General features: G+C 45.7%; 56 protein-coding genes and 1 pseudogene (2 of these 57 cut by a window edge). 17 read left to right on the forward strand and 40 right to left on the reverse strand.

Annotation, left to right across the window (positions count from 1 at the left end):
* On the reverse strand, positions 1-1,181 hold the 5' portion of the coding sequence (locus MMB75_RS21925) for an alpha-galactosidase (protein ID WP_016819342.1). Its footprint begins 1,012 nt before the window's first position; only the first 1,181 of its 2,193 coding nucleotides appear in the window; its start codon is at positions 1,179-1,181; its stop codon lies off the left edge, out of view.
* A gap of 174 nt (positions 1,182-1,355) precedes the next feature.
* Here MMB75_RS21925 and MMB75_RS21930 point away from each other — a divergent pair, with 174 nt between their 5' ends.
* Positions 1,356-2,177: an AraC family transcriptional regulator gene (locus MMB75_RS21930; protein WP_250251520.1), complete on the forward strand. Its 822-nt coding sequence runs from the start codon at positions 1,356-1,358 to the stop codon at positions 2,175-2,177.
* A 103-nt stretch (positions 2,178-2,280) separates the two neighbouring features.
* On the opposite strand, the gene mutY is transcribed toward MMB75_RS21930, so the two are convergent.
* On the reverse strand, positions 2,281-3,513 hold the full coding sequence (mutY, locus tag MMB75_RS21935; RefSeq protein WP_277510759.1) for an A/G-specific adenine glycosylase: 1,233 nt from the start codon (positions 3,511-3,513) through the stop codon (positions 2,281-2,283).
* A 4-nt stretch (positions 3,514-3,517) separates the two neighbouring features.
* A complete protein-coding gene (gene acpS, locus MMB75_RS21940) occupies positions 3,518-3,922 on the reverse strand; it encodes a holo-ACP synthase (RefSeq protein WP_045245121.1) in 405 nt (134 codons plus the stop codon).
* A gap of 182 nt (positions 3,923-4,104) precedes the next feature.
* Here acpS and MMB75_RS21945 point away from each other — a divergent pair, with 182 nt between their 5' ends.
* A complete protein-coding gene (locus MMB75_RS21945) occupies positions 4,105-4,932 on the forward strand; it encodes an alpha/beta hydrolase family protein (protein WP_016819346.1) in 828 nt (275 codons plus the stop codon).
* Between the two features lie 91 nt (positions 4,933-5,023).
* On the opposite strand, the gene nadE is transcribed toward MMB75_RS21945, so the two are convergent.
* From nadE to MMB75_RS21960, 3 genes are all read right to left on the reverse strand, one after another.
* Positions 5,024-5,833, reverse strand: coding sequence for an ammonia-dependent NAD(+) synthetase (nadE, locus tag MMB75_RS21950; protein ID WP_016819347.1), 810 nt, complete (start codon positions 5,831-5,833; stop codon positions 5,024-5,026).
* 102 nt (positions 5,834-5,935) lie between these two features.
* On the reverse strand, positions 5,936-6,370 hold the full coding sequence (locus tag MMB75_RS21955) for a BrxA/BrxB family bacilliredoxin (protein WP_016819348.1): 435 nt from the start codon (positions 6,368-6,370) through the stop codon (positions 5,936-5,938).
* A 142-nt stretch (positions 6,371-6,512) separates the two neighbouring features.
* A complete protein-coding gene (locus MMB75_RS21960) occupies positions 6,513-8,252 on the reverse strand; it encodes a two-component system sensor histidine kinase NtrB (protein ID WP_031462859.1) in 1,740 nt (579 codons plus the stop codon).
* A gap of 293 nt (positions 8,253-8,545) precedes the next feature.
* On the opposite strand from MMB75_RS21960, the gene MMB75_RS21965 reads away from it, so the two are divergent.
* Positions 8,546-9,805, forward strand: a complete 1,260-nt coding sequence (locus tag MMB75_RS21965) for a BaiN/RdsA family NAD(P)/FAD-dependent oxidoreductase (protein ID WP_045245169.1) — start codon at positions 8,546-8,548, stop codon at positions 9,803-9,805.
* Positions 9,806-9,974: 169 nt separating this feature from the next.
* Here MMB75_RS21965 and MMB75_RS21970 read toward each other — a convergent pair whose 3' ends face one another.
* From MMB75_RS21970 to MMB75_RS21995, 6 genes are all read right to left on the reverse strand, one after another.
* Positions 9,975-11,645 carry a ribonuclease J gene (locus tag MMB75_RS21970; protein ID WP_016819351.1) on the reverse strand — a complete coding sequence of 557 codons (1,671 nt, stop codon included), beginning with the start codon at positions 11,643-11,645 and terminating at the stop codon, positions 9,975-9,977.
* Between the two features lie 171 nt (positions 11,646-11,816).
* Positions 11,817-13,247, reverse strand: coding sequence for a YfcC family protein (locus tag MMB75_RS21975; protein WP_045245122.1), 1,431 nt, complete (start codon positions 13,245-13,247; stop codon positions 11,817-11,819).
* Positions 13,248-13,249: 2 nt separating this feature from the next.
* Positions 13,250-14,833 (reverse strand): amidohydrolase, encoded by a 1,584-nt coding sequence (locus tag MMB75_RS21980; RefSeq protein ID WP_045245123.1) that lies wholly within the window; start codon positions 14,831-14,833, stop codon positions 13,250-13,252.
* Positions 14,834-14,967: 134 nt separating this feature from the next.
* Positions 14,968-15,648 carry a GntR family transcriptional regulator gene (locus tag MMB75_RS21985; RefSeq protein WP_230681914.1) on the reverse strand — a complete coding sequence of 227 codons (681 nt, stop codon included), beginning with the start codon at positions 15,646-15,648 and terminating at the stop codon, positions 14,968-14,970.
* A gap of 128 nt (positions 15,649-15,776) precedes the next feature.
* Positions 15,777-16,589, reverse strand: a complete 813-nt coding sequence (locus tag MMB75_RS21990; RefSeq protein WP_031462855.1) for a fructoselysine 6-kinase — start codon at positions 16,587-16,589, stop codon at positions 15,777-15,779.
* A 27-nt stretch (positions 16,590-16,616) separates the two neighbouring features.
* A complete protein-coding gene (locus tag MMB75_RS21995; RefSeq protein ID WP_277376258.1) occupies positions 16,617-17,585 on the reverse strand; it encodes an SIS domain-containing protein in 969 nt (322 codons plus the stop codon).
* 276 nt (positions 17,586-17,861) lie between these two features.
* Between MMB75_RS21995 and MMB75_RS22000 the strand changes: the two genes are divergently transcribed.
* On the forward strand, positions 17,862-18,494 hold the full coding sequence (locus MMB75_RS22000) for a LysE family transporter (RefSeq protein WP_277510933.1): 633 nt from the start codon (positions 17,862-17,864) through the stop codon (positions 18,492-18,494).
* Positions 18,495-18,514: 20 nt separating this feature from the next.
* Here the strand turns inward: MMB75_RS22000 and MMB75_RS22005 are convergent.
* The 4 genes and pseudogenes from MMB75_RS22005 to MMB75_RS22020 all read right to left on the reverse strand — a co-directional run bounded on the left by MMB75_RS22005 (position 18,515) and on the right by MMB75_RS22020 (position 21,129).
* Positions 18,515-19,854, reverse strand: a pseudogene (locus MMB75_RS22005) (amino acid permease).
* 156 nt (positions 19,855-20,010) lie between these two features.
* Positions 20,011-20,310, reverse strand: coding sequence for a spore coat protein (locus MMB75_RS22010; protein ID WP_017428451.1), 300 nt, complete (start codon positions 20,308-20,310; stop codon positions 20,011-20,013).
* 15 nt (positions 20,311-20,325) lie between these two features.
* Positions 20,326-20,511 carry a spore coat protein gene (locus MMB75_RS22015; RefSeq protein WP_017428452.1) on the reverse strand — a complete coding sequence of 62 codons (186 nt, stop codon included), beginning with the start codon at positions 20,509-20,511 and terminating at the stop codon, positions 20,326-20,328.
* Between the two features lie 195 nt (positions 20,512-20,706).
* Complete coding sequence (locus MMB75_RS22020) at positions 20,707-21,129, reverse strand: hypothetical protein (protein ID WP_017428453.1); 423 nt, start codon at positions 21,127-21,129, stop codon at positions 20,707-20,709.
* Between the two features lie 286 nt (positions 21,130-21,415).
* Here MMB75_RS22020 and MMB75_RS22025 point away from each other — a divergent pair, with 286 nt between their 5' ends.
* Complete coding sequence (locus MMB75_RS22025; RefSeq protein ID WP_013369372.1) at positions 21,416-21,880, forward strand: MarR family winged helix-turn-helix transcriptional regulator; 465 nt, start codon at positions 21,416-21,418, stop codon at positions 21,878-21,880.
* 168 nt (positions 21,881-22,048) lie between these two features.
* Here MMB75_RS22025 and MMB75_RS22030 read toward each other — a convergent pair whose 3' ends face one another.
* From MMB75_RS22030 to MMB75_RS22070, 8 genes are all read right to left on the reverse strand, one after another.
* Positions 22,049-23,641: a glycoside hydrolase family 32 protein gene (locus MMB75_RS22030; protein WP_044787878.1), complete on the reverse strand. Its 1,593-nt coding sequence runs from the start codon at positions 23,639-23,641 to the stop codon at positions 22,049-22,051.
* A gap of 107 nt (positions 23,642-23,748) precedes the next feature.
* Positions 23,749-25,248: a glycoside hydrolase family 68 protein gene (locus MMB75_RS22035; protein WP_019686126.1), complete on the reverse strand. Its 1,500-nt coding sequence runs from the start codon at positions 25,246-25,248 to the stop codon at positions 23,749-23,751.
* Between the two features lie 610 nt (positions 25,249-25,858).
* A complete protein-coding gene (locus tag MMB75_RS22040; protein WP_019686125.1) occupies positions 25,859-27,373 on the reverse strand; it encodes an MDR family MFS transporter in 1,515 nt (504 codons plus the stop codon).
* 173 nt (positions 27,374-27,546) lie between these two features.
* Positions 27,547-29,106 (reverse strand): ABC transporter ATP-binding protein, encoded by a 1,560-nt coding sequence (locus MMB75_RS26155; protein WP_346842757.1) that lies wholly within the window; start codon positions 29,104-29,106, stop codon positions 27,547-27,549.
* Between the two features lie 53 nt (positions 29,107-29,159).
* On the reverse strand, positions 29,160-29,747 hold the full coding sequence (locus MMB75_RS22055) for an ECF transporter S component (protein ID WP_277510797.1): 588 nt from the start codon (positions 29,745-29,747) through the stop codon (positions 29,160-29,162).
* 158 nt (positions 29,748-29,905) lie between these two features.
* Entirely contained in the window at positions 29,906-30,664 is a 759-nt protein-coding gene (locus tag MMB75_RS22060; RefSeq protein WP_090891301.1) for an energy-coupling factor transporter transmembrane component T family protein, read from the reverse strand.
* Positions 30,648-31,244 carry a GNAT family N-acetyltransferase gene (locus tag MMB75_RS22065; protein ID WP_117290341.1) on the reverse strand — a complete coding sequence of 199 codons (597 nt, stop codon included), beginning with the start codon at positions 31,242-31,244 and terminating at the stop codon, positions 30,648-30,650. The genes MMB75_RS22060 and MMB75_RS22065 overlap by 17 nt, the downstream gene beginning before the upstream one ends.
* A gap of 187 nt (positions 31,245-31,431) precedes the next feature.
* Positions 31,432-31,737, reverse strand: coding sequence for a hypothetical protein (locus MMB75_RS22070; protein ID WP_102999221.1), 306 nt, complete (start codon positions 31,735-31,737; stop codon positions 31,432-31,434).
* Positions 31,738-32,089: 352 nt separating this feature from the next.
* Between MMB75_RS22070 and MMB75_RS22075 the strand changes: the two genes are divergently transcribed.
* Entirely contained in the window at positions 32,090-32,569 is a 480-nt protein-coding gene (locus tag MMB75_RS22075) for a GAF domain-containing protein (RefSeq protein ID WP_013369361.1), read from the forward strand.
* Between the two features lie 90 nt (positions 32,570-32,659).
* Complete coding sequence (locus tag MMB75_RS22080) at positions 32,660-33,136, forward strand: hypothetical protein (RefSeq protein ID WP_013369360.1); 477 nt, start codon at positions 32,660-32,662, stop codon at positions 33,134-33,136.
* 96 nt (positions 33,137-33,232) lie between these two features.
* Here the strand turns inward: MMB75_RS22080 and MMB75_RS22085 are convergent, their stop codons facing one another.
* The 3 genes from MMB75_RS22085 to MMB75_RS22095 form a co-directional block, all read right to left on the reverse strand.
* The gene (locus MMB75_RS22085) at positions 33,233-33,997 is read right to left on the reverse strand and encodes a MerR family transcriptional regulator (protein ID WP_277510809.1); all 765 of its coding nucleotides are present in this window, start codon (positions 33,995-33,997) and stop codon (positions 33,233-33,235) included.
* 241 nt (positions 33,998-34,238) lie between these two features.
* On the reverse strand, positions 34,239-34,610 hold the full coding sequence (locus MMB75_RS22090; protein WP_277510811.1) for a MerR family transcriptional regulator: 372 nt from the start codon (positions 34,608-34,610) through the stop codon (positions 34,239-34,241).
* A gap of 114 nt (positions 34,611-34,724) precedes the next feature.
* Positions 34,725-35,597: a transcriptional regulator gene (locus tag MMB75_RS22095; protein ID WP_277510813.1), complete on the reverse strand. Its 873-nt coding sequence runs from the start codon at positions 35,595-35,597 to the stop codon at positions 34,725-34,727.
* Between the two features lie 249 nt (positions 35,598-35,846).
* Here MMB75_RS22095 and MMB75_RS22100 point away from each other — a divergent pair, with 249 nt between their 5' ends.
* Positions 35,847-36,311 (forward strand): AbrB/MazE/SpoVT family DNA-binding domain-containing protein, encoded by a 465-nt coding sequence (locus MMB75_RS22100; RefSeq protein WP_016819375.1) that lies wholly within the window; start codon positions 35,847-35,849, stop codon positions 36,309-36,311.
* A gap of 500 nt (positions 36,312-36,811) precedes the next feature.
* Here the strand turns inward: MMB75_RS22100 and MMB75_RS22105 are convergent, their stop codons facing one another.
* Positions 36,812-37,372, reverse strand: coding sequence for an NAD(P)H-dependent oxidoreductase (locus MMB75_RS22105; protein ID WP_017425720.1), 561 nt, complete (start codon positions 37,370-37,372; stop codon positions 36,812-36,814).
* A gap of 417 nt (positions 37,373-37,789) precedes the next feature.
* Between MMB75_RS22105 and MMB75_RS22110 the strand changes: the two genes are divergently transcribed.
* The 4 genes from MMB75_RS22110 (at position 37,790) to MMB75_RS22125 (ending at position 40,176) form a co-directional block, all read left to right on the forward strand.
* The gene (locus MMB75_RS22110) at positions 37,790-38,701 is read left to right on the forward strand and encodes a helix-turn-helix transcriptional regulator (RefSeq protein WP_277510817.1); all 912 of its coding nucleotides are present in this window, start codon (positions 37,790-37,792) and stop codon (positions 38,699-38,701) included.
* Between the two features lie 88 nt (positions 38,702-38,789).
* Positions 38,790-38,960: a hypothetical protein gene (locus MMB75_RS22115; RefSeq protein ID WP_277510819.1), complete on the forward strand. Its 171-nt coding sequence runs from the start codon at positions 38,790-38,792 to the stop codon at positions 38,958-38,960.
* Positions 38,961-39,009: 49 nt separating this feature from the next.
* Positions 39,010-39,297 carry a DUF1330 domain-containing protein gene (locus tag MMB75_RS22120; protein ID WP_017425723.1) on the forward strand — a complete coding sequence of 96 codons (288 nt, stop codon included), beginning with the start codon at positions 39,010-39,012 and terminating at the stop codon, positions 39,295-39,297.
* An 84-nt stretch (positions 39,298-39,381) separates the two neighbouring features.
* Complete coding sequence (locus tag MMB75_RS22125) at positions 39,382-40,176, forward strand: SDR family oxidoreductase (protein WP_277510822.1); 795 nt, start codon at positions 39,382-39,384, stop codon at positions 40,174-40,176.
* Between the two features lie 158 nt (positions 40,177-40,334).
* Here MMB75_RS22125 and MMB75_RS22130 read toward each other — a convergent pair whose 3' ends face one another.
* The 8 genes from MMB75_RS22130 to MMB75_RS22165 all read right to left on the reverse strand — a co-directional run bounded on the left by MMB75_RS22130 (position 40,335) and on the right by MMB75_RS22165 (position 45,974).
* Positions 40,335-41,753 (reverse strand): aldehyde dehydrogenase family protein, encoded by a 1,419-nt coding sequence (locus MMB75_RS22130; protein WP_277510825.1) that lies wholly within the window; start codon positions 41,751-41,753, stop codon positions 40,335-40,337.
* Positions 41,754-41,795: 42 nt separating this feature from the next.
* Positions 41,796-42,224 carry a universal stress protein gene (locus MMB75_RS22135; protein ID WP_016819378.1) on the reverse strand — a complete coding sequence of 143 codons (429 nt, stop codon included), beginning with the start codon at positions 42,222-42,224 and terminating at the stop codon, positions 41,796-41,798.
* A gap of 27 nt (positions 42,225-42,251) precedes the next feature.
* Positions 42,252-43,463, reverse strand: coding sequence for an MFS transporter (locus MMB75_RS22140; RefSeq protein ID WP_016819379.1), 1,212 nt, complete (start codon positions 43,461-43,463; stop codon positions 42,252-42,254).
* Positions 43,464-43,503: 40 nt separating this feature from the next.
* Positions 43,504-43,959, reverse strand: coding sequence for a MerR family transcriptional regulator (locus MMB75_RS22145; protein ID WP_016819380.1), 456 nt, complete (start codon positions 43,957-43,959; stop codon positions 43,504-43,506).
* Positions 43,960-44,127: 168 nt separating this feature from the next.
* A complete protein-coding gene (locus MMB75_RS22150) occupies positions 44,128-44,250 on the reverse strand; it encodes a hypothetical protein (protein ID WP_016819381.1) in 123 nt (40 codons plus the stop codon).
* 65 nt (positions 44,251-44,315) lie between these two features.
* Positions 44,316-44,417 carry a hypothetical protein gene (locus MMB75_RS22155; protein ID WP_014599460.1) on the reverse strand — a complete coding sequence of 34 codons (102 nt, stop codon included), beginning with the start codon at positions 44,415-44,417 and terminating at the stop codon, positions 44,316-44,318.
* Positions 44,418-44,523: 106 nt separating this feature from the next.
* On the reverse strand, positions 44,524-45,108 hold the full coding sequence (locus MMB75_RS22160) for a TetR/AcrR family transcriptional regulator (protein WP_017425727.1): 585 nt from the start codon (positions 45,106-45,108) through the stop codon (positions 44,524-44,526).
* A gap of 254 nt (positions 45,109-45,362) precedes the next feature.
* Entirely contained in the window at positions 45,363-45,974 is a 612-nt protein-coding gene (locus MMB75_RS22165; protein ID WP_167438642.1) for a pyridoxamine 5'-phosphate oxidase family protein, read from the reverse strand.
* A gap of 115 nt (positions 45,975-46,089) precedes the next feature.
* On the opposite strand from MMB75_RS22165, the gene pdxR reads away from it, so the two are divergent.
* Together pdxR and MMB75_RS22175 are read left to right on the forward strand one after the other, a co-directional pair.
* Complete coding sequence (gene pdxR / locus MMB75_RS22170) at positions 46,090-47,628, forward strand: MocR-like pyridoxine biosynthesis transcription factor PdxR (RefSeq protein ID WP_277510830.1); 1,539 nt, start codon at positions 46,090-46,092, stop codon at positions 47,626-47,628.
* A gap of 122 nt (positions 47,629-47,750) precedes the next feature.
* Positions 47,751-48,179 carry a DUF1259 domain-containing protein gene (locus MMB75_RS22175; protein WP_016819386.1) on the forward strand — a complete coding sequence of 143 codons (429 nt, stop codon included), beginning with the start codon at positions 47,751-47,753 and terminating at the stop codon, positions 48,177-48,179.
* Between the two features lie 72 nt (positions 48,180-48,251).
* Here MMB75_RS22175 and MMB75_RS22180 read toward each other — a convergent pair whose 3' ends face one another.
* Positions 48,252-48,890, reverse strand: coding sequence for a pentapeptide repeat-containing protein (locus tag MMB75_RS22180; protein ID WP_025363990.1), 639 nt, complete (start codon positions 48,888-48,890; stop codon positions 48,252-48,254).
* A gap of 150 nt (positions 48,891-49,040) precedes the next feature.
* Between MMB75_RS22180 and MMB75_RS22185 the strand changes: the two genes are divergently transcribed.
* Positions 49,041-52,340, forward strand: coding sequence for a DUF5695 domain-containing protein (locus tag MMB75_RS22185; protein ID WP_277510834.1), 3,300 nt, complete (start codon positions 49,041-49,043; stop codon positions 52,338-52,340).
* Positions 52,341-52,639: 299 nt separating this feature from the next.
* Here the strand turns inward: MMB75_RS22185 and MMB75_RS22190 are convergent, their stop codons facing one another.
* The gene (locus MMB75_RS22190; RefSeq protein WP_016819389.1) at positions 52,640-53,686 is read right to left on the reverse strand and encodes a hypothetical protein; all 1,047 of its coding nucleotides are present in this window, start codon (positions 53,684-53,686) and stop codon (positions 52,640-52,642) included.
* A 217-nt stretch (positions 53,687-53,903) separates the two neighbouring features.
* On the opposite strand from MMB75_RS22190, the gene MMB75_RS22195 reads away from it, so the two are divergent.
* The gene (locus MMB75_RS22195; protein WP_242210503.1) at positions 53,904-54,302 is read left to right on the forward strand and encodes a hypothetical protein; all 399 of its coding nucleotides are present in this window, start codon (positions 53,904-53,906) and stop codon (positions 54,300-54,302) included.
* A gap of 573 nt (positions 54,303-54,875) precedes the next feature.
* Positions 54,876-55,826, forward strand: coding sequence for a glycoside hydrolase family 26 protein (locus tag MMB75_RS22200; protein WP_277510838.1), 951 nt, complete (start codon positions 54,876-54,878; stop codon positions 55,824-55,826).
* Between the two features lie 271 nt (positions 55,827-56,097).
* On the opposite strand, the gene MMB75_RS22205 is transcribed toward MMB75_RS22200, so the two are convergent.
* Positions 56,098-56,925 carry a carbohydrate ABC transporter permease gene (locus tag MMB75_RS22205; protein ID WP_263559876.1) on the reverse strand — a complete coding sequence of 276 codons (828 nt, stop codon included), beginning with the start codon at positions 56,923-56,925 and terminating at the stop codon, positions 56,098-56,100.
* Positions 56,922-57,671: the 3' portion of a carbohydrate ABC transporter permease gene (locus MMB75_RS22210; protein ID WP_016819393.1), read on the reverse strand. 135 nt of this gene lie beyond the right edge of the window; the window shows 750 of its 885 coding nt (coding positions 136-885); its start codon lies beyond the right edge, outside the window — the gene reads right to left on this strand; the stop codon is at positions 56,922-56,924. The genes MMB75_RS22205 and MMB75_RS22210 overlap by 4 nt, the downstream gene beginning before the upstream one ends.

Raw genomic sequence — 57,671 nt, forward strand, 5'->3', positions numbered from 1 at the left:
AAGCCATCTGGAAGTTTGCGTCGATCCACCACCCAATCGCCTAATGATGTATTGTCATCATCCCGTTTGCCAAACCACCCATCATCCAATACAAACAGCTCCACTCCTACACTTTGAGCTTCCTTCGCCAACTGCTCAATCTTGTCGGCATCAAAGTCAAAATAGGTGGCTTCCCAGTTATTAATCAGGATCGGCCGCTCCTTGTCACGAAATGGTCCACGACATAATCTGTTCCTGTATAAATCATGATAAATTCTCGACATACCACCCAAGCCATTTTCGGTGTATACCATGACGACTTCTGGCGTTTGGAAGGATTCCTCTGGTTCAAGCAACCATGTAAAATCAAAAGGATTAATCCCCATCGTAACTCTAGTGTTCCGATAGGAATCAACCTGAGTCTGGGCCGTAAAGTTCCCGCTGTACACCAGATTAAAGGCGTACACTTCGCCCTGTTCTTCATCTGTTCCTTCCCTTACAAGTGCCATAAAGGGTGCTTGTTGAGGGCTGCTGGCTCCGCGGCAGCTGTCTACCATTTGAATCCCGGGTAAAATTTTTCGTCTTGCTATATTTTTTTCATTATTATGCGCACCGTACAAGGTAATGAGTTCGTACTCATCATCACGAAAATCCACACTAGCACTTAATGCTCTAAGCAACTTTAGCTGCTGCTGACCTTCATTATCGAAACGGACTGAACGGGTAATGACATCCCCTTTTTGATATAGGCTATAGGATAGTACAACCCTTACATCAATTAATGGGTCTTCAAGGATGATTTCCAGTGTTTCTACTTCGCCATCATCCTCCGCATACGTAGAAGGAAGCCCTTTCAATTTTGGTTTGCCTTGGTAAACCCGATGTTCTTTATACCGAAAATCTGTCACTGTAGAACCATTCTCCAATTGAAGCTGATACGCAGGAATCCTGAAGTCACTATTTCCAAATGACGGGTATTCCTGTGGGATGGTATCCAGTGAAAAGGCTCGATCCGCCCCATCGGGATTAGGTGAAAATCCTCTATCCATGAAGATGATTTTGTTGCTCCCCCGATAGGTCTGAATTCTCTTCCCCCAATACAGATGAGCTAAATAACCATCACGTATAACCTGCATGACATAACTCGTATTGCTGCCTTGTAAATGGAATAAAAGCTTCTCTTTATCAATGTATATAGCCATAGTAACCCCCTTGTAGCGCCAATAGTAATATTTTCAAAAAATATAAATTATGTTGTTTCCTTGTTTCTTACACCCTAATAATAATTGAATAGTTTTAATAATTATATGGAATAATGTAGACTCTATATGAAACGGTGTGATAATATGCAGAGATGAATTAAGAGGTGAAACCAAATGAGTTCGCATTTTTCCAATCATTCCTATAACAACCTGGATCTTAATTTATACACATGTGGCAAAGAGAGCTGTACCAGCAAACACTCTTATGGTCCAGCCATTCGAAGCGGGTATATGGTGCATTTTATTTTAAAAGGAAAAGGGATCTTTAAAGTCAACGATAAAATCTATCATTTGGAGAAAAACGATGCTTTCTTTATTGAGCCGAAGGTTTTAATTTACTACGAAGCGGATGAAGTCGACCCGTGGGAATATGCCTGGATCGGTTTTAATGGGGTGCAAGCCAAAGAATATCTAAGCCGAACCTGTATCAATAGGAATAATCCCATTTTCCAGTTCGAAGCCGAGGGCAGCCTTGCCCGCTGTATGGAGAGCATCGTCGTTTCTTCTACGCTGAAATCCAACAAAGACCTGCTGCTTGCATCCAAGTTGTATGAATTTCTATATCTGATGTTTGAACTTTACCCTAATCAGGAAGTCAACAATGAGGTAAGACAGCAGCGGTATATTAAAGAAGCGCTTCTCTTTATTCAGCAAAACTATTCACATTTCATTACCGTAAGTGACATTGCCAAGTACATTTCAATTGACCGTTCATATTTGCACCGTTTATTTAAACAGCAACTCAATAAGTCACCGCAGGAATTTTTATTGCACTTGAGGATTGAAAAATCATGCTCCCTATTAAAAAACACTTCCCTGAAAATCGGAGATATTGCTCGATCAGTAGGGTATAAAGATGTACTCCTATTCTCCAAGATGTTCAAAACGGTCAACAAATTAACTCCATCCGAATACCGAAAAAATCACCAAAAATAGCACGCTTTGTTCACAACTAAGTTAGGCATTTTCATTCCAGAAACAAAAAAATAGCGGCAGCATGGAGTAACCTTAAGTCCATACTGCCGCTATTTTATCAACATCAGTTCCCATTTTGCTTCGTATAATACTCGGTGATCAGATCAAGGAACACCTTGGGAAACGCCAAGGTGGACATATCCGCCTCGCTGATCCAGCGGTACCCCGCTGGCAAGGTGCTACTCGCCTGATCCGCCTGCTCAGCGAGCGCAATCAACGCACCTGGCTTCGCCGCGGTGCTGTAGCTGGCCCGCTGCTCGGCAGCCAGCGGCTGTTCGCCCGCCTTCCCGGCAGGGGAGGCGACCTCTTCACACTGGAACACACGCAGGTTCCAGTGAATGTGGCTGAACGTGTGCTCCGCCTCACGTACAAACCGCACCGGGCGCGCATGCACGCCCTCTGCCAACAAATGAGCCGCCAGGTGATCCATGGCTGGCTCATCCGGCACCGGGCCGTTGTAACCCTCCGGCCCGGCAAGCTCATGCGGCAGTTCCCACATGCGGGCCAACAGGCCCTTGGCCGGGCGTTGCCGTACAAGCAGGCGACCTGTGTTCGCGCCGCTGCCCTCGATGAAGGCGACGGAACGCGGCTCCAGGCGCGGCGGCTTCGCTTTTGTTTTGACTGGCAGCGTCTCCTCGCGGCCTGCCAGCCTGCCCGAGCAATGCTCCATGACCGGACAGGTCAGGCAATGGGGCGACTTTGGCGTGCAGACTAGCGCTCCCAGCTCCATCAGCGCCTGATTAAAATCAGAGGCTCTCCCTTCGGGAATCAGCTCCCTGACCAGACTTTCCATATGCGACCGCGTGCTACCCTTCATAATATCCTCTTCAATGAGGAAATAACGTGACAGCACACGCATCACATTCCCGTCTACAGCAGGCTCTGGTCGATTAAAGGCAATGCTCATAATGGCCCCCGTCGTATATGGACCTACACCTTTCAGTGCCGCAACAGCCTGCGTATCATCCGGCACCTGCCCACCGTGAAGCTCAACTACCTGTTTCGCTGCCATTTGCAAATTCCGGGCCCGTGAATAATACCCCAGCCCTTCCCATAGCTTGAGCACATCCTCCTCGGGCGCTTCCGCCAGCGCTTCAATCGTCGGAAAACGTGCAATAAAGCGATTAAAATACGGAATGACCGTATCGACACGTGTCTGTTGAAGCATAATTTCCGAAATCCAGATATAAAAAGGATTGCGATGGCGGCGCCACGGCAAGTCGCGTTTATTACGTGTATACCAATTCAACAGTTCAAAGCTAAAATAGCGCTTTTGTTCCAATGTATTTGTAGTCATCCCATCACGTCTCCTTATATTCGACAATCACAAAAGCAGAGGCAATGTTAGGCTGATGTGTAATACTCAAGTGAATGCTGTAATTCGAGTCACCCGTATTCGGCAATCTCAGTCGATCCCACGCAGACGAAGACAAATAAACTACGGGCTTCCCCCCAGGTTCAGGTAAAATATCCATATCGCTGAACCCGATGATTTGTCCAATTCCACAGCCGAAGGCTTTCGTTATCGCTTCCTTGGCAGCAAAGCGCCCTGCTACGAACTCCGCTAGCCTTCCCTTACGTTCCACTGCAAGCTCGCGTTCTGCCGGGGTCAATACCCGATTCAAAAATGCATCTGCATATTTACCTGCCAAAATATGAGCCATACGGCTTATTTCCAGCACATCATGTCCAATTCCGTAGATCATTTGGGTATTCCCCGCCCTTTTTTTACTTTACTGGATCTATTGTAACAGTGCGTCCACACCCTGGCGAGTCGCAAAGGGGTAAAAGCGTCACCAAAATATGTTAAAATGAGAGATGCAATCAGTGAATGCTTGAAATTCGCGGATATGCCGGTTTAAAAACTCCCGTAGAAAGGAAGGATAGGATGTCAGAAACGATTGTGGTTGAAGCAGGTACCGATGCAGGAACAGATGCGGTGATCCGTGCCTCCTGGTTTCCCGCTAAAAATACGGCCAAAAGCCTGCTCATCATCGCTCATGGCTACAAAGGATTTAAGGATTGGGGTATGTTCCCCTTTATAGCAGAAGCATTGAGTATGGATAACCATGTGGTAACCTTCAACTTTTCACATAATGGCATAGGTGAGGATCTGGAGAATTTTACCGAGCTGGAAAAGTTCGCACGCAACACCTATAGCCGCGAACAAGAAGATTTGGTACTATTGCTGTCCAATCTGAGAGCACGCCATGAATTCAGAGAATTGCCGTTGTTTCTGTTAGGACATAGCCGAGGTGCGGGAAGCTGCTTTGTATATGCTCTAGATCATCCCGGCGAGATTGCTGGCGTCATTTCATGGAATGGCGTAACAGATCTTGATCTGTTTACTTTACCACAAAAAGAGGAAATGCGTGCCAAGGGACGCAGCTATGTGCAAAACGCCAGAACCGGGCAACAGCTTCCGCTGGATGCTGTCATTCTGGACGACCTGGAGCATAATCGCGAGCGTTTTGCCATTGTAGACAGACTTGCCAACAGCCAGCTCCCAGTTGTGCTTATCCAGGGAACCGAAGACTCCAAACGTCTACGGGAAGGCTCTGCCCAACTCACCTCCGTTCGTCCCGATATCGAGTGGGTACAAATTCAAGGCGGCAATCATACTTTTAACACGGTTCACCCATTCCAGGGAGGCAGTCTTCAACTGGATCAGGCGATTACCGAAACCCGCCGCTTCATTGACTGGATCACCAATTAGGCAATAGCCCCTTCAATACAAACGGCGATCCGCCAGGCGGATCGCCGCATTTATTTAGTTTAGCATTTTACAATTCCAAAATGATTCGTGCTTACACTCCTGGAATGCTTGTCCGCTTATGTGCTGTACGTGTAAAAAAGCTTTCCAGCTTTTCGCGGGCTGCGGGATCAATTTCCTTGCCTTCCAGATAGTCGCTGTTTGCTTCGTAGGAGATCCCCAGTTCCTTTTCATCCGTCTGGCCTTCCCACAATCCTGCTGTAGGCGCTTTGTCCAAAATAGCCTGCGGAACTCCAAGATAGCTGGCTAACAAACGTACCTGACGTTTGTTGAGCGTACTGAGCGGTGTAATATCGACCGCACCATCGCCCCATTTGGTATAAAAGCCTGTAATGGCTTCTGAAGCATGATCTGTACCCACGACGAGCAGGTTCAGTTCATTCGCGAGTGCGTACTGAACCACCATACGTGTTCTTGCCTTTACATTCCCTCTCACTTGCGGAGTGATGGAACGTTCCAGACCCATATCCTTTAATGCATGCTCCACTTCCACGGCAACCTCATCCACGGCTTCCTTAATGTTCGTTTCCCCAGCATATTTCAAATTGAACGCTTTAGCCACTGCGTAGCTATGATCGATATCTTCCTGTTGACCATATGGTTGGAATACACCTAGCGTTTTGTATTCTTGCCCTTGCTCCTGCGTCAACTCATCTGTAGCCTGCTTGCACAAGGCGGCAGCTACGGCACTGTCAATCCCGCCACTAATGGCGATCAACAGCCCTTTGCTTCCTGTTTTTGTTACGTACGACTTGAGGAAATCCACACGCTTGCGGACCTCCGCCTCTACGTTGATCGTAGGCTGTACTCCCAATTCAGCAATAATCTGTTCCTGCAAACTCATCAGATAAGCACCTCTTTTTTAGGAATTTCCTTCACAAGCCAACACGCAAAAGCCCCGGCAAGTTTCGCAGGCGAAAAATGCGGGGGCATAGCTTGAGCAGTCTTACCGGCAAAAACGGTCAAATGCACCGGTCAAATCAGCAGCAATCTGATCTGCCGAACGATCTTCGATCTGATGACGCTCGATGAAGTGAACCAGTTCGCCGTCTTTCAGCAGCGCGATCGAAGGGGAAGATGGCGGATACGGTGCGAAAAATTCGCGAGCCTTCGCCGTTGCTTCCTTATCCTGTCCCGCAAAAACCGTATACAGATGATCCGGCGTAATATCATGCTTCAGCGCTTCAGCTATACCCGGGCGGCATTGGCCTGCGGCACAACCGCATACCGAGTTCACAACCACCAGCACTGTACCTTTAGCATCAGGCAGCTTGGCCTCCACATCTTCAGAAGTACGCAATTCCTGAATCCCAAGATTCGTCAGTTCATCGCGCATAGGCTGAACTGAATCTCTCATATATTGATCGAAAGACATAGACATATTCTTTCACTCCTTTTCATTAAATCATGTATACTACGTTTCTAATTTCATCCTGTGCCGTAGTAAAGGCATGGACATCTAAAGCCCATTATACAATCTTTTTCACGTAATTTGCAAAAAATCCGGTTACATCTTTGCACAATTATTTCTGTATCGAATTTATGACAGGAGGCTCAGAATGCTCCCGATAAGTCGGAATGGTTCTGCGCAGACGGACTTTAAACTGTGTGCCCATTCCCTCCACCGAATCTACGGCAATCGTACCGTGATGACGCTCTACTATACTTTGACATAAGGCCAGACCCAAACCTGTACCTTTCGTTTTGGTTGTATAAAAAGGCTGGAACAGCTTTTCAAGCTGTTTTGGCGGAATTCCCGGACCGGTATCCCTCACTTCCAGTTCGACAAAATCCCCTTCCTCATGAGTAGAAATGGTCAGCACGCCCTTTTCCCCCATAGCTTCCATCGCATTACGCGATAAATTAAGCAGCAATTGCTTGATCTCCTTAGGGTTCAGATGCAGCATCGTTACATGATCCTCCAGCTTTAACTCAATCGTCTGTCCCCTCAGGTTGGCATCTGCCCACAATAGAGGTGTTAGTTCACGAATGATGTCATGCAGATGACACTGCTCCTTCTCGACAATCCGATTCTGGGCCAGGGAAAGAAAATCATTAATAATCCCATTCGCCCGATCCAGCTCCTCCATTACGATGCGGTAGTAATGGCCTAGAGAATCAGGGCTTTTCTCGCGCATAAGCTGTAAAAACCCGCGCACAACCGCCATCGGATTACGTATTTCATGAGTAATGCCCGCGGCCATCTGCCCGACCAGACTGAGCCTCTCAAAATTGCCCAGCTCACTGCGGAGCGTCTCCAGCTCTGTAATGTCCTGCAAGGCGATAATGACGCCTGTGGTTTGATTCATATGTTTATCCCGAAAAGGGAGGAAACTTGAAAAGAATACTTTGGGAGATACATTTATAAAATCAGCGCCTGCTTCTCCTTCCAATGCTTTCGCAACTCGTTCGTTAACTACAGGCGAAGCGCTAAAACCGTACAACGTGTTTAAAGGACGCCCTACGACCTCAGGCAGTGTAATATAGGGATCGAAGTCCCGGTAGAGCTCCAGCATCGTTTTGTTCATATGTATAACTCGTTCTTCGCTGTCCAAAGTAACAAGAGATAATGGCATCAAATCCATGACTTGACGCAGCTTATCCACTTCGATTAAATATTTGCTCGTAAACTCAGTTACATCTCGCCGCAGCGTCAGTTTCTCAAAGGAATTATGCATCAGACTTACGACCGCAAAACTTGCCAACACACCTACAGCAACATTCCAAAACGTTGTAAGCAGATCAGGAATGTATACTGAAATGTTCTGTTTGCCCCACAATAGTGGTAATAAAGCCTTAAGCAGCATATCAGCCACAACATATGTGAAAATTACGAGCTTTTTGTCCAACAATGTTCCTCTTTGAAAAAACTTGACATGCAGTAGCATAAAAGGAAAAAGGATAAAAGCAGTGCCCACATACATTGGGGACATTTCTATCGACTGCGCTATAATTAGGACACCCGTCAATGCAGAAGCAGCGAGTACAAAGGAAGTGCGACGTGTACCGTACATGACGCCCACAGTAAGGGGAATAATACCGAGATTGGAAGGTAGGCCATATGGAGGCTGGTATTGAAAGAGCGAACATAGCAATATGGCTGGCAAGCAACACAAATAAAGTATTCCTTGATGAGGTCCGGGAAGCAGATGGCCTGCCCAAACCTTTTTCTTGTCTCCATAATCCGTTAATATAGAGAAAAAACCCGCCGATATAACGGCAAGGAGAACTTGGAGCACACTTTCCTTTAACGCAATTAACAAGGACTTCTCCCCCTCATCATCTTTCCTTGACGCCGTTAGTTGAATTAAAGCACAGGCTACAATATATTACAATATATGTGTTAAAATCCCGGTGTAGAACGACAAATTCTGCTAAATACCGGATATATATAAGAGGATCGTTTTTACGTCTTTTACTTACTCCTTTAAAATAGAAGATATACACAGCTACTGTGCTCAGAGTCTATCTAAAGAGACGGGATTACGATATGATGGAAAATTTGTTACGCGATTCTGAATTTTTTGAAAATTTGTCGACGAAAAGGAAGAGGTTTATGACTTACGACGTAATTGTGATCGGAGGCGGCTCAGCCGGCTTAATGGCCGCGGCGGCTGCTAGTGGCGAGGGCGCCAAGGTGCTTTTAGTGGAAAAGGGAAATAAACTCGGACGAAAGCTGGGGATCTCCGGTGGAGGTCGCTGCAATGTCACGAATGCAAAAGAGCTGGATGAACTCATTCGCCACATTCCCGGCAATGGCCGTTTTCTGCACAGTGCCCTGGCTGCTTTTGGCAATCGGGATATCATCGCCTTCTTTGAACAACTAGGTATAGCCTTAAAGGAAGAAGACAACGGGCGTATGTTCCCAGTGACGGACAAAGCCAAAACGGTCGTCGACGCTTTGATTAATAAGGTACGCTCTCAAGGAGTCGAAATTCGGACAAGCTGTCCTGTTCAAGAAGTGATTTACAAAGAAGGTCATACGGCTGGCGTGCGGCTGCGTTCCGGTGAAATGCTGCGTAGCCGTAACGTCATAGTCGCTGTCGGTGGCAAGTCCGTCCCTCATACAGGCTCGGAAGGTGACGGCTATGCATGGGCAGAGCAAGCAGGGCATACCATTACGGAACTATATCCAACAGAGGTCCCGCTAACGTCAGGCGAGACATTCATCCAGACAAAAGAGCTTCAGGGACTCTCCTTACGAAACATCAGCCTGACCGTATGGAATGCGAAACAAAAGAAGGTTGTCGTTCATGAAGGAGATATGATTTTCACGCATTTTGGTTTATCTGGCCCAACCGCTTTGCGTTGCAGTCAGTTTGTCGTCAAGGGAATGAAAAAAGATAAGGTAAACACGGTGTTATTAACTCTCGATTTACAGCCTCATAAACATGCTGATGAAGTCTACCGTGAGACGCTGGAACTGGCATCGGTCGATGCAAAAAAGGCGATCAAAAACGTACTTAAGTCTTATTTACCGGAACGCATGATTCCGTTATTGCTTCAGCAAGCTGAACTGCGTGAAGATTTGACCTATGATCATATTCCCAAGCAGCAATGGCAAGAACTCGCCCATCGAATCAAGGCGTTTCCCATTCGTGTGAATGGTACGCTCTCTCTAAAGGAAGCATTTGTTACCGGGGGCGGTGTGAACTTGAAGGAAATTAATCCGAAAACAATGGAATCCAAGCTGATGCCTGGATTGTTTTTCTGCGGTGAGATTCTGGATATTCACGGCTACACTGGAGGCTATAATATTACGGCTGCGTTTACGACAGGACATACAGCAGGAACGCAAGCGGCTTTAAACCATTAAGACGCTGCGCGTAGGATTTGATCTTACGATCGCTACAACGCTATCACAGCCGCATTTTTGGAAATAAAGAAGAAAAAGACTTAAATCAGTTGTATTTCTGATTTAAGTCTTTTTTTGAGTCATCGCGTATTGAACAAACTCCATCTTGTTTTGACGTTTACCGCTACGCCTATACCTCAATAATGATAGGTAAAATCATAGGTCTTCTCTTGGTCTGGCTGTAAATAAACTGACCCACATTATCTTTTAACATCTGCTTAATCAGGCCCCACTGACTCATTTCGATTTCTGTTAACTCGTTCACTGTGGTCATAATCGTGTCGCGAATCTGATTCATCAACTCTTCGGAATCCTTAACATATACAAAGCCTCTGGATATAACCTCTGGCGCAGCGAGCATTTGCTTCTCGTTTTTGCTCAGAGTCATCACAATAATCAGCATACCGTCTGAGGAAAGTTTTTTACGGTCCCGCAGTACAATATTACCTACATCACCAGTTACCAGCCCGTCTACCAGGCTATTGCCGGATGGTACTTTGGGCCCCAAGGATGCCCTTCCCTCTGCGATTTGAATCGTCTCTCCGTTTTGGACGATAAATACATTCTCCATCGGAATCCCTACTGACTCTGCTAGCTGACGATGCTGATGCAGCATTCTGAATTCACCATGTATAGGAATCAAATACTGGGGTTTCATTAGGGTCATCATTAATTTTAACTCTTCTTGGCTGCCATGACCGGATACGTGCATCCCCGTGGCGCTGCCCGATCCATAAATCACGTTGGCGCCCAGTACGTACAGGTTATCGATGACTTGGGAAAGATTTCGTTCATTCCCGGGTATAGCTCCTGCAGCGATGATCACAGTATCACCAGGCAAAATTTCGATTTTGGGATGCAGAGAATTGGCAAGTCGGGACAGTGCAGCCATCGGTTCCCCCTGACTTCCTGTACATAATACTGCAATTTCTTCTGCAGGATACCGCTCCGTTTCTCCAGCCTCAATCAACAAGTCCTCCGGCATGTGCAAGAATCCCAGCTCCTTAGCCACGGACACCACATTGATCATACTGCGCCCCAGTAAAACAAGTTTTCTGCCTGTCTCCACAGCCGCATCAATGACCTGTTGGACACGGTTAACATTGGAAGCAAATGTAGAAATGAAAACTTGCTGTTTGGCTCTGGCGAAAGCGTCCAAAATATGCCCGCCAACCAAACGCTCCGAAGGAGTAAAGCCTGGTCTTTCGGCATTTGTACTTTCGGAAAGAAGCACTTTAACTCCTTGTTTTCCAATCTCAGCCATGCGATGAAGGTCAGGGAAAGGTCCGCTGACAGGAGACATGTCGAATTTAAAATCCCCGGTATGAACCACATTTCCTTCTGGTGTCTTAAAAAAGACGCCCAAGCAATCAGGGATGCTGTGTACAGTGGTGAAAAAGGATGCCTGAATCGAACCCGCCTGAATGGTTGAATCCGCATCTATAAGATGAAGCTCAGCATCACGTAAAAGGTTATGTTCCTTTAGCTTAATTTTAATCAATTCGATAGTGAGTTTTGTGCCATATACGGGGATATTAATCTGCTTCAGTAAATAAGGAATGCCCCCGATGTGATCCTCATGGCCATGCGTTACAATGAGCGCTCTGACTTTATCCTGATTCTCCTGTAGATAGGTGACATCTGGTACAATGAGGTCAATACCAGGCAAATTTTCATTAGGAAACTTGGAACCACAATCAATGACGACAATATCCTGATCATATTGGATAAGGTACATATTTTTACCAATCTCATTAACACCGCCTAAAGCAGCAATGAGTAATCTGTTATCAGCAAGCATCAAGTTTATTTCCTCCTTAGGAAAATGCTATCCATATTATTTATTTTCCACGTAAACTTATACACCCTATTGGGAAAGAAATGAGTAGCCTTCCTACATAAGAGGGGACTTGTTTCACCAACACAAAAAGAAACCCTTGTCTCTAACAGACAGGGGCCCTCACTTGATTGATTAGATACCCACCGCAGCCGATATAGCAGCAAAAATAGCAGCAATCAGCCATAGGATCGGGAATAGTTTGAAGATTACCTTCAGCCACTGTCCAAAGCTGATCCGGGCAATGGCCAATCCTGCCAGCAACACTCCGCCTGTTGGTGAAATGAGATTGGTTAACCCGTTACCAAATTGGTACGCTGTGACTACAGCTTCACGATTGATGCCTACAAGATCGCCAAGCGGTGCAAGTACAGGCATGGTTAGTGCAGCTTCCCCAGAAGAAGAGGGAACGAGGAAAGTAATGATATTATGCGCAAGCAGCATAATAGTCGTGAATAAATAACTTGGCAATCCTTCCAGGACACTTGCAAGTGCATTCAATACGGTATCTATAATCATGCCCTGTTCTGCGATAATCAGAATTCCGCGGGCGAGGCCTATGATCACCGCGGCGTAGATAAATTCACCGCATCCTTTTACAAAATTCTCAGCTATTTCCTTCTGATTCATTTTGGTGACAACCCCAACAAAAATACCAAGGGCAAAGAAAAGGGCGCCGATCTCCGTCATATACCAGCCTTTGACCAAAATCCCCCAAACAATTGCTCCAAGCGTTACAATAAATCCACCTATAATTAATTTGTCCCGAAATGTGAAGACGACGTCCTCATCTGTGCTTTCCTTTATAAACTGCTCGCGGTTTATAATATCACTCTGAAACACGATGGATTTCTCTGGATTTCGCTTAACCCGGTGCGCATACCACATCGTAAAAGCAATAGAAATCGCCGTAAATACAAGCCATTCTATAAATCTCAGCCAGAGCTGAGGATTACCCTCCACTCCTGCGATCCCCTGGGCAATCAACACCGAAAATGGATTGACCGTCGAACCAACATAGCCAATTTGCGTTCCCAGAAATAAAATAAGAATCGCGGTCATAGAGTCAAAACCCAAGGCAAACATTAACGGAATGAAAATCGCATAAAGTGGGATAATTTCTTCACTCATCCCAAAAGTAGAACCTCCGAGACTGAAGATCACCATAGCAATGGGAATAAGCAAAATCCCCTTATTCTTTAGCCGCCTGGCAAGAGCTGTCAGCGCACGATCAATGGCCCCTGTCTGCAGAATAATACCGAAGGAGCCGCCTACGATAAGAACAAAAGAGACAACATCGGCGGCATTGATAATCCCCTCAATCGGGGCGCTAAGGATTTGGGGGATACCCTGTCTTAAATCACCATTCTCTCCCGTTTTGGGTACAGAGTGATAGGTTCCTGAAACGATTGCCGTTTTGGTCACACCGTTCACTGTCACTTCATGACGCTCAAATTGACCGCTGGGTACAATCCATGTCAACGCGGCGACTGTAATAATAATCAAAAATATTAAGGTATAGCTATGGGGCAAGGATAATTTCCATTTCTTATTCGTGATGTTCATGTTTATCCCTCATTCCAAGAATGGTTATACGTAACCTTCCCTCCCATAATGGTCAATATCACTTGGGCATCCCTGATGTCATCAGCGGATGCATTAAGGAGGTCGCGGTCAAAAACGGCGATGTCAGCATATTTTCCAGCCTCCAGCGTACCTGTCACCTCTTCCATATAACAATGTTTGGCTCCATTAGTCGTCCATGCCTTTAAAACTTCGGATGGCGGCATTCCTTGGTCAGGATACCAGCCTCCAGCAGGCGAGCCATCCGGGAATAATCGGTGAGAGGCTGCATACAGCGAATCGGGGACACTGGTGATAAATAAAGGCAAATCAGTACCTATGGTGATCGGCACGTTAGCTTCCAGCATGGACTTATAATTATAAAAGCGGCTTTCATTCTGTTTGCCTGCCACTGCAGACATATAAGCCTCTTCGTAAGAGGGATTGAGCAGCAGAATCTGGGCATAGACCTCGGCAAAAATTTCGTTCTCTCCCATTCTGGTCAGATCATCTGGATGAGGATACTCCAGATCACTGATCGAATGTCTGATAAGGTGATTGCCCTGCTGCAAGCGGCATTTTTCAATCATGGATACGGCTTGGCGAATTGCTGCATCGCCTTCTGCAGTTAGGCAGCATTTGATCCCCTGGCTGTCCGCTTCCAGAACAGAGGCTTCAATCTTCTCATAATCAACTGTCCACAAATTCGTGACCCCAGGCATATCTGCGTAAGGCTCCAACATGTCCCCTGTATGATCTGCTACAACGCCGTCAAGCATCAGCTTGTAACCTTGGAAACGAATAAGGTCTCCATTGTAAAGTGCTTTATATTTGATACCAATGTTTATATCAAACAGTTCAACAACTGGTTCCAGCGAGAAATGAAATCTCAGTGGCAATTCACCTTTTTCCTTCAACTCATCTAGAATCGGAAGCAGCTCACTATGTCGGTCAAAGCCGATATCTTTTATAGAAGTAACTCCTCGTGCAGCCAACATACGGCAAAATTCCATAAACTCTTGTTGGACAAGGCTACGGTCCTGCATCATAGCTTGGAGCAATAAAGCACGTGCTTCGGCACTGCATTGATCAGGCGAAAATTGGTATTTATTCTCAGCCAATCGGTTCATCCAGCAGTAGCTTTTATTTCGGTTGATAGCGATGACCGCCCGATCGGGAAACAATCCATCCAACAAGCTTGAATCAGGCAGCTTCCCCCATCTGTCCTCGCTCCAACCGAAAGCGGTTACATCTTTTCCTGGCGGAAGGTTGTTTGCCTCTTGTAGCAAGAGTTCCATTGCTTCTTCACTGGAGGCCGTATGCGCCAGATCCACGCCCCGATGCATTGACATGTATCCGGTGAAAAATACATGGTTGTCATGGATTCCCGGCATGATAAAGGCATCGCCCAGATCATAGACAACCGTTTCGGCTCCTATCCAGGCTTGTGCCTCTTCCGGACGCCCCACCGCTGCAATACGTTCTCCTCGGACTGCAACAAACCCGGGCGAAGCTTCATCTTCCAATCCATTAAAAATAGCATGGGAGAGTAAAACTTTGTCTGCTAATGTATCGTTCTTCCCTTGCACAGTTTCACCACCTCACGATTGATTCATCTAACAGCATAACGTAATATAACGTTATGTTGGAGCTTCTGCTTCTCCCTACTGGATGGAAGCAGAAGCCACACATACCTGAACTACCTTGCATAACAGGCAACGGATTATATGGAGAATTGATAACGGTCTCCGATGATGTACTGCTTTCCTACATGAACCGGGCTTCCGTGCTGGTCATAGATCATTGTATGCATGTAAAACAACGCCTGTCCGATCGCCGTCTCCAGCAGCTTGGCCTGATTTTCATCCGCCAAAGCAATTTGTAATATCGTCTCTCCCGGCTGGTTAGGATCAATGCTGTATTTTTGCCGCAGCAGCTCGTATACAGACCCCTCCAACTGCTCGTTCATTAGAAATGCAAAACGGTCATAAGGATAAAAATTGTTTTCCAGCATCAGGGGGCGATCATCCGCATATCTTTTACGCTGGATAAATAACACCTTTTCTCCTGGCGATAGCTGCAATTGATGTGCAATTTCCTCATCTGCTTCTACGATTTCACGTTTTGTGACCACACTATGTGAAGAAAGACCATTGGACTTGCAAGCAGCCGTAAAGCTGATGACATGTTCAATCTTCCGTCCAATCTTGGGGATATTGACAAAGGTGCCTTTCCCCTGACGTTTGGTCAAATATCCTTCATGAACTAATTCGGCAATTGCTTTTCTTACGGTAATACGACTTACATTATACATCTCGCTTAACTCTGTTTCAGTCGGTATACGGCTTCCCTGCGTAAATGTTCCATTATGAATAGCGGTTTTGACCGCTTTTTGTAATTGCATATATAATGGCTCCGCTTGGTCTGAATTTAACATCATGTACCCTCACTTGTCATATAACGTTATATCACTCTCACTTAGAGTATCAAAGGTTACATATTCTTACAAGTGAAGATATTCGAAAAGGATCGTCAATAATGAACGCCGTATCCGAAGGAACCTTCTACCAGACAGCTCTGGGCGGCAAGCCTTGAGCCTTCTGCCATAGCAGCTTGAATGTTGCCTTTTTCCAAAAAGCTCAGTAAAAAAGCAGTTATATAAGAGTCGCCTGCCCCCATGGTATCCACAGCGTCAACGGAATCAGGCATTTGAAAATAGAACTTCGTACCATCATAGGCGATGGATCGGTCACCGCCACGTGTGGCGACCAGAATTTGTCCCTCTTTTTTTCGATTGGAGCGGATATAATTCTGTGTCTCTTCATCCGTCATATGGCTGCAAGAGAAAAATGCAAAATCGGCATACGTAATATTTTGTTCTACCTGTGTATCTGTAAAATCATCTGAAAAATCAAAAGAAATAGGGATTCCTAGTGTCTCTAATTCAGGCAGCAAGTGACCTGTATGACTGTACAAGCCAGTATGAATTAGGTCGAATCCGCCAAGATAGTTCCTGTCATCTTCGCTCAGTTCCAATGGATAGAGACGTGTCACTCCCCCCTCATTACTGCCAAGAAATACTCTGTCTCCGTCTTCCAGGGTTACACGTGCACAGCCGTTCTCACCGCTGTGATGTCTGCACCGTGAAATATCGATGTCAAGCTCACGCAGGGTGTGTTCTACATGCCGTGCTTCGTTGTCGTCCCCAAACACGCCTATAAAGGCTGCATCCACTCCCGCTTTTTTGGCAAACACACTGAAATTAAGCGCATTGCCGCCAGGGTACATCATACGCAGATGAACATATTTATCTACCACATTATCGCCAATGCCTAGAACTTTCATGATGGTTTCCTCCTGTTGGTAGGTGCGCTAGTAAGCTACTTTGCCCATATAACGCCGAGTTTCCAATGGGTGATTGCGTACATTGGCTAGTGCTTCACGATATACACATACAATGCTGTAGAATAACACCGGGTTAAAAAACTCTACTACTTCGTCTGCAATCGTTCCGATGCCAAGCTCCTTTGCATCAATCACTTCCACTTTCTCGGCATACTGATTCAGGAAAGTCTGTGCCCGCTCATCCAGCGCCCGTGTACGTCCTTCGTTGATCATCAGAATAAATGGAGTTTCCTTATCCGTTACTTCAAACGGACCATGGAAGAATTCACCGGAATGGATAGAAGTTGCATGAAGCCATTGCATTTCCATCAGCGAGCAGATGGCAAATCCGTAAGCATGTCCATAAGACGCTCCGCTAGTCAGGATATAAAAGAGTTCCTCATTGCGGTATCTGTCTGCGAATACTTGGGCACGTGGTTCAACTTGGACTTTGGCCCGGTTAATAATTCCATTGATTGCCTCCAATCCGTTCTGGAAAGCTGGGTAATGCACATAGCCCTCAGCGATTTGCAGCAGTTCAACCGTAAGTTCTAAAATAATGGCCATCGGGTTGTTTTTAACATCGCTCTCATCCCCCCACTCGTAGAGGAAGGAATAATCCGAATAGTTGAGCAGGGAAGCTTCACTATTGTGGGTTAAGCCGATGGTATAAGCACCTTTCTCTTTGGCTGATTTAGCAGCCGCGACCGATTCTGGAGTATTTCCACCGTGAGAGCAAACGATGACCACTGAGTGTGCCCCCAATCGTTTTGGCAATGCATGTACAAACTCATTTGCTGTATACATGCCTGCTACCAGTTTTCTTGCTTCACTATCCAGAAAATATTTTGAAGGATACATATCCACTAGTGAGCCCCCGCAGGCCACTAAATAAACCTCGGAAATCTCCCCATTCGCTTGTTCAAAAATCGTCTGAACCGTCTGTTGTACATTCATTTTTTATCTCTCCTTTTATATAACGTTATATAACGTATTGTTTACGAGATAAATATAAGCGCTTTCACTAAAAGTGTCAAGCCTCTCATTAAAAAAAGCTCTAACCCTTTTGTATAAGGATTAGAGCTCCTTTGGGATTGGATTCATTGGGTTAGCAAATAACGAGGCTGTGGCTACATATACGCACAAAAATATGGTCTTACACATGGGTTTGTCCGAATAAACTAAATGAGACAAATACATAACGTCCAATAAATAATCAAGGAGGAAAACACCATTAATACATTTATCAGTTATGTTTTTCTGGGTCTATCTCTTTCAGCTCCCATTGGACCTATCAATGCCGCGCAATTAGATCGAGGGATTAAAAATGGATTTTGGCACGCCTGGTTTATTGGGCTAGGTGCAATCACAGCAGACATTATCTATATGATGCTTGTCTATTTGGGAATGATCCATCTTCTTAATTCCCCATTTGTCAAAGCTTTTTTATGGCTATTTGGCTTTTTCGTGCTTGTGTATACAGGTCTTGAAAGCATTAAAAATGCTGGTGTGATTTCAGAATCCGAATTAAGGGGAAATAGTAATACCCTGACCAACTCCTTTGTAGCCGGCTTTCTGATGTCGTTGTTTAATCCTCTCTCCATCCTTTTCTGGCTTGGGATTTACGGATCCATACTGGCCAACGTCGCTAATACTTATCCAGTACAACAGCTATTGATTTACAGCGGAGCGATTGTACTAGGCGTATTGGCCTGGGATGTGACGATGGCAGCCGCTTCAAGTGTTTTCCGTCGATTTCTCAGACCCGGATTGCTTAAAACCATCTCTTGGATGTCAGGTCTGTCTCTTGTAGGCTTTGGCTTTTATTTTGGTGTACAGGCATTTCAATTATTTTTTTTACGCTAACGCTTGTCTTCTTAATAAAGTTAACGAGGTTCCTTGCCGTGCTTTCGACGCACCCATTGTACAATGAGGTCACATATGGCAATTAACAAGACTAGCAGCAAACTGATGTAAACCCCAGGGCGGCTAAGCTTATGAAAAAAGGCCCCTACTACAGCCAAAGCGATCAGCAATAAGCCAATCCAGCGTTTAATATTGCTCGATGTGCTTGATTCCAGTAACTTACCTGAAGACAGCAAAATAAAGCACCAGTTATATAACAGCATTAAGCCCGCAGCGGTTGTGATATATTCATACACTTTTCCTGGTAGCAGCAACGATAATACGATTGCTGAGATTAATCCAACAGAGATCAAACTAAGTGCATAAGAGGATATTTGCCCTTCCACTTCCGTGAGAACAGGGTGGGCGCATCTCCTTCCTGGGCAAGAGTAATCATCATCGAAGTCTCTGCATATAGCGATGCTGTCATCGTTGAGAATCCTGCAATAATCAGGACTCCGTTAAACAAATGAGGTACAAAGGCCAGATGATCGCTACTAAGCGCAAGCACAAAAGGGCTCTCCTTCGGATTAAAAGCACTTAATGGTACCATAGACACAGCCAGCCCAATCGATAGCACATACACTACAACCAGCGTAATCAGCATGACCTTTCCTGCTTTCGGTGCTTCCTCCGGGTTTTGAAGTCGGTTAGACATAATTCCGAGCACTTCGATACCTCCGTATGCATAAAAGGCAAAAATAAAAGATGACCATAATCCTATGCCACCGGTTGGAAAAAAGTCTTTGTAGCTGAGGGGAAACTTCGGATTATATTTACTTCCTCCGATCCAGCCTGCCAAAAGCGCAATCGCTAGGACCAGAAACATCACAAGAGCCGCCATCTTAATAATGGCGAGTACATTTTCTACACGATCAAAGCCCTTATTGCCAAAAAAAACAATCACAAGCCCTAAGAGTCCGAAGCCTGCCGCAAAAATCCACATCGGTACCTGAGGAAACCAAAAACGTGAAAATATAGACAGCGCGGTTAGTTGACTCCCATTAATAAGCAATTCTGAGAACCAATATACCCAGCCACTGCCGAAGCCTGCCCAATTACCAAATGCTTTTTGGGCATAGGAACGGAAAGAGCCCTGTTCTGGATGATCTGCCGTCATACGCGAAAGAGCGTCAAACACCACATACGTCCCAACTGCTGCCAAAAAGTAAGCAATCAGTACGGCTGGACCACCAATGGAAATCGCTAAACTGGACCCTAGAAAATACCCTGTACCGATGGTGCCTGCAACTCCTAACAAGCTCAGCTGCCACCATTTTAGTTTTTGATCTTTTTGTTTGCCCGCTGAAGGCTTGCTCATAAGAAAATCACCCTATTTCTAAATTTGAGACCGATACCTTGTTTTTTTATGATTTCCTTCTTCTCCATATTTCATGTGAAGTTCTTTCAATTTGTAATAAAGAAGCACCAGCAAACTCGATTAAAGTTTGCTGGTGCTTCTTTTCAATTAAACGTTTCACATTTTGGGCAAAGAAAGTGCCTTGTCTGCATTTTGAATATCCATTTGAATTTGCTGATCTGGATCATAGGCGTTGTAGTAACCATTGTTCTTCATATAATTAAAAATTTGCTCATGAAGATTAACAGCTTTGCTCAATTGGTCACACAGAACATTCCGAACTTCCGGGCTAGTGGACTCTGTTAACGCTGCGGCGTAGTTTTTGATCCCACTTTTAGCTGCGATTAACAGATCGGCAGCAATCACCTGATCGGTCATGGGAGTCGTACCAGTCATATTCCCAGTAAAAGAATTCACGTTAATCCTCCTTCATTATACAAGCAGATTTTTAAGCTGTTGAATATCTTGTGTACCGCCACTGATATCCTGCTGTAAAATATTTTTCAAATTTGAATCTGAGACTAAAGGCAGCATAGCTTGAGTTTTTGTGATACAAGTTGTTTTAAACGTAAGCAGCTCATGCAATTCCAATTTTTCGTGAACTCCGAGTTTTTGCAAGATCAAAACCTCCTTTCTGAACTTCTTTTGGTATTTCCTACGATTACTGCCCTTATGCACGATCCAAGAACCTTAGTTTTCACAATGTCCTTTTCAGCTTTTTCTCATCATGAAAAAAGGTTCCTTCAAACCATTAGTCATGGTTTGAAGGAACCTTTTTGTTCCAAAGTGAGCAGCAAGGGTGAACACCATTATTTAGGTATGGACGCTACCTGAAAAACCGTCCACATCGTCTTCCGGTTGTTGATCAGAGCTGACGTTGTGTTCCTGTGTTGTGTTCGTAAACGTTTGGGAAGAGCCGCTTTTATACGCCTCGCTCCAGTCCTCATTAATGATGTGCGCTGGAATAATCCAATCCTCCGGGCTATAACCTGGATTTTGCACACCGATATTACTTTGCTTACCTGGACGATAAGTGAGAACTCCTGTCTCAATTATACTTCCTTCATAAGCTTGGCAAATCTCTAATGCAGACAGCACATCCTGGTTCTCAACGTGAACACTGAGGCCTGTATCACCGTTCGTGCTGGCAGAGTATCCAATTTCCTTTAATGTTTCACAGGCTTGGGCGGCTTGCTGCGGATCACGAAATTGAAAACGGAAAGAACCCGTATCCATGTGCTTCATCTCCTCTGAATTTATCTTATTTTGTTATTTGGGTCCATTAGGTATGTTATTTGTTAATATAACCAATCGGAACGGTATTTTTACATTCGAAACCTTTATTTTTCAAAAATTTACCTTAAAGCTTTGAAATTAAATAATTAAAAAAGCAGCTACTGTGACAAATCGCATGTTTTCCCTACGTAAATCCCTTTATGCTAGTAGTAAGGGTATGGTTGCCCGGTCATCCGAACCGAGCGGTCAAAGGATGCCCAAATCCATACATAAAGGCGGAATGAAGATGATAGATTACCGAACATTGGTGACACAGCAATCTATGCATTTGTATAGCGTGTTTGCCAAGTCATTCAAAAGTGTAAACGAACATGCGGTTGCTGGCATCAAAACGGTGGGCTTCAACCCAACGGCCTTCGCCGTGATGGAAGTTTTATATCACAAGGGAGCACAACCAATTCAACAAATTGGAGCCAAACTGCTTCTGCAAAGCGGAAATGTCACTTATGTTATCGACAAGCTGGAGAGCCGTGGTTATTTGCACCGTCACCCGTGCGACCAAGATCGTCGTATTATATATGCAGAGTTGACGGACGAAGGACAACGCGTCATGGACGAAATTTATCCTGATTATACACGTCAGATTGAACGTGCCTTTAGCGGAATCAGCGAAACCGAAAGAGATCAACTCATCGGCTTGCTCAAAAAATTGGGCCGTAGCGCTGATAATCTGTCACCTTATCACAAATAGAATGAATAGTAATTTTAGCAACTGTTCAATTGTGAATAAAAGAACAATCCTATAGCTGTGCTAACGAAAATTTAGATTTACACAGAAAAGTCCACCCTTATATTTATGGGTGGACTTTATATATACCTGAGCGAAATATGCCTAAGCTTACGAGCAGCATAAGACCTGTTATCGACTAAAATGTTTGATCACTACATTATTAAAAATAGCCTTACCGCCATCTGAAAAAAGAGTAATTCCCTGATCCTCTAAGCGTGGAAATATTAAGGAGGAATAAGCTACTTCTCCATCATCTACAAAGACTTCGATGCTGGTTTTATCGACAAGAATCTTCAAGTGGACATTTTTTTTATTGGTATCAAAAGGCGCCTTACTCTCTACATATTTACCACTCTGATCCGGCTGCCCGGTGTTTGCTCTGTTTACATAAGAGTATTGCCCCTCCACCGAAACACCCACATCTACATGACGCTTGCCATCCGCAGACTCTCGAAGCCTCAAGCCTGTATTTTTGATCGTTGACCAAGATACATCTGCTTCTAACTGATAGGCATCACCTGCTACCGGAAGCTTGTGAGTCCCCACTACTTGGATCTTCCCCAATGACTCCGTTGCAGTTGGGAATTGCTCCAAAGCTGCTACAGGCTGTGAAACCAAGCGATAGCCGACATCAGTTGTACGCTTCAACCGAATTTGGCGAACAACCGAATCCATGCCATTAAAGCCTTCCTTCAGAGTAGGCGTGTTGTTGGCATAATCCCAATTGTTCATCCAGGCCAGCGCATAACGGTGACTGTATTGGTCTTTGGCTTTGCCGTCCTCGAACGTAACCGCACCATACCAGTCAAAGCCATAATCCAGCCAATCAGGATCATTGCGATCAGGGAGAAATGCTTCTCCATTAAAATCCCCCGTCCAGTAGGCATACGTATTGGGTCCGCCGGTTGGTTTACTATTGGCGCTTGCACCTAGAATCCATTGATAGGTCCCATCATCCGCGCGCATCTGGTAAAGGTCAGGACATTCTACAAGTCCGATATTTTCCGTTTGAAAGCCGCTCGTAAACTGCCAATCCTTTAAATTTTTCGACTTATAAAAGCCAATCTTCGTTCCCTCCGCCATGACCATCACCCATTGATTACGTTGAATATCCCGGATGATCTTGGGATCTCTGAAATCCTTCGTGCCAGGGTTGGACATCACGGGCTTGTTGCGATAAGAAGTAAACGTCTTGCCTTTGTCCTTACTGTACCACAGAAATTGTTCCTGCTTTCCTCCATCTGCGGAGGGCTGTGTGACAATGGCTACAAGTGCGCCTTTTCCAAAACCTGCGGTGCCATTATTGTCGATCACGACCGAACCGGACCAAGGGTCTCCATTCGGATTCGTATATTTAGGAATTGCCACCCCTTCATCTTTCCAATGAACCAGGTCGGTGGATGTGGCATGTCGCCATTCTGTACCGTTCTTATGAGGGTAATCACGATTATATAAATAGTAGTAATGATATTGCCCATCCATATAAATAGGCCGCTGTGGATCATTTTTCCACTTATCCGGGACGGTAAAATGATAGGCGGCCCGATAGGTCGGTGTTGTATGCTTGCTTTGATTGGCTTGGTTTTTTGGAGCTGCTGCAGGTTTTTGAGGTTTGCCTGCATCCTGTTGGTACATACTCCACCCCATAGCTATGAAAATAGTTAAGCCTGTGATAACTACTACGGATCGTATTCCAATGTTCTTGAAAGCTTTTTTTCTCATTATGACGATCCTCCTTACCCCTCATTGCATTGTTATGTATCGTCCGACGGACGACAGATCGGTAATCTACCAAAGCTGTCGCCTTCGGACATGCTGCTTATAACTACTTATTTCTTTCCATACTCATTTTGGTTATCTTTTTTGTCATTTCCTGGATCAATCGTAATTTGACCTTGCTCCAGAATACCGTTTTTCACAACAGAGGTTTTCGAGCCTTTAATATTCAACAGGAAGCTTGGTGCGAAAGTAGATTTGTGATCTGGGAAGAGTCCACGATTAGTCATATAACTCGAAACGACTACGTTATTGCCTTTGCCTTGCGGGATAGCAAAATGAGCATATGTCCAGGTAATATCATCACGATCCAGATCCTGATGAAGAACGAGACCGGTTCCATTCAGGGGTTTATAAGGCCCTGTCAAGGAAGTAGAAACATAACCCAACATGTAAATATCATCGTCACCGATCGCATCTACAGTCACCTTGGAACCTCTTGTACTCGTAAATAAATACCACAAACCGTTCATTTTGAACACATTTGCCCGTTCAATTTCATCTGTTACCAGATTGGATGCAAGCAAAGGGGGCATTACATTTTTCAATGTATAGTCATCATTCAATTCAACGATGCCCAGTGCGCCGTTCGCCAGCTCAGCTCCTTTTTTCTTAGGACTTTGTTGCAAGTTTTGTTGCTCTTCCGTGAAGAATTTTTTATTGCCACCATAATAAGCTGAGTTTTGAAGCGATTCTTCGCCCTGGTAGCCTGTTTCTGTCCCTGTGTTGGCTTCAAATATAATATATTTGTGGCCTTGATCCTCGACATAGTGAGGGTCTCTAAGGGTATGATTATCCATATCCACTCCGACGCTTTGTTGTACATTTTGATAGGTTTTACCATCTCCACCGTCATAGATCGATTTCAAATCCTCGACTCCATCTACTTTCAGTGTCTTATCATCAGGCTGAGAGACATTAATTTGAGCTGTGCTCAAGGTTTGCTTGCCGTATAATTTGTTATTCGGATCATAGGGCTGTCTGCTGGTATAAAATAAACGTACATGTCCATCAGAGGTTAAGGTAGCAGAACCTGACCATTCTTCTGACTGATTTTTGAGAATCGGATCGTTGGAGAGCAGTTTATCATTGTCTTTAAAGACTCTACCAGCATTTTTCCAGCCGCTCAGTGAAGTATCACCCGCTTTTTGATAGAACAGATATATAAATGTATCCTCGCCTCTTTTAGGATCGCCTGCCAGTCCAAATACGATATTATATCCCTTGTAATTAGCTACTGTACCATCGGCATTTTGCAACGGCCAGCTGTCCCAAACATCCAGATCAATCTGCTTGCCTGAGCTATCGTGACCAATAGCAGAAGGAATATTCTTAATTGTAGAGGCATCGAAGGATGGAACCTCATATTTCTCTTTGCCTTGCTGTTTGAAAATATTCAGCATGTCATTACGCGTAATTTGGGTAAATGCATTGTCTGCATTGAAATCAGCCTTATCATTTTCTTTTGCAAAAGCCTGCACGCCGCCTCCTAACAGCAAGGTAGTTGCTACTGTTGCAGTGGCTGCTTTACTGAACCATTTGTTAAACTTCAAGTACTCCATCTCCCTTAATGTAATTATGCTTTCTAGTGTTGAAGCCCAACTTTTTCGTTGGCTAGGGCCATTTTATATGGTATGTCAAACGATTGATATAGACTGAAAAGCCCTATTATGTGAGGGAAGAAAACAGATTCCTCTATGAATTTCATCCTCATATTTTCCTAGTAATTTTCTGAAAATACCTATTTTTTTCATTCCTATTACATTCAGAAAAATTTGTTACTTGATTTTTTTCCGTATCCCATTTTGCTTGGTTGGTTGCTTCATTCACATGCAAAATTGTTCAAAATATACTCATAAAATGCTCGATTTGTAAGCGGGTGCAAAAAAATGGTTCCTTAGTACCCTATAGCTCAATTTAGAAACAGCTTTTTTGTTACAATTTTTTAAGACTTTTTTACCATTTTGTAACCTATATCATATGAATATATCGCAATCTCTAGGGGATTTTTTTTTACTTTTTGTATATTGGGGAATTTATCGGTCCTATACGAGGTGGCTTTTTGCTAAATCAGTAGGAGAAGAGACCTTAGCATAAAGAAACAGCCCGGCCCCTTATTGGTGTACCGGACTGTCTCTTTAATATGAAAGAAGTATATTTTTTTTATGCGTGTTCTCTTTGTGGTGTCTTCACACGCTGATCTGCCTCTTCTTCCGTACCCGGTGGGCGGTTCCGCAATCCGAGGACAACAAACCAGCTAATCACCGCAATAACGACCATGATCACGAATAGAGAATGCAGACTGTTTTCTAGTACAGACCGGAGTAATCCGGCAACCTTGTCACTTAGACTTTGTGAAGCATGCGGGGCAAGCAGACCATTAATATCCTCCTGTGTAACCCCTTGCTGAGTGAGCTGTCCGTCGGCTGTCTGAGCAGCAATGCGATAATTCAGCCATGAACCGAAGGCTGCAACCCCAATCGTTTGCCCCAACGTGCGCAGGAACGTATTCAAGGCTGTAGACGCGCCACGCAGCTGGAATCCGACCGAGGACTGAGCAATAATCGTGAACACGGTCATCGAGAAGCCGAATCCCAGTCCATACAATAATGTAGACAGGAACAGTAGCCAGATCGGAGCCGTTTGGTCCATCAAGGTCATAACGAAGGCTCCCAATACAATCAGGGTCAGCCCGATCAAAGAGGTTCGACGCGAGCCCAGCGTCAGCAAAATGCGTCCTCCGATCATGGAGCCAAACAGCCAGCCTACCGACATTGGAGCCAGCGCCAGACCAGATGAAGCGGCATCTCCACCGTGTACGCCTTGAATCCATAGGGGAAGATAGCTAGTCAGCCCGATTAGCAGGGTACTGACGAGTAGTGCAGCGGCACAGGAAAAAGCGATATCCCGTATCCGAAACAGCTTCAGTGGCACCATCGGTTCCTGAGCGCGCTTTTCGATAACCAAAAACAAAACCAGGAACAAAATGGCCACGGCAGCCAAGGCCAGCAATTCAGGAGAAGTCCAATCGATATACTGTCCCCCTAGGGCTAATACGAGCAAGAGTGCCGTCATCCCGATAGTAAAGGTAACTGCCCCCGCCACGTCGATACGCGCGGTACGCGTGCTTACCTGCTCCCGCAGGTAACGGGCGATGAAGAACATAGCCAGTAATCCAAAGGGAACGTTAAAACCAAAAATCCATTCCCAGCCAAAATAGGTGACCACGTAACCGCCCAAGAGAGGCCCGACGAGGGAAGAAATCCCCCACACCGAGCTGATCATGCCTTGGACTTTACCACGTTCCTCCATTTTGTATATATCACCGATAATGGTAAAGGTAACAGGAATGACACCGCCTGCTCCAATCCCTTGAATAGCCCGGTATAAAATAAGCTGCTCCATACTACCAGCCAGCATACAAAGCAAAGAGCCAAGTACAAATAACGAGCACCCAATTAGAAAAATGGGTTTACGGCCAAACAAATCGCTAAGTTTGCCGAAAATAGGCGTGGTTACAGCCATCGTCAGCAAATATGCCGTAAAAATCCAGCTGAGCAAACTCACACTGCCCAGTTCACTCACAATTGTCGGTCCTGCTGGACCGATAACCGTTCCTTCAATCGCGGCCAGAAAGGTGGCCAATAGAACACCTGTCAGCACGAGCCCGCGCTTCATAGGTTTATCGTTTCCCAAGCAAATCACAAATCCTTTCCTTGTAAATACTGTGTTGTATCTGTACGGTTTTCCTTCCCAGCTTGGATGATTACCCGCACTGCATAATCGTAAACAGGCGGCCTATATAGGCCGCCTGTTGTGTACGATGTATATATATTATTGTCTACATATCCTTAATTTTTGTCAACTGTAATCGTATGATTAATCCAGCTATCTTCCGTTTTATAGAGATACCCCTCTTCCATGCGCAGAACATGGCTGGCAAAGCGTTCAGCTATCTGCAAATCGTGGGTAATGATCAGAAAAGCCGCGCCTTCAGCAGACTGCTCTGAGCACATATGGAGCAGGATGTTTGCCCCTTCGTAATCCGTTCCCGCAGTCGGCTCATCCAAAATGTAAAGCTTTTTGGGGAGGATAAACTGTGCTGCAACGCTCAAAAGCCTTTTTTCGCCTCCACTTAGCAGATACGGCGAGACCTCCAGTCGGTGATCCAGCCTGGCGGCTGTCAGTAAGCGATGCGCCCGTTCCTCATAGGCGGCGGGAACCGGATCACCGATCCGTAAACCAAGCTTGGCCCGCACACTGTACAAGCACTCTTCCCACACCGTTGCAGCTGCAAACTGATGCTCTGGCTGCTGGAACACATAGCCGATCCCGGCGGCCAGTCGGTGAATGGGCAGCTTCGACATATCCTGCCCTTCCCACCACATGCATCCCTTCGGCGCGGGGAGCAAGCCCATAAGCAGCTTGCCCAGCGTGGTTTTGCCAGAGCCGTTCTCGCCCAGCATTACGGCTCGTTCGCCAGGCGCAAGGGCAAGACTCACGCCCTTGAGCGCCGCGCGCTGGCTGCCGGGGTAGGTGAAGGGCAATCCCTTCACCTCCAGCAACGGCTGCCCAGCGCAATAAGCTGCTGAGCCGGAATTCACCTCCGGCTCACGCGGCATGTCTTCCCTCCCCGCGGAAGAGGGAAGCAGCCCCCAGGCTACCAGTTGCGCACCATGCTCGCGCAGCAGCTTTTCGGGCGGGCCTTGCAGCAGCATAGTCCCGCCCTTCAGCACGATGAGGCGCTGCGCTGCACGCGCACCATCGTCTATGCGACCGGACGCAGTGATCACCGTCCGGCCTGCGGCATGGAGCCGCCGACATAGCAGGACGAAGTCCCGTACCGCCGGCGGGTCCAACTGCGCAGCCGCGTCGTCGAACACGACCAGCGGCGCTTCCAGCGCCAGCACCGCAGCAATGGCGGTGCGTTGGCGCTGACCTCCCGAGAGGCGCCGCACGAAGGAGCCGCGCTCGGATGCCAGGCCGACGGCCTCCAGTGCAGCGGCCAGGCGCTGCTCTATTTCTGCCGGAGGCACGCGCAGATTCTCCGGTCCAAAAGCAATTTCGTCTTCGACGATTCCCTGCACTAGCTGGGCATCCGGGTCCTGAAGCACGACGCCGACAGTGGTGGCGACCGTAGCCAATTCAGCGGTGTCGGGGTCCATCCCGTACACGGTCAGCTCTCCCGTCCGTTCGCCCTCGCCAGAACGGGACAACCCGCCATGAAGTAGCTGGCACAGCGTAGACTTTCCACTTCCGCTAGCTCCAACAATGGCCACATGCTCGCCCAACGCAATGTCCAGCGTCAGACCATGTAACGCTGGCTCCACCTGGTCATCATACCGATAGCCAAAATTCCTCAAGGACACGGCCATTCTATTCTCAAAAGCATGATCACTACGTTCATTCATAACCGAAATACCCTCGATCCCAATGTTCAAGATATAACCACGTATAGCCTTGGTTATGCCCGTGAAGCACGTCCCAGTTCAAAGCGTTTTAACAGACCCGTACCATTTAAGGCATCGCCCAGTACTTTCGTCAGCAGACCACACAGGACAATGCCGCTCAGGATACGAACGACCAGTGCGATCGTCAGTACCTTCCAGCCCCAATGCATATAGCCAAACATATTGGCTGCCACGATAAACCACAGCGGAACCATGGCTCCGCCCACCAGCATTAGTGAAACTGCATTCCAGCGGCGATACCGCAAAAGAGCAAATACCAGCTCCGCCGCAACCATATAGCAGACAGCTGCCGCAATGATAGATGCAATTCCATAGGCAGAGCCCATAAAAGACTGCACTACCGCGCCCAAGGCATAAGCAATTACCGCCGTACCTGGCTTACGAATAATATAATAGGCCAGCAAACCATATATCATGTACAGCCCGACAATAGCGGAAGTTGCGATCGGCCCTCCCAGACTGTTTAACGTTTTGTTAATCATCGACAAATACACAGTCATGACGCCGTTCAACGTAGCCAGCATGGCCATTAACACGATATCCAGCGTTGTAAACTTGGCAAAAATACGAGATCCCTTCATATGTATTTCTTGACTCCTCTCCATAATCTAGTATATAAGGTCATAGCTCTGGCCCTTGTACAAACTGTTACTGTATAAATGTATTCATCCGTCGTCTTATTGTCAACCTAATTTTATTTTACTAGTTGACAATGAGAGCAAAAAAAGGGGGTGCTTCTCTATAATATCCACCCTAAAACAGCCGTAGCGAATACAGCAATCACTGCACATACGTAGCCTAAACGCCCATTCTCCAGTGTACGAAGATACGTCCGTTCTGCATATGCGCCAAAACCTTTGCCCTCCATAGCCAGTGCTGTCTGCTGAACCCGTCTCACGGCATTCACCAATACAGCAGCCGCATACCCGCTCCACCATGATATCCGATTGCCCCATCCTCGTGGTGGTTCCTGCCCCCGAACACGCCGTGCAGCCATAATGGTTCGCCCCTCTTCTTCCAATAAGGGCAGGAACGTCAGCGCCACTGAAATTCCGAACGCAAATCGATAAGGTACACGCAAGCGCAGATTCAAAGCCTGCACAAAATCTCGGGGATCGGTCGTAGAGAGATAGATATAGGATGCCAAAAACAATACAAAAATCCGCAGCGTTAATGCCCCCGCGATATCCAGTCCCTCCGCTGTAATCACAATGGGTCCCCATGAAGCGACAGTATTCCCTTCTCGAATCGCTAGGATAGACAGTATAAAATACGGAATACCTAAACCAATCAGGAACGACATAGCGCGAAGTTGGCGTGCTAGGGTCAACCGTGCGCCGAAGCCAGCCACAGCGATCAGTACCACCAGGAGTGCCGCTTCCCGTATTGTCGAATCCCATGCCATCGACAGGAGGCTAAAGCATCCCACCCAAATAAGCTTACTTAACGGTCCAAGCCTGTGCAGCGGCGATGAACCGCCGTTATACTGAAACAGCATTTCGTTGTGCCTCCAATCTGAGCCATTCTTCATGCAGTAATGAATACATCAGCATATCCTTAAAGCCTGTAGATGTATGCTGTACCTGCCTTAACAGCCCTTCCTGGGTCCAGCCCATCGAGGACAGCAGGGCTTGCGAGCCTGTATTGCGCGGGTCCACCAGCGCTTCGATCCGATTTAATCGAATCGTGTCATATCCGAATGAAAGCACTAAGCGAAGCGCCTCAGTCATATAGCCCTTGCGCCAATAAGGCTGGGCCAACTCATAACCAATCTCGGCTTTATAAGCTCCCTCCGTCTGCCAATAATTAAAGCCGCAGCTTCCAATCAGCCTCCCGCTCTCCTTCAGCTCGATCCCCCAGCGCAGCGCATCCTCCGTCTTGGCCAGCTCATTCAACAGCTCAATCATATCCTCTGCATCCTCGCGTCCTGACATACCGGAAAGGTTCATATAACGGTGAACCTCCGGGTCAGACCAGCAAGCGAACATCGTAGCCGCATCCCGACTTTCCATCCTTCGCAGCCGAAGACGCGGGCTTTCCAGCAGTGGTATATGCCCCTTACATGCATATGCACACATGTTCCATCATCCTTCCAGCATCAAAATACAACAAATATACGCTACATTTAAGCATACACCTCCAACAAACACAACCTTATAAAAGTGGACAGACCCTATAAAATCAAATTAGCCCTCCGCTTCCTGGAATCAGGAATGAAGAGGGCTACCTTTTATTTTTATATGATTTTTTTGTGTCCCTATTCTTTTAAGAAGAGGTACGGGCAGCGACTTGCGCTGGATTTTTCACAACATCTTCGTACAATACGCCCAGCATCGTCTGTATTTCCTGCAACTCCTCGATCCCTGCGCCGGTAAGACTGAACATATCATCATGCGGTGTCAGAAAGTTTTCCTGTGTCAGGTTTTCCAGTTCCTGCTTGACCTCTCGTTCACCTACACGGTACCCGCGTTCTTCGAGCAACGGTTGTACATCACTCACCGTCAAATCGTTCTGCTGTGCGTAAGAAAGCATCTGTATACGGATAAACAAGTTCTGAACATCTGCATGCATAATTGTAACTCCTCTCTGGCCTAAGCCAACATGTTACATTGTTTTTACCCATAGGGGAGAAGCTGGAAACAGATGAGGGCAACCCTCGCTGAATTACTTTCTATATTATATGTCCCGCTAAAACGTAAAGCTTTGCCGTCAGCGCTGCTTGTACAGATAGGGAATTGTGCTGCTGTTAGAGTAAGGTGATTATTCCAAGACGGTAGTGCTATTTTCTACTTGACTGAATATGTACAATCGTTATATCTTAAATTAATTAACCAATGGTAAAAGCGATTTGCACAATTACCTATTTTTGGTGATATATACAACAGTTAATATAAAAATTTAATGTTAGGAGCGTGGACTCTACATGTTTCAAACTATCCCTTACGAAGGAACACGTCAGGAACAATTCGAATCCGTTCTCGGGCAACTCCGGGCACTTGTTCACGATGAATCCAATAGGATTGCCAATTTAGCGAACGCTTCAGCGTTACTGGGTCACTTTCTTCCAGATGTGAACTGGAGTGGCTTCTATCTTTATGATGGGACTGAGCTTGTACTAGGTCCCTTCCAGGGTTTACCCGCATGTATACGGATTCCACTGGGGCGCGGCGTTTGCGGTACCGCAGCTGCTGAACGGCGAACACTTGTCATTGACGATGTACATGCATTTCCAGGACATATCGCCTGTGACGCTGCTTCCAATAGCGAAATCGTTATCCCTCTAATCAAGAACGATGAGCTGATTGGGGTGCTGGACATTGACAGCCCGCTAAAAAGCCGATTTGATCACGAAGATCGTGTATTCCTAGAGGAATTTACGGCTATTCTGGTATCCAGCCTGTAACCAAAAATTGTGCATATATATGCTCTTCCTTCGCCACAATATATGAGGGTCCTAAAACCTAAACTATCCGGCGAAGGAGATTGATGATCAATGTTCAATAACATGGCTCCGCAACAACAAATTCATCAATGTGAACAAATTATTCAGCAATTGGTACAACAAACACAGCAAGGAACCGCTATGTATCAACAGTTGCTGCAACAAGAGCAACAAAATGCATCCAGCCTTGAAAGCCTTATGCAACGTGAACGTAATGCGGCTCAAATGATCCAAACCGCAATCCAGGACCACCAAAAAGCTATGCAGCAATACCAACAAGTTATTCAACTGTGTAGTCAGTTGGAAAACACCATCCGCTCGAGCAACCAAATGACTCAACCGGGATTTGGCGATAACTATGCTTCCCGTAGTATGCAACCATCCGCCTTTAGTACAGGAAGCCACATGAATCACAACTTTCCGCAACATATGGGGACGACCGGACAACATTTTGCAGGCAGTAGTAACATGCAACAGTTCGGAAACAGCAGTCAACAAGGCATGAGAACAGCACCAAGCGGCATGTAAGCTGCTTTACACAAAAAAGGGTGAACAGCAGGCCGTCGATTGGTTTGTTGTTCACCCTTTTTTCATATCACTTATAACCCTTTTCATCAGCTGTTGCTAGGTTAATTCCCGCTTGGCCAGCTCCTTCATTCCGTCTCGCAAATACTCAGCCAGCCCAGGGTGATAGCCTTCATACATTTTACTGAAATCCTCATGTTCTACATACAAGTCTCCCAGCCCGCTATAAATTTCTGCTGTAGGGGTATAAAATCGGCTTACCCATTGAAGATGACGGCGGATCAGCGCCTGTACTTCTGCACTGTTATGCTTCAAGCCCTTATGCATGGCTTCAGCCAACTCCCGATGAATCTGATCTGCCTCTGCCTGCGAATCCAAATAATCCTCTTTGCTCCAGTTCGTCGTCGCAGTCTTACTCTCCTGAACCTTCTCTTCGACCTGTGAACCATAACGTTCCGTCAGATCACGTTCATACATTTCCTGTTTTTCCGGGTTAAACCCTTGGTACATTTGCCCTGGTTCCATCGTTTGTTCTCCTTTCAAATGAGCCACCGTTTCGTCGATGGTCTGAAGGAGAGTATGCAAGCGGAAGACCTTGGCCTCAATCTTGGCTCGATGCACCTGCAAAACCTCAGCCTTTTGTTCCTTGGTTTGCTCCAGCACATTGCCAATTTCGGATAAAGGCAAATCCAGTTCCCTGTACACCATGATTTGCTGAAGCCTCAACAGTTGTTCCTGTTCGTAATAGCGATATCCATTATTTCCGGTATGATGTGGTTTCAGCAATCCAATTTCATCATAATAATGCAAAGTTCGAACGCTGATTCCCGACAGATTAGATACTTCCTTAACCGTATAAGCCATTCCGCTTCACCTCCCTTGCTTTCACAGTCTACAGCCTCACGTGGCGTGAGAGTCAATACCCCCACTTCCCCACCTTGGTACTACACTTTTACCCTGTAAGCACATTGTGAACCGCCTAATTGCCAACGATTTTTCATACTTGCGACCTACAGCAGGTATCTTTAGATATCTATGCAAAAAAAAGCCCTACAGCGTATTTCAAATAGGCTGGGGGCTTCATATATTCAATTCGATCTGGCGACTAAGAGAAGCTTTTTCCCATGACCACATGATCGTAGTAAGCTATCTTTTGAATAATTTTCTCCAAATTGTGTTGCGTTTGTGCCATATGTTCTTCCACTTTCTTTTTGTGAGCAATCAGGAAATCTCTTCGCTCTTGGATCGTGGCTTCTCCTTTTACATTTAGCTCAAGGTATGCCTTAATTTCTTCAATGGTCATTCCTGTGTCTTTCATAGCCATAAGGAACCTGATCCAATCCATTTGTTTCTCGGTATATACCCTTCTCCCACCTTCATCCCGACCGACATCAGGTAGAATGCCCTCTTTTTCATAATAACGAAGGGTAGATGCGGGCAATCCGCTCCTGATTTCAACTTCTTTAATGGAGTACATGGTTGATCCCCTCCTCGTTCTTGTATTTTCGCTTCAAGTCAGCAGTAACGATAAGTATAAGTTTTCATAGAAAAGAGTGCAAAATTAGGATTTCCCTATTCACCAACTGAACAGCTAGCTCTCTCCCTGTCCTTCCCCTCGCAATTTCCCAATATAACTCCTTACATTCTCCTCTGGATGGTTCACTTCCCATTGATCTAACCGCCGATTGACCTCCTCATCCTGAGAATTCAACTGGTAATAAAATATGGCCGCTCGTAATTGGTGCTGCTCTTCGACAGGTTCATCACCAGGCCAGTGGTACTCTTGCTTGCCGTTCTCATCGGTAGTCCCTATCGCTCCGTCCAGTAACGGGGAGCGGCCTTCTAGGCCTTCACCACGGGCAATGGCTTTGAGAAAATCGGCATGTCTCCTAGCAACATCAGGCGAACAACGGTACAAATTCTCAAAAATATCAAAGGCATCAATCGGATCGTATTCCAAATTCTCAAGGAAGTGCCTTTGCAGCAGTGCGGCAACCTTCTTATTGCCCGTCAGTCCCGACAGAAAATAAAATGTAGGCATTTGTGCCTCATAACGAAAATCGTCGACATGGCTGATAATATCGTCCACAATCTGCTCGGTCTGAACACCTTCACGGGCTAACCGAGTTAGTATCCTCACTGCCTTATACTGCGTCCAATCGTACACCCCGAACGCCACCTCATACAGCATGGGAATCGCTTTTTCCCTGTAATTGTAGATAATCTCAAAAATCGCATCCTGTTGAATATGCAGCCAGTCGCCCAACCCTTCGTACTTTCCTGCCAAACTCTCAGGCTTCTGCAACTCAGTTCCAAAAAAATAACGCGGGTATAGAGGCAATGCCTCTTCTCCCAGCATAGCAGCAGCCTTCTTCGCCTCGGCGGTAAATTGCTCGGGCTGATCTACTAATCCGCCGACCTTTATAATGACTGCAGGAATAGCAGTGTCCAAATCGATTGCCATATGTAATTCACAGCTCCTTATCGTATATTACTAAAAATTCCTTCGCCAACTAGAATATTCATTCTGAATATATATCGGTAATCCCCTATAATTTCTCAACACGTTTTCCACGATTAAAAAACATATTTTGGTAATTACTTGTATACTTTTCAACAGTTTACTTAATATATGCGATTGCTTCTCTAAGCCTATTCTTTTTTACTATAATTATTTAGTATTATAAGGATATAAAAAAAAGGAGGTTATCATTTGAAAAGTACAGGTATGACACGTCCCCTAGATGCGTTAGGCCGTATCGTCATTCCCAAAGAAATGCGAATTTCTATGGATTTTAATGTGGGTGACCCCGTTGAGATTTTCGCAGATGAGGAAACCGGTATTCTCGCCTTTCGAAAATATACCGGGGTGACGTGTAAAATGTGTGGTTCAGCAGAACAATTGACTTATTTTAGAGATAGTTTTATTTGTAAAGAATGTATTGAAAGTTTAAAGAAGGGGTTAAATTTTAGCCCTGTCCTAAGACCAGCCAAATCGGCTTTAGCCAACGGACAACGGTCGATTAAAGAGTCCAAGCGTCTACGGAGATCGACACAGCAGATGATTGAAAGCCTCAAAGAATTAATGCAAAAGCAACCCAATGCAGCACAGCACGAATATGCCAAAATGCTTGAGGTTTCCCAAGCCCGTATATCCCAGCTCAAAAAAATGCTATAACTACAGCTTGCTATCCTACATAGGTATACACCAGAGATTTCATCATGTACAGCTAATTTTGAACCGTGATACGCAGCATCATAGCTAACCGACAAAAAGCAGGAAACACATTTGCGAAATCCTCGAACTAGGTACAAAGAACTACTAGATGACTTGCAAGCGACAACGCCTTATTAATAAGACTATGCCAATTAATAGTAGCGCCTAAATTAAACGAAATGACCTTCTCTACGTAAAGAAGGTCATTTCGTTTATTTATTCATTTTAATGTTGTTTCAACTCATCCAAAGTACTTTTACCTGTAAAGATATGATTTTTAGTGACAGTGAGTTTCAAAAAATATCTTATAGGAACTTGCCCATTCCAACAAGTACGTTTTCTAATCGTTCGATGGGATCGCCACAACCACACTTCGCAACCACTAATGAAGTAAGTAATTTGGTTTATTACGGTACACAGTCTTATATTGATGTTACTCAAATCAGCCAGGCTCAAGGCCCTTATCCAAGTATGCCTGCAATCTGGCGAAGCCATTCTTTACGTGTATCTTCATCGGATTGGGGTACCGACTCGAAAAATATATGATACATAACGTCAAGTCCACAATATTCAAATACGCCTTTGTCGGACGTCAAGTGAAGTGCTTGATCCATGCCATTGCTGGCATATTCCGCATGTGATTTCCCTTGGGTGTTGAGGATGATGACTTTCTTCCCCTTGAGCAGCCCCATCTGCACCCCGTTTACATATTTGTAAGCAAACCCGTAAGAGAATACGCGGTCAATATACCCTTTCATTATGGCTGGCATCCCCGTCCACCATATCGGATAAATAAAGGTGACCACCTCCGCCCATTGCAAAAACTTCTGTTCCCGCACAATATCTTCTCCGATTCCTCCAATAATCTCGCTACTGCTGACTACAGGTTGAAAGCCGATATCATATAGATCACGAACCACCACATCATGCCCTTTTTGCTTTAGTCCCTTCAATGCTGTGGTCAAAATTGCATGGTTAAAGCTTTCTTGTGATGGATGCGCGTAAATAATAAGATGTTTCATTTTCTTCTCCTCCATTTGCTAATAAAATGAGTGATTGATCAATTACTTAGCTTCATACATCTTCATCTAACTGAATCTGCATCAATTCATAGTTCCAATACAGATACGTTCAGTCAACTTGAAGCGTATGCTGCTCATAAATGTCACCTACGTTGATTGTTAATTAGTTAGTAATTGATCAATCACTAACTGATTGGTCTCAGTATAGTTTATTCCTTTTTATTTCGCAAGTGCTTTTGGTTCAACTTTATATAAAGAATTGTAAAAAGATCTGATCCAAGGCAGTGTTATTATCGCTGTCCAAAGAAAATAAAGTTCCCCAGTTGATGCCCATTAGAGTGTGATGTAGAGCAATCACTTAATATGACTTTATAATGTCATGTTATAAGGTGTATGCTACCGAGTGAGGTGAAGCTTATGCCGTTAAGCAGACATTTTGAAATCGTTTATATGTTACTCCATAAGAAAAAAGTGACTGCTGATGAATTGGCAGCGCATTTTGAGGTTTCCACACGAACGATTTATCGGGACATAGATGCCTTAAGCGCAGCTGGGATTCCCATCTACAGCAGTAGAGGCAAGGGTGGCGGAATATCATTGATGGAGGGTTATGTCTTTAACACCTCTTTACTGTCCGAGCAGGAACAAGATGATATCTTAATGGCCCTTCAGAGTGTGGCTACAGCTACCATTCCACAGGTAGAAGAAGTGCTAAGCAAGTTGAGTAGGCTTTTTAAAAAAGAAATGGGAAACTGGATCGAAGTAGATTTTTCGCCATGGGGAAGCCAAAACAGCCAGAGACAGCTATTCACTCTTATACGCAACGCGATAATCACAAACCGTGTTATAAAGTTCCGCTATTATAACGTCGCCGGGGAACAGAGTTATCGTAGCATCGAACCTGCCAAGCTCTTGTTTAAAGATAAATCCTGGTATGTGGAGGGTTACTGTTTAAATACCGAAAGTTATCGTGTATTTAAGATTAGCCGAATGAAAGAGATTGTAGTTACGGAAATTAGTTATGAGCCAAGAACAGTCGTAGCAGCTACAGATACAAAGATGAACGACTTGCTTCATACCATTGAAGTAACTCTTCACATTTCTGCTCAAGGAGCTTACCGCGTATACGATGAATTTGCCGAGAAAACAATTACTCAGAGGGAAGACGGCTCTTATACCGTCACGGCACAATTTCCTGTAGGCAATTGGTTGGACAGTTATCTGCTGTCCTTTGGTCCCCTCCTTATAGAGGTTAGCCCCGAACAAGTACGTACAAGAATATTGTCTCATTTAGAAACGATGAAAAGAAATTTAAATGATCCTCTATAATATGACATCATGTAGTCATATTATTACTGCTATGATGAGTTTGAAGTTATCGCTCACAACATACTCACCATAGGAGGTTGAAGAATCAATGAATCCACATAGATCCCTGCCACCAGTAGTAGAAACTTACTTTACATCAGCGAACAAATCCCGGCTTGAAGCATTTACTTCCGCTTTCGATAAAGATGCGTTGATCTTGGATAACCATCGTGAAGTCAAAGGTATGGAAACCATAAGATCAATAAAATTAAAGAACTGATTATTACACTTCCATAAAAAAATTAAAAAATAAGAAAGGGAAAACGTATATGCCCGCTTATGTTGTTTTTATACGTGAACAGAGTACCGATCAAACTGAACTCCAACTCTATTCTCAATTGGCACCGGCAGGTTTGGCGGGACATTCCGTCAACCCCCTAGCAATGTATGGCGCATACCAGGTACTGGAAGGACCCAATATTGAAGGGCTGGCCATCTTGGAATTCCCCACTTTTGAGGAAGCACAAGCTTGGTACTTTAGTCCAGCCTATCAAAAAGCCCTAAAGCATCGACTGCGCGGAGGGCGTTACCGGGGTATCATTGTCGATAGTGTGTAAGGTTCGCAAAACAAGTGAACTCGGAGTGAAGATACCTAGAGGTAGTTCTCAACCCTATTGTCAAAATTAGGAGGAATTATTCACATGAGTTTTCAATTAGAAAGCATTTTAAGTGAGTTTAAAGGCAAAAAGGCCTTGGTCACAGGCGGTACCAAAGGAATGGGAGAGGCTATTGCTAAGAGACTTACAGCTGCAGGTGCTACTGTAATAACTACGGCTCGAACTACTCCAGTTAATTTAGAAAATGCGGACCTATTTATTCCAGCTGATATTAGTACGCCTGAAGGTGTAGATAAAGTGGTAAACAGTGTTCTTGAGCGCCTAGGCGGTGTAGATATTCTTGTCAACAATGTTGGAGGCTCGTCAGCCCCATCCGGGGGAGCTCTTGTCTTGACGGACGAGCATTGGCAGCAAACTTTTAACGCTAATCTGTTTACTGCCGTCCGTTTAGACCGTGGACTGCTGCCGGCTATGGTGGAAAAGGGTTCAGGTGTTATTATTCATATTTCATCTATTCAACGTCGCTTGCCTCTATATGATGCAACATTGGCTTATGCTGCGGCCAAAGCAGCTTTAACTACTTACAGCAAAGGATTATCCAAGCAGTTTTCGCCTCAAGGCATTCGTATTAATACAGTTGCGCCAGGCTTTATCGAAACGAAGGCAGCACAAAGTTTGATTGATCGGATTGCTGAGACTACAGGCGATCGAGAAAGTGCATTAAAGCAACTAATGGACTCGTTGGGAGGAATTCCAATTGGTCGTCCAGGACTACCAGAAGAAGTCGCTGAGCTTGTTGCTTTTCTGGTATCCGACCGGGCCGCTTCTATTACAGGAAGTGAATATAATATTGACGGTGGAACAGTTCCAACGGTCTAAAACTCAAGCTAAATACGCTTTATCCAAATATTTTTCAGTCTAACACTTTATTTTCATCTGACATTCGCGCAAATAATGAGAAAAAAAAGCCCATCTAATGAGCAGATATACGTAAAACGTATTATCCATGTCCATCAGATAGGCTTTTATACAGCTATTTAACGTTTAATAACGATCAGCTTGGTTTCCAACATTTCTTCCATAGCGTACTTTACACCTTCGCGTCCAGTGCCACTTTGCTTCACACCGCCATACGGCATATGGTCAACACGGAAGCTTGGTATGTCATTGATCATCACGCCCCCTACCTCAAGCTTGTCCGCTGCATCCAGCGCGGTCGTGATATTACGTGTGTAAATTCCCGCCTGTAAGCCATAAATTGAATCATTCACATGGCTCACAGCCTCATCTACAGAGCTAACGGAATGAATCAGCACAAGTGGGGCAAACACTTCGCGACAAGACACCTTGGAAGTCGGATCCACATTGAGCAATACGGTCGGCTCCAGAATCCCACCTTCGGCATGACCACCCAGAGCGATTCTCGCGCCTGCTTGGACTGCTTCCTCCAGCCACTCACGAACACGCTCGACATCCTTGGCTGAGATGAGCGCCGATACGTCCGTGTCCGGGTCTAGCGGATCTCCGATTTTTAAACGTTGAGTCGCTTCTATAAATCGGGATACGAACGTATCATACAGCTCACCGACAACGTAAATACGTTGAACCGAGATACATACCTGCCCCTGATTGGCAAAGGCTCCACTCACACAACGTTCGATGATCGCGTCCACATCTGTATCACGGTCAATAATAACAGCCGCGTTGGAACCCAGCTCCAGCGTGACCCGCTTCAAGCCAGCCTTGGAGCGAATTTCTGTACCGACTGCCGGGCTACCGGTGAAGGTGATATAGCTGACGCGTGGATCAGTGACAAGTACGTCGCCAATGGTTTTGCCATCGCCGCTGATCACGTTAAGAGCGCCCGCAGGCAACCCGGCCTGCTCCAACAGCTCCGCGATCAAGTAAGCCGACAGTGGTGTCTGCTCCGCAGGCTTCAATACGACCGTATTGCCTGCTGCCAGCGCAGGGCCCACTTTATGAGCGACCAAGTTCATTGGGAAGTTAAATGGTGTAATAGCTCCTACTACCCCGACGGGTTCTTTGAGCGTGTAGGCCATACGGCCCTCGCCGCCTGGTGCAGCATCCAGCGGAATGGTCTCTCCGTGAATGCGCTTGGCTTCTTCGGCTGCAAACTTGTAGGTTTGTACCGTCCGATCAACTTCCGCAAGCGCAGCCTTCCATGGCTTGGACGCTTCGCGTGCAATGATACGCGCTGCATCCTCACGCCGCTCTTCCAGCAGGTCAGCTAGCTTCTCCAAAATAGCTGACCGCTGGTGGGCTGGCATGGCCCGCATCTCTGCACGTGCATCAGAAGCCGCCTGAATAGCGGTCTTGGCATCCTCAGCAGTGGCCTCTGCTACCTCGGCAATGACTTCCCCGGAATACGGTGATTTCAGCGTCGTATATGATGAAGCTGCTTTCCATTCACCGCCAATAAATAAGTGCTGCTGCATGCTTTTTTCCTCCTTTGCTCTATATCAATGTCTCATTTAATACTATTTCACTGTCAGCACTGGACAAGGTGCATGCTGAATCACATGATGGCTCACACTACCCAGGATCAGCTCCGAAACAAGTCCCTGTCCCCGTGTTCCCATAATGATCAGATCTACCTTTTCCTGATCTGCAATTTTACAAATGAAACTCGCCGGATCACCATGACCTGCCAGCATACGGTACGAAATGCCCTCGTCCTTCAAATAGTCGGCTGCAGGCTCCAGAATATGGCGACCTTCCTCTTCGATCCGCTCATCCACATCAATCCCAACCGGGGGCTCATTCATGGATAAAGTCGGATTTACATGCAATACGGTCAGATGCAGGTTTCCCTGAAGCTGCTTGGATAACGTTTTGGCTGTCTCCAATGCCTTCATAGCGTGTTCCGAACCATCAATCGCGACCAGAATCTGTTTGAATTCGCTCATACTCTTTTCCTCCCCAGAAGTTCAATGTTAGTGTGCATCTACCTGAATATCCTGCATATGTCGGCGACGTACGATCAGCACAGCTACGCCAATCAGTACCATCAATGCTCCAAAATAAAACGGAGTTTCTGCTGCATACCACTCTGACAGCTTCCCTGCAAGCCATGGTGAGATGGCCCCGCCCAAAAAACGCATAAAGCTGTAAGCCGCAGATGCTGTGGAGCGCTCCACTGGAGCAGCCTGCATAACAGCGGTTGTAATCAATGTATTGTTAATCCCCAGAAAAATACCAGCCACAATGACCGCTACAATGACAGTCGTTGGCGAACCAGCTAAAGTCCCAATCGCCATAACACCTAAATCAATGGCAAACAACGTCAGCATGATACTAATGGAAGATACCACGCTCAAGCGTGCTTGAATCTTTGGAGCTACAAACACCGAGGTAAAGGCCAGCATAATTCCCCAACCAAAAAACACGTAACCCAAACCATGCTCGTCTAAATGCATGACATATGGAGAATACGCCATCAACGTAAAGAATCCAAAGTTATATAACAATGCTACAATGCCGAGCGTGAACAAGGCAGGATAACTTAACGCTTTGAATGGGTCCGCAATGGAACCGCGTTTTTTCGGCTTTGGAATCGAAGGCAGCATAAACGTAATGAACAAAAAGCCAATAACCATCAATCCAGCTACACCAAAAAATGGACCGCGCCAGGAAATGGAACCTAACTCACCGCCTAGCAGCGGGCCGACTGAAATCCCAAGCCCCAAGGCCGCTTCATACAAAATAATCGCTTTAGCTGTTCCAGAAGTGGACAGACCTACAATCGCAGACAACGCTGTTGCGATAAACAAAGCGTTCCCCAGGCCCCAGCCTGCCCGGTAGCCCACAATTCCGCCAACTGTACTAGCCGTGCCGCCCAGTCCGGCAAACACAATAATAAATAATATGCCGGTTAATAACGTCCATTTGACACCCAATCGACTAGATACAACGCCCGTAATCAGCATCGCAACGCCCGTCACCAGATTATAACTGGTGAACAGCAGTGACACTTGGCTTTTCGTAGCATGAAGCTGATCGGCAATGGCCGGCAGGATCGGATCGACCAATCCCAGACCCATAAATGAAATAACACAGGCAAAGGCGACCGCCCATACCGCTTTAGGTTGAGACAGCAAGCCTGAGCGTTCTTTTAACTCTTCAGGTAATGCATGTTGTGAACTCATAATAGGATGTTACCTCCACATCTGAATGTAAATGTTCTTGTTATGATGGGTCGTGCTCAAGTTCCTCATCCAGAAGAACCTTACGTTCACGTACCCTAACCCGCAGCTCCTCCAGCTCTGTCTGGAGCATACGGATACTGTTGATCTTTCCCTCCATTAAGTCCAACTGTTCGTTTAGCGTACGTTCCATATCCTCCAACATGGTCCGTCGCTCGATTGGCTGCAAATGCTCTGTGCGCTCGCGATATTCCTCCCGCTGCCCCTTGAGCATTTCTGCTGCGGACATGTAACGCTGAAGTTCTTGCAAAGAAAAGCCAAGCACTTCCTTGGCACTCACTATTTTTTTTAGTAAATCCACATCCTCCTGCGTATACAGCCGCATATTTCCTTCACTGCGCTGCGGGGAGGGCAATAAGCCGATTTCCTCATAATAACGAATAGTTCTCTTGGTCAAACCGCTTTGCTTCGCGACCTCATCAATTTTATACGTAACCATGACACCCACCTTATGAAAAAGATTATATATAAATACTACGCCTATATAACGTTAACGTCAACGTAAACTTTTAAACACAAAGAAACCGCCTCTGTTAGAGACGGTTCCTATTTGGGATTGCATAGTCATAGACCCGAAGCATCGGCGCTCAAGCCCATGAATATCACTTTAGATGAAGAAAGTACGTGTGATGATAACCAGCAAAATAAAGAGTACCAAAATGACACCAGTGGAAGTCCACATGCCGTAGCCGCCACCACCACAGCCACAGCTTCTATCTACTTCACCCATCTCAAATTCCTCCTCCCTCTGTCGATTACAACAAATCGCCCGAAATCAAATTCTTCAACTGAGAATTAGATAACGAATGCTTTGGAAATAATAACGAGCAGAATGAAAAGTACCAGAATCGCTCCTGTAGATGTAAAAGCTCCATAACCAGCGCCTACTCCAGACATGGTGATTCCTCCCTTCATGGTTTACAAAAGCATCTTATGCTTATGCCACCGTCCATGATAGGGACAAATGCCGCGCCTGCTGCCCAAATATGGGTTTGGGGTCCAGTTATTCTTCGGATGCGAGCATTCCGTGATACAGGAGATTTCTTGCCTGCTTGGCAAGTACAGATGGGCTTTCACGTCCAGGCAGCAATTTCGTTAACGTCAGCCGTTCTATCAAACCGATCACACATTCTGCTGTCAGTTCAGGGTCAAGTTCCTCACGGCAGGAACCCCATCGTTGTGCCGCCAGCAGATGCTTCTTGATGTGCTCCGCCATTTCCGCCTTGATGTGTACCGAGTCTGCCGCCTGGTAAAAACCGACACGAGTGATCGCCGGATTATTAGACAACATGCGAAAAATAGCTTCCAGAAAAGCTTGTCCCCGTCTCAAAACTTCAGCTTCGCTTAGGTCCGGGCCAATCTTCATACTTTGTACCGTCTCATTCACCAAAGTACGGAAGCTCTCCACAAGCTCCTCATACATTTGTTCTTTGCTTTCAAAATGAATATAAAAATCCGGCTGCGTCAATCCTGCACGTGCCGCAATCGAACTTACCTTAGTTTGGTAAAACCCCGTCTGAGCGAACTCTTCAGCCCCCGCTTCCAGTAACAACCGCCGACTTTCCCGACTTCTGACTCCTGCTCTTATCACGGTTTTGCCCCCTTACACCACAAATCTATCGTATTATAAAGTTCCTTTGCAGTAAGAACAACGGGCTTGAGGATGATATATACCTTTCCTTCAAAAGTCCTAATATAGAAGGACTGAATGTTATGGAAAATCAAGGGTATCCCCTTCAAGGTATAATTAACCAGTTAGATGGATGAGCGAGCAGGAATTATTACGCCGAATTTAAATATTTATACTTGAGAATTTTGTTAAATCCTGACTTTCGATATATATCAGTGATGAGGACCATATTTGCGCATCATCTTAATCGTTATCAGATCATCATCCAGCCCCCGTTGTTGCAAGCCGTCGATAATTTGCTGACGCTCCTGATCTTTAACATTTTGTCCGAATTTAAACTTGGCGGTCCATTCCTCGGGTACAATTTTGATCAGAGCGACCCCTTTTAAACGTGAGGCATACCGAGAATCGCTGGCATCAATCGTGTCATATCCGCCTTCCGGTTGCAGCTTACTCATAAAAATGGAAAATGCTGATGCTTTTTCTTCCAAATCCACTACATGCTCCGCATGACCACGCACGGTAATACTTTTAAAAAATGAGGTCGCAGGACATGCCATATGTTCATCCGTGAAATAAGATGGAATGAGCGCATATTCTTTGGCAGCTGAAAAAGTAACCCGATTGTCCTCTTTCATCCGTTCCATCTTTTCTCCAGCACGGCTGCCATGAATATAAAAAACGCCATTTCCATAAGCGAAATTCAAGGGAACCACACGCGGAAAACCATCCTCGCTGTTCATGCCTAAAAATCCGAAACTTACCTCGCTTAGAAACTGCTCTATTTCCTCTAGTTCTTCTACCGTAAATTCCTTTCTTCTCATAGGGGACTCTCCTTCCATCTATTGACCAATGATACATTTCAGATTATGTTGAAAATGGATTATTAAAAAGATCCAATATAAACGGAAATGACTGGTCCAATATAAGGAGAAAAGTATGGACATTACGATTGCATATCAGCGTGCAATTCAAAAATATCATTTGAAATACTTGGCATTGTATCACGCTCTTCGAGAGGGGATTCTCACTGGCTCCCTTGCCAGCGGTACGCGCCTGCCTTCCAGTCGTGATCTGGCTGTGATGTATGGCATTTCGCGCGGAAGTGTTAAAGAAGCATACGATATGCTGTTGGCAGAAGGATATGTGAATTCGCTAGTAGGCAGAGGAACCTTTGTTATGGAACAGACTGCAATGCTGCCAGACGAATCTCTAATCGATCAGCAGAACCAAACCCCGCCTATTGCAAAACAAAAAGCCCCTGCTCTGTCAGCATGGGGACAACGAATAATGCAGCTCGAAAGAGAACGAGCCTTATACTCGGCTCCTGTGTCTGCTACGGATAGAGACGGTGCACAGCTGCCTTTGATTTCTTTTCAAGCAGAAGAAGATGTATTGGAGGGCAGCTCACAGATCGCATGGAAAAGTGCATTGGCTGCCGCTGGCAAGGACCTGCAAAAGCCTTCGGATGACTCGACGCCTGCACCAGTGAACGGTGATAAAGGACTGCGTGAAGCGATTTGCCATCATGTTGGCAGAACACGCGGAATTACGGCTACCCCGGATCAAGTCGTATTATGCAGTGGTTCCATGGAAGTGATCACGTTATTAAGTCAGCTGCTTATTCATGAACAAGATAACATTGTACTGGAGAATCCCTGTTATTCCGGCATCTACCGTGCAGTTACTGCCTCAGGCGGACAGATATACGCTGCTGATCTGGATCAGCATGGAATTATTCCACAGGATTGGGATGCCAAGCTCCTGTTTGTTACGCCTGGACGACAGTTTCCAACCGGTGCTGTATTGCCATTAACGCGCCGTCAACATATTCTGCAATGGGCAGCGTCCAAGGGGGCGTGGATCATTGAGGATGATTATGACAGTGAATTCCGCTGGGCAGGACGCCCCATTGAACCATTAAAAGCACTGGATCGCGCGGAATGTGTCATCTATGTCGGTTCCTTTTCCAAAAGCATGTTCAGCAGCCTTCGACTCGGGTTTGCCATCCTGCCTGTGGCATTAGCTCAAGCGCTGACTGCTGCCAAACGACTATACGATCCCCTGCCGCCTGCCCGCTTGGAACAGCGTGCACTGGCACGTTTTATGATGCGCGGAGACTACATTCGTCATTTGCGGCGGATGACTCGAATATACAGATCACGCTACGACGTATTCCAGCATGAAATACAGCCGTTGAGTGAGCTGTTTCACTGGCAGCAGAACGATTGCGGTCTACACGCCTATGCCATCTGGAAGCATGAACCTGCCCAGTATCATCATTTGATGCAGACAGCACGATTTTATGGAGTCACATGGCGTGATGCTGCTGATTACCAACTGACACCGGGGCCTCCTTCAGCCTGCTTTAACTTTGCTCACTTAACGGAGCAGCAGATTATCGAAGGTATTATGCGTCTGCGCCAGGCCTGGGACAGTATCAAACATCAGTATCACGGAGCAACGCTAAGGCATTAAAAGGATACTCCATTCGTACTTTGTATATAGCAAATTAGACTAGCGATAAAGAAGACTTGCCCTTTCCATTCCCTCACTCTTTCATATGATGCTAGTAACTTAAAAGAATTGGAGTGAGAGAAATGGCAGTTAGTCCACTTTGTAAACGGTTTGCCGATATATTAAAAGCAACACCTCAAATCATTAACGGAGTTTGTACTGCATCTACAGTCAGAAATAACATCAAGCCGATCATTTTGGGGAAAAGGGCCAGATCCTTTCTTGCCATCCCCCAAGCTTTTTCTTTCGAAAGCATTGGCCGTAACGGAAAAGGTTTATGTCTTGGCGAAACTGTGATTCTGACCGCAGAAATTAATCCGTTTATTTCTCGACTTCGTAACCATGATATCAAAGTGACGGCACTCCACAATCACTGGCTATTCGATAACCCTAACCTTTGGTACATCCACTTTGAAAAAGTAGAAAAGCCGCTTGTTTTCGCCACAGAAGTACGTGACGCGCTTAATGTCTTGACAACGAAGCCTGTACGTCCGGTGATTAAAAAGAAATAAGCTATCAATAAATGCAAGAGATCCGCTTAGGCGGATCTTTTCTTTGTTATGGCTACCTTTGCCCTGAACCCCTTATTTAATCACTAGCCCCAAAAGGCCAACAAAGGATGAAGCCTGATGCGGTGAGATGATGCAACCATTCAAGTCTTCTATCTCCACTTGTAATCCGTCAAATTCGCAATCACTGAGATCAATTCCCTTGAGCTTGGCCCCCGACAGGATGGCTTGATCCAGATTGCAACGGGCAAAAGAGGTTTTTTGTAGTGTTGCATGATAAAGATCTGCACTTATCAAAGAACAATCCTCAAAACCAACTTGCTTGAAATTAGCAAAACGGAACATCGAATAATCCCCTAGGCAATCCAGAAAACGAACGTTTTGGAGCCTACTTCTCGAAAAATCCGTTCCGAGCAATTTACAATTTCTGAACTCTACCCGATGGATAAAGGAGCCGGAAAAATTAATATTAGACAGATCGCATTTATCAAAAATGATGTCTGTCCATTCACTTTCCGGCAATGATGATTCCATGATGGTGACATTTTTGAAGACCATCTTCTCTAATGAAACCTTAACTGCTTCCATATTGTCTAAAATAATATCCTCTACAGACCCTGTACTAAGTTCGTCTTTGGATCGTATGGAGCGTATTTCTTCATTTAATACGGGTAAGTCCGCAGGAATCTTCGGTGACTCCATTTTATTTTTCATTATAGCTCTACCTCCACTATGAATAGATTTCTAGGATATCTATATGAATCTATTTTCTATCAATTCTCACGCATAGGGTAGCAAAAGTATTTTTGACACATATATTAACATGTGAGCACACTCACGAACCTTTGTTAGGAGGTTGATAGCATGGCAGTACAGCTATCTAATCAAATATTCTCCATCTCAATCGGGGATTATGGGGATATCTCTTCCTTACGTCTGACAGGAGACACCTTCAATACGAATTATGTCATGAACGGCTCTAACGCACCTAAACAAAATACGTCAGATCATCAGTGGCTGGGTGAACTCATGTTCACCTATCGTCTCGGTAACGGGGCGTGGACTCGGGCATGGACAAGCAATTCTGCTGATGTGCGCCAGATCATCTCTTCTGGTAACAGCGTCCAGGTATCCTATCAAAATTCCTCCAACCATCAGGGAATACGCAACTTCACTTTACAAGAAACCTATTCGTTGGTTAACGACTATTTACATTGGCAAATGAAAGTAACGAATACTTCTAATCAAGCACTGGAAATCGGAGATTGGGGGCTGCCGCTTCCTTTTAACGAATACTGGTCCGGTGGCAATAATGAACAAATCTATGAAACCAGGGTACTCTCTCACTCCTTTGTAGGTCATCACAGTTCCTTTATTACAGCTGGACGACCTAGCGGCATCGGACCGTATATCCTGCTGCTACCTGATGCCGCAACGGGTGCTGGTCTCGAATATCAGGACCACTGGAGAGTCGAGGAGCATCCTGGCAGTACATGGGCTATGGAGCAAGGCGGCTGGTCTGAGGGACTGAATGTGTTCTATATCCACTCCAATGTCATCAAAAGCACCAACCGTGGTTATCTCGGAAGCACCAGTCTGTCGCTGGCCCCTGGTGAAAGCAAAACGTATGCCTTTAAATTTTACAAGGTAACGGACGAGCAGGCTGTAAAGGACAGGCTATACAGCGAGGGGCATGTGGATGTGACCGTGGTTCCGGGTATGATTGTCCCGACCAATCTCAAAGCTAAATTCGATCTGCATACCCGTAAATCCATTACCTCTGTCACAGCGCAGTATCCCTCCGAAACGAGCATCAACTATTTGGAAAATGCCCCTACAAACCACAAAATATATGAGCTTACACTGGGACGATTGGGTCACAACAATATTACAGTAAATTACGGTAACGGCGAAAAAACCGTTCTCCAGTTCTATGCCATTGAGCCGGTTGACACTGCACTTCAGCGTCACTCCACCTTCATGGTTAACAGCACCCAATGGAACATACCGGGAGACCTGCGGGACAAGGTGTTTGACGACTGGATGATGCAATATAAGGCCAAACGCAACAGCTTTAATGGCTACTGGGGCTGGGGTGATGATTGGGGATTAACTCACGGCCAGTTTCTAGCGGAGAAAAATGTCCAGAAGCCCGTGGCGTCTGAGATCAAGGCTGTCGATGATTATCTGGAGGTGGCTATCTGGACGAATCTGATGGAAGGCCATCATACCGATTATTTGGTCCCTGATTTCCTGATGCCACAACCTAATACGACACCAACATACCGGGGCTATGCCTATCCGCATATTTACAATACGTTTTTCAGCATGTATAAACTTGCCAAGCTGTATCCCAGCCTGGTCAGCTATCGCAATAGCAAAAACACATATTTGCTACGTGCTTATCGTATTTTTAAAGCGTTGTATGAAGGTCCTGTTGCTTATAACTGGAACACAGGGCTTATGGGTGAGCTGACCACACCTGATATGATTAAGGCGCTTCAGGAAGAAGGATTGACTACTGAGGCTAACGACATGATTGCCAAAATGGCTACCAAGTACAACAATTTCAAAAACACCACCTATCCCTATGGCTCTGAGTACAACTATGACAATACAGGCGAAGAGGCGGTATATACACTTGCCAAAATGAACAGCAATACGACAATGATGAGCAAAATCAATGCCAAAACACGCGCCGCACGCGGACATATGCCTGTCTGGTACTATTACGCCGATCCGGTCACAATCACCGGAGAGAATTGGTGGAACTTCCAGTACACCACTTCGCTCGCAGGCTATGCGATGGATGACTGGACACGTCGTTATTCGTCCAAGCCTGAAGTGGACCAGCGCCTATCCTATGCCGCCAAACTGGCGAACATCGGGGCGATTAATTCGGGACAGATCAGCCCGGACCCTGCCAATATCGGGGCAGTATCGTGGACATATCAGGCAGGTAAAGGCAATTACGGCGCCCTTGGTCTGGACGGCGGCCCTCTCTTTAACGGATGGCGCGGCATGTCCGGGGAAGCCGATCTGGGGCTGTTTGGAGCCATTAAAACCCTAAGTTCGGATGTTGCTGTCGATCCCATATTCGGATTGTTCGGTTATGGCTGTGACGTTACAGAAAGCAATAACAGCTATACGGTTACTCCAAAAGATGGCGTATTCCAGCGTCTGCATCTGATCACCCAGAAGCTGAGTCTGGAGTTGAACCGGGACCAATATACCTTGGCCGTCGTGTCCAAATCCAAGAACAACATCCGTCTGATGTTGAAAAATACGACACCAGGCACAGCTCATACTACTACTGTGACAATAACCGGACTCGCGACAGGTACGTATGACGTACTGGTAGACGGCACAAAAACCGGCTCAGTCACTGCTGTTAACAGTGCTGCGACTACAACCAGCCTGAATATCGGTACGGCAGCCAACTACGATATCCACATTCAGTCCAGTACAGGCAATCCAGCTCCCGCTGGGGACATTATAGCCCATTATGAATTTAACGAAACGGCCGGATCAACCGCAGCCGATTCGTCAGGTTATGGGCAGCAGGCCAGTGTAATTGGCGGCTCGTGGAGCGCGGGGCGGAATGGCAATGCCCTGCGCCTTAACGGTATTGGCGCCTATGCCAGCCTGCCCGGCGGAATAGTTAGCAGTTTAAATGACTTTACGATTGCTGCATGGGTACGAGTGAACACGCATAATGGCTGGGCTCGTCTGTTTGATTTTGGAGCAGGAACAGATCGGTATATGTTTTTGACCCCGAAGGCCGAAGGGACAGGTATGCGTTTTGCCATCACTGTCTTGGGGAACGGAGAGGAACAGCAGCTGAACGCCCCGGAACTGGCGACAGGGGTGTGGAAGCATGTCGCAGTGACTCTGTCAGGCACTACGGGAATTATGTATGTGGACGGTATAGAGGCGACACGTAACACGGGTATGACGCTGAGACCTTCCAACCTTGGACTGACAGATTGGAACTACATTGGGAAATCCCAGTTTGATGATCCTTATCTTAACGGTGCAGTAGATGAGCTGATCATTTACAACAGAGCTCTGACTGCTCAGGAAATCAGGGGCTTGGCCTCGGCAAGCAGCACCATTACAGCCCATGAATTGAGAGTCCAAGCATATGCTGAAGGGGCCGATTAGAATGTAATTATAAATTTAATTTAATGCATTCCTTTCATGCCATTAACGTTTTAGATTGTGAATGATTTGTATTATGAATGATTCGTACCGTGAATCATTGGCGTCGTAAATGATTGGTATCGTGAATTATTTTTGCGGGTGCTTCCCATCGCCTCCGCCCCGGATTTCTTATCTTAATTCTGCAATCAGGGGAGAAATCCGGGGAGATGATGCTTCCGAAGCGAGCCTTCCTATGGAAAGCTGGTAAATCGACCACTTTACCGAGGGGTCTAGCCGTAGCTCTTCCATCTGCAGAGCAATTAGCTTCGTCTAATACGTGTCGTTCTTGGTCTTAAGCGAACGAGCTCCTCACTGGTGAGTTGTCTAGTATAGGAACGAGGGGAAGATCCTGTATCTACCCTGAGCACCCTGCCTGCCCCGCTGGGGCGGGCTACTCGTGTGTTGAATACCTGCATGACCCACTGCACTGGAAAGGCTATGGATAAGCGACCATCTGCCGTGCCTGCATAGTTGACCGCGGCTGCATAATTATCGGACTGTCTGAGCCATACAGAGCCGGAATCCCCGGGTAGTGATACAGGAGTCGTACCTCTAATAACCGTCTGATCTTCGAAGGTCAGCAGGCCCAACTCACCACCATAATTGATTTGCAAGTCCGTATAGACGGACTCTACCGTGCCATTAACCCGCCCGCTCGTACGCCCTACCTTCTTCAATCTTTCTCCTATGCGATAGGCGGTAACATGACCCGGAATCGCTCCCACTGTAGCATAACGGGGATTGAGCAGGTTGTTGCGGGTCGGAAGCGAAAGCGCTGCATCAATCAGGTTCGTTCCAGTGGGATTTAAGCGTACGTAACGATACAGTCGTCCTATACGATCCTGGGCAACCGTCCCCCCATCGGCTCCGCCTGGCTGAATTGTAGCCTCCCGATTGTCTGTATTGGAGGGATTGAGCACATGGTTATTGCTTAAAAGATAACGTGTAGCCGGCGCTCCAGTTGGGGCAACGATAAGTCCGGTTGTACCGGAGCCTTCAATCGTCCCGACACTGTAGCCGGCGATGACCGGGCGGATGCGCACTTTGTAGTCCGTAGCATTAGCCCTGATTTTTCCAGTCTTTACAATTCGGACAGGAACGTTCGATTTCTTCCCTAAGGCAGTGGCCGACAAGAGTCCAGTAGAGGCCGACGCTAGACGGTCCGTGTACACAATGACAGCGGCTCCCTTTTTGGGGTGCGCAGGGTCCCTGTAGCCTACGCCAATGCCGTGAACACCGGACATTTTTAAGACTCGCTTGGCCATCCGCTTTTTCACTTGAAGCGCGGCCGAGAAGGTAGCCAACATAATCATCTCCTTTTACTTTCAGATGAAATATTGTATGGCTAAGGCCGCTCTGCGTTCCATTTGATCTTACGATCGCTGTTGCTTCTCTAGTTCCAAACGGACCGCTGCGCTACCGAACTCCGTATCGAACTATATATGAAGCAATTACAAAATATGGTATAATCACTCGCGAAATTGGCATTCGATCATTTGATTCTAATGTTCGAGGAGGTATTTCATGTTTTCAATGATATTGACATACAGCATACAGACAATTGTAATTTTACTGATTATCTTCACAGTGTTGAGAAACAACAGAAAGAAAATAGGCCGAGGATCACTTTCACTGCTGTTATCTCTTCTTGGCATGGCTGTTTCTTTTGAATTTGGCGATTACATATTCGGAGACCAGTTGCTTTCCTTTTTAGGAATGTCAGCATGGTCCAATCCTGTTAATAATACTGGGTTCCACTACACTATTTTTGTATCGAGTATTTTTTTTATTCCTAGCTTAATCATTGGATATAAAAATTCTGAAGATTTTGGAGCTCTTATTGGAAGACGAATTTCTAGTATTTATCTATTTATAATCATCATTTCGCTTTTATTTTTCATAATAAGCTGTTTGTCGAAGTGAAAGTTGGATGTGTGGTCATTCCAAAATAAGAGACCTTTCTATAATTGAACTGATCTCTGTTAAATAGACAGTAATAGAAAAGCAACCTTAAACAGCCTAAGTCCGATATTCATACGGTCTTCGGCTGTTTAATTTCTGTTAAAAACAATGAAGGTGTTGGAAATAGATGGAACGTCAAGTGTGCGAGTATGAATTCTCTATATAGTACAAGAATAACAATAATTGCAATCAAAATTCATAAAAATGAACCGGAAATATTTTCTTTTTCACATACTTAGTCTCTACCACTGTTTGCAGAAATTGATAGTTTATTGTTATATGAAATAATTTTTACTTCAATAGAACTATTTTAGTTTTTTTCCCTGCTGTCGATATAATTGAGGGTTCGCTAAAAAGCCCTTTCCTATAGGAAGATGGGATCAACTCGCTAAAAATAATGTTCGTTGTGATTGATAGTAAATGTCAACCAGCCGATCCAAGGAGGTAGTGTACTAGAACATTTTTCACTTAACACATCTTATCTTGCGTTAATCGATAGCAAGATATAAAACATTAGGAGGATAACCAACCAATATGAATTCATTCAAGAAAACGAAGAGCTTGATTACCGCCCTGACCGGGGCAGCGTTATTATTCTCGCTACCCATGACGGCAGGCGCGGAGAGTAATATCAATTATACTGGCATGTTCCTGGGCTATGACGGAAGTGTAGACACCAGTCCTGTCCAGACCTACAACCCTGACATCGTCTCTTATGATCTGCTGAACTGGAACTACGGGGGAAGCGATGCAGCCTCCATTACCTCCCATAGCGCCTCAGCCATCCAAGGCTTAGGTAAAATCGTTACCATTTCTACCCACATGCCCAATCCCCAGGGTGGAAATGTAAACGCCCCGATGTCTGATTCCGATTTTAAGATCTTGGCCAATACAGACATTTCATCCATCAATTCATCCAGCCCCGTATGGCTGCAAAATTATAAGGCTCAGATTGACAATGTTGTGACTAGCCTGCAAAAGTTTGACTCATCCCCCGTCTACTACAGACCCTTCCATGAAATGAACGGAGGCTGGTTCTGGTGGGGAAACAAGAACACGACAGACTATAAGAACCTGTACATCAATCTGTACGATTACATCGTGACGACCCATGGCATGTCCAACGTCAATTTTGTCTATGCTCCAAATAAAGGAGCCAACGCGGCCGCTTATTATCCCGGCTCCAGCTATGTCACTTGGATTGGCATCGACGCCTACAGCGACGATCCATCCAATGACAATGAAATCAAGATGGCTTACAATGACATCAAAGGACTTGGCAAAACTTATGGCTTCTGCGAGATCGGACCAGCCGTGGGCGGCGACCATGTGGATCGCAACAATAATCAGCTCAAGGAATTCGATTATTCGCTTTGGAGCAATGCCCTGAATGAGATCTATACTGGGGCAAGCTTCTTTATCACCTGGGACGGTGCCTATGCTCCGCAGAACAATACGAATAGCAGCACGCTGTTTGCGAAGTAAAGCTCACAGTAAGCGTCCGTCTCCCGGTTCGGCAGCAAGGCATCGTACGTGTTATCCCAAGAAGACAGCAAGTTCCTGGAAGATTAGGACGTCATCAAGCACGACAAAAAAGCATGCCCTTATGAACTGAAGTTCCCTATCAAGCAGCCAATTATTAATAAGCCCTATTTAAACAGCCTGAGTCCCATATTCGTAGGGACTCAGGCTGTTTAGTCTCTTTTGAAAACGTTCGTGGTTAAGAAAGGATTTTTTGGGCAATGAGAAGCACAGCTTATCCCTTAACTGCTCCCTCCGCAATGCCTTCCATAATGAATTTTTGAAAAAAGGCATAGATCAGAATAACCGGGATGGAGGTCAGCACGAGCGCAGCCAGAATGAGCGACCAATCCTTGTTGTATTCTCCAAACAACATATTGGTCGAGAGAATCAGGGTGTAATGGTTCACATCCGTCAGCATCAAAAGTGGAAGTAAAAAGTCATTCCAAATCCACAGAAAATCCAAAATGGCAATTGTGACGGTGATCGGCAGCAGCAAGGGAAATATAATGCGAAAGAACGTTTGGAACTCATTGCAGCCGTCCATTTGCGCGGATTCTTCCAGCTCACGCGGGATGGATTTGACGAATCCATGATACAAAAAGATGGCCATGTTCACGCCCAAACCGATATAGATCAAAGCCAAGCCGTACGTACTGCCTTGAACAGACAAATCTTTTGCCATTCGTGTAAGCGGTATCATTATAGAGTGAAAAGGCACCAGCATGGACGCAACAAACAGAAAGAAAATCGCACTGCTCAGTTTTCCACTTGTACGAGACAGCTTGTAGCCTGCCAGTGCCGAACAAACCACGATCCCGCCAATGCCGATAAAAGAAATAATCGTAGAATTCAGAGCGCTGTTCAGCAAATGGGTCTGATGAAAGGCCTGGCTGTAATTTTCAAAGTGAAGCTTCGTCGGCAGCGCCGTAAAGGATGCAAACATCTCACCCTGTGTTTTAAATGAATTAATGACCGCCATGTAAATCGGGAAGAAGGACACGACTGCGCCCACACACAGTAGTAGCGTGATCAGCAAGGAATTAGCTTTTTTCAGCCTCATGCCTCCACCTCCCTCTTCTTCATGACACGTAGCTGGATCAGAGTAAAGATGAGCACAATGGCGAACAAAATAACGGATTTAGCACTCGCATAGCCATAACGGAAATTATTCGAGAAGGCCTCCTCATAAATGTTCATCGTAATTACCTGTGTGCTGCGTCCCGGTCCTCCGCCAGTCAGTCCATACACAACCTCATACACCTTGAAAGCACCGTTAAGTGTCAGGAAGAAACAGATCGTAATCGCGTGGGTAATCATCGGCAGCGTCACACTTCGCAATGTCTGAAATGCGTTCGCCCCGTCAATAATAGCAGCCTCCTTCAAGCTCTGCGGTACACCCTGAAGCGCAGCCAGATAGATGATCATCATATATCCCACACCATTCCAGAGCGAGACAATAATGATGGAGAAAAAGGATACTTTCGGATCGCCCAGCCATGATTGACCTAAAAAGGCGATGGCCGTCTTTTCAGCAATCTGCGGCAGCACGGAGGAAAAAACGAATGTCCACATAAATGCGCTAATAATGGTACTGATCATATTGGGCATAAAAAATATCGTCCGAAAAAATCCTTTGCTGCGTGTGCGTGATTCAATCAACACTGCCAGTACTAGCGCAAGTACATTTTGTAGCACGATCATGACCAACACGTATTTAAGTGTAAACCAAAGGGAATTGAGAAAATCGGGGTCTTCCTTCAAGGATTCCACAAAGTTCCCCAAGCCGATAAAGTTGTAATTGGGATT

It is taken from the genome of Paenibacillus sp. P2(2022), from assembly GCF_029522175.1.
Taxonomy (GTDB): Bacteria; Bacillota; Bacilli; order Paenibacillales; family Paenibacillaceae; genus Paenibacillus; species Paenibacillus polymyxa.

What these genes read in the sequence shown, in the direction of transcription:
- MMB75_RS21930 (WP_250251520.1), top strand. Translation starts at nt 1,356, where the DNA reads ATGAGTTCGCATTTTTCCAATCATTCCTATAACAACCTGGATCTTAAT.
- mutY (WP_277510759.1), bottom strand. Translation starts at nt 3,513, where the DNA reads ATGACTACAAATACATTGGAACAAAAGCGCTATTTTAGCTTTGAACTG.
- acpS (WP_045245121.1), bottom strand. Translation starts at nt 3,922, where the DNA reads ATGATCTACGGAATTGGACATGATGTGCTGGAAATAAGCCGTATGGCT.
- MMB75_RS21945 (WP_016819346.1), top strand. Translation starts at nt 4,105, where the DNA reads ATGTCAGAAACGATTGTGGTTGAAGCAGGTACCGATGCAGGAACAGAT.
- nadE (WP_016819347.1), bottom strand. Translation starts at nt 5,833, where the DNA reads ATGAGTTTGCAGGAACAGATTATTGCTGAATTGGGAGTACAGCCTACG.
- MMB75_RS21955 (WP_016819348.1), bottom strand. Translation starts at nt 6,370, where the DNA reads ATGTCTATGTCTTTCGATCAATATATGAGAGATTCAGTTCAGCCTATG.
- MMB75_RS21965 (WP_045245169.1), top strand. Translation starts at nt 8,546, where the DNA reads ATGACTTACGACGTAATTGTGATCGGAGGCGGCTCAGCCGGCTTAATG.
- MMB75_RS21970 (WP_016819351.1), bottom strand. Translation starts at nt 11,645, where the DNA reads ATGCTTGCTGATAACAGATTACTCATTGCTGCTTTAGGCGGTGTTAAT.
- MMB75_RS21975 (WP_045245122.1), bottom strand. Translation starts at nt 13,247, where the DNA reads ATGAACATCACGAATAAGAAATGGAAATTATCCTTGCCCCATAGCTAT.
- MMB75_RS21985 (WP_230681914.1), bottom strand. Translation starts at nt 15,648, where the DNA reads ATGCAATTACAAAAAGCGGTCAAAACCGCTATTCATAATGGAACATTT.
- MMB75_RS21990 (WP_031462855.1), bottom strand. Translation starts at nt 16,589, where the DNA reads ATGAAAGTTCTAGGCATTGGCGATAATGTGGTAGATAAATATGTTCAT.
- MMB75_RS21995 (WP_277376258.1), bottom strand. Translation starts at nt 17,585, where the DNA reads ATGAATGTACAACAGACGGTTCAGACGATTTTTGAACAAGCGAATGGG.
- MMB75_RS22020 (WP_017428453.1), bottom strand. Translation starts at nt 21,129, where the DNA reads ATGGATACGGGTTCTTTCCGTTTTCAATTTCGTGATCCGCAGCAAGCC.
- MMB75_RS22025 (WP_013369372.1), top strand. Translation starts at nt 21,416, where the DNA reads ATGATAGATTACCGAACATTGGTGACACAGCAATCTATGCATTTGTAT.
- MMB75_RS22030 (WP_044787878.1), bottom strand. Translation starts at nt 23,641, where the DNA reads ATGAGAAAAAAAGCTTTCAAGAACATTGGAATACGATCCGTAGTAGTT.
- MMB75_RS22040 (WP_019686125.1), bottom strand. Translation starts at nt 27,373, where the DNA reads ATGAAGCGCGGGCTCGTGCTGACAGGTGTTCTATTGGCCACCTTTCTG.
- MMB75_RS26155 (WP_346842757.1), bottom strand. Translation starts at nt 29,106, where the DNA reads ATGAATGAACGTAGTGATCATGCTTTTGAGAATAGAATGGCCGTGTCC.
- MMB75_RS22055 (WP_277510797.1), bottom strand. Translation starts at nt 29,747, where the DNA reads ATGAAGGGATCTCGTATTTTTGCCAAGTTTACAACGCTGGATATCGTG.
- MMB75_RS22060 (WP_090891301.1), bottom strand. Translation starts at nt 30,664, where the DNA reads ATGCTGTTTCAGTATAACGGCGGTTCATCGCCGCTGCACAGGCTTGGA.
- MMB75_RS22065 (WP_117290341.1), bottom strand. Translation starts at nt 31,244, where the DNA reads ATGTGTGCATATGCATGTAAGGGGCATATACCACTGCTGGAAAGCCCG.
- MMB75_RS22070 (WP_102999221.1), bottom strand. Translation starts at nt 31,737, where the DNA reads ATGCATGCAGATGTTCAGAACTTGTTTATCCGTATACAGATGCTTTCT.
- MMB75_RS22075 (WP_013369361.1), top strand. Translation starts at nt 32,090, where the DNA reads ATGTTTCAAACTATCCCTTACGAAGGAACACGTCAGGAACAATTCGAA.
- MMB75_RS22080 (WP_013369360.1), top strand. Translation starts at nt 32,660, where the DNA reads ATGTTCAATAACATGGCTCCGCAACAACAAATTCATCAATGTGAACAA.
- MMB75_RS22085 (WP_277510809.1), bottom strand. Translation starts at nt 33,997, where the DNA reads ATGGCTTATACGGTTAAGGAAGTATCTAATCTGTCGGGAATCAGCGTT.
- MMB75_RS22090 (WP_277510811.1), bottom strand. Translation starts at nt 34,610, where the DNA reads ATGTACTCCATTAAAGAAGTTGAAATCAGGAGCGGATTGCCCGCATCT.
- MMB75_RS22095 (WP_277510813.1), bottom strand. Translation starts at nt 35,597, where the DNA reads ATGGCAATCGATTTGGACACTGCTATTCCTGCAGTCATTATAAAGGTC.
- MMB75_RS22105 (WP_017425720.1), bottom strand. Translation starts at nt 37,372, where the DNA reads ATGAAACATCTTATTATTTACGCGCATCCATCACAAGAAAGCTTTAAC.
- MMB75_RS22110 (WP_277510817.1), top strand. Translation starts at nt 37,790, where the DNA reads ATGCCGTTAAGCAGACATTTTGAAATCGTTTATATGTTACTCCATAAG.
- MMB75_RS22115 (WP_277510819.1), top strand. Translation starts at nt 38,790, where the DNA reads ATGAATCCACATAGATCCCTGCCACCAGTAGTAGAAACTTACTTTACA.
- MMB75_RS22120 (WP_017425723.1), top strand. Translation starts at nt 39,010, where the DNA reads ATGCCCGCTTATGTTGTTTTTATACGTGAACAGAGTACCGATCAAACT.
- MMB75_RS22125 (WP_277510822.1), top strand. Translation starts at nt 39,382, where the DNA reads ATGAGTTTTCAATTAGAAAGCATTTTAAGTGAGTTTAAAGGCAAAAAG.
- MMB75_RS22130 (WP_277510825.1), bottom strand. Translation starts at nt 41,753, where the DNA reads ATGCAGCAGCACTTATTTATTGGCGGTGAATGGAAAGCAGCTTCATCA.
- MMB75_RS22135 (WP_016819378.1), bottom strand. Translation starts at nt 42,224, where the DNA reads ATGAGCGAATTCAAACAGATTCTGGTCGCGATTGATGGTTCGGAACAC.
- MMB75_RS22140 (WP_016819379.1), bottom strand. Translation starts at nt 43,463, where the DNA reads ATGAGTTCACAACATGCATTACCTGAAGAGTTAAAAGAACGCTCAGGC.
- MMB75_RS22145 (WP_016819380.1), bottom strand. Translation starts at nt 43,959, where the DNA reads ATGGTTACGTATAAAATTGATGAGGTCGCGAAGCAAAGCGGTTTGACC.
- MMB75_RS22150 (WP_016819381.1), bottom strand. Translation starts at nt 44,250, where the DNA reads ATGGGTGAAGTAGATAGAAGCTGTGGCTGTGGTGGTGGCGGCTACGGC.
- MMB75_RS22155 (WP_014599460.1), bottom strand. Translation starts at nt 44,417, where the DNA reads ATGTCTGGAGTAGGCGCTGGTTATGGAGCTTTTACATCTACAGGAGCG.
- MMB75_RS22165 (WP_167438642.1), bottom strand. Translation starts at nt 45,974, where the DNA reads ATGAGAAGAAAGGAATTTACGGTAGAAGAACTAGAGGAAATAGAGCAG.
- pdxR (WP_277510830.1), top strand. Translation starts at nt 46,090, where the DNA reads ATGGACATTACGATTGCATATCAGCGTGCAATTCAAAAATATCATTTG.
- MMB75_RS22175 (WP_016819386.1), top strand. Translation starts at nt 47,751, where the DNA reads ATGGCAGTTAGTCCACTTTGTAAACGGTTTGCCGATATATTAAAAGCA.
- MMB75_RS22180 (WP_025363990.1), bottom strand. Translation starts at nt 48,890, where the DNA reads ATGAAAAATAAAATGGAGTCACCGAAGATTCCTGCGGACTTACCCGTA.
- MMB75_RS22185 (WP_277510834.1), top strand. Translation starts at nt 49,041, where the DNA reads ATGGCAGTACAGCTATCTAATCAAATATTCTCCATCTCAATCGGGGAT.
- MMB75_RS22190 (WP_016819389.1), bottom strand. Translation starts at nt 53,686, where the DNA reads ATGTTGGCTACCTTCTCGGCCGCGCTTCAAGTGAAAAAGCGGATGGCC.
- MMB75_RS22195 (WP_242210503.1), top strand. Translation starts at nt 53,904, where the DNA reads ATGTTTTCAATGATATTGACATACAGCATACAGACAATTGTAATTTTA.
- MMB75_RS22200 (WP_277510838.1), top strand. Translation starts at nt 54,876, where the DNA reads ATGAATTCATTCAAGAAAACGAAGAGCTTGATTACCGCCCTGACCGGG.
- MMB75_RS22205 (WP_263559876.1), bottom strand. Translation starts at nt 56,925, where the DNA reads ATGAGGCTGAAAAAAGCTAATTCCTTGCTGATCACGCTACTACTGTGT.